Origin of the sequence: Streptomyces sp. Q6, from assembly GCF_036967205.1 — a bacterium.
Classification (GTDB): domain Bacteria; phylum Actinomycetota; class Actinomycetes; order Streptomycetales; family Streptomycetaceae; genus Streptomyces; species Streptomyces citrinus.
Genome location: NZ_CP146022.1, coordinates 2,383,190 through 2,440,133, shown reverse-complemented (window position 1 = coordinate 2,440,133; position 56,944 = coordinate 2,383,190). Strand labels below are relative to the sequence as shown.

The following is a 56,944-nucleotide window of genomic DNA, read 5'->3' as shown; positions in this document are numbered from 1 at the left end:
GGCCGCTTCCAAGGCCTCCGACGTGGTGGCGTCCGCGACCGCGAAGGCGCAGGAGAAGTTCGACGACATCAAGGGCGGCGTCGACGCCAAGAGCGACGTGAAGCTCGGCGACGTGGGCGAGGACGGCGGCCGCGCCACCGTCCCGGTCACCGTCACCAACAGCGCCTCGTCCCAGAAGTCGTTCGCGGTCCAGGTCGACTTCCGCGACAGCGGCGGCAACCTCCTCGACACCGTCGTCCTCACCGTCTCCGACGTCGACGCCGACACGTCGAAGGACGCGAAGGCCACCAGCAACCGCTCCCTCGACGGAGACGTCACCGCCGACGTCTCCCGCGCCATGCGCTACTGATCGGCGGGGCGACGCCATGAGCAGCCCCGCCGAACGCGCCGCCCAGGGCAAACGCGCCCGCAAGCACGCCCCCCGCTCCTCGCACGCCCCCTGGATACCGGGCGCGGACCGCCCCGACCCGGTCGTCGTCCTGGAGCGGCAGGGCACCGACCGGCTCCAGGACCTGCTGCCGATCCGGTACGGGCGGATGGCGGCGAGCCCGTTCGCGTTCCTGCGCGGCTCCGCCGCCGTCATGGCCGGCGATCTCGCCGCGACCACACACACCGGCCTGAGCGTCCAACTCTGCGGCGACGCGCACCTGTTGAACTTCGGCCTGTTCGCCTCACCCGAGCGCGCGCTCGTCTTCGACCTCAACGACTTCGACGAGACGCACCCCGGGCCCTTCGAATGGGACGTCAAACGCCTCGCCGCCTCGATCGCCGTCGCCGCGCGCGACAACGGCCACTCCGACAAGCAGGCCCACCACGCGGCGCGCGCGTCCGTCACCGCGTACCGGACGAACATGCGGCGCCTGGCCGGCCTCGGCGAACTGGCCGTCTGGTACGAGCGCATCGACGCGCACGCCCTGCTGCCCCTGGTCAGATCCGGGCGCCACCGCCGCCGCGTCGAGCACACCCTCGCGCAGGCCACCCGCCGCACCAGCCTGCACGCCCTCGGCAAGCTCACCGAGACCACCCCCGACGGCCGCCGCCGCATCGTCCACGACCCGCCGCTCCTGGAACCGGCGGGCGTCACCGACGCCGCCACCATCCGCAAGATGTTCGGCGACTACCGCTCCACGCTCGCCGAGGAACGCCGCCGCCTCCTCGACCGCTACCGATTCGTCGACGCCGCCCGCAAGGTCGTCGGCGTCGGCAGCGTCGGCACCCGCTGCTTCATCGTGCTGCTCGCGGGGCGCGACGCCGACGACCCGCTCTTCCTCCAGATCAAGGAGGCCACCCGCTCGGTCGTCGAGGAGCACATCCCGTACCACGGCCCCTACATCCACCCCGGCCACCGCGTCGTCTCCGGCCAGCGCCTCCTCCAGGCGACCGGCGACATCTTCCTCGGCTGGATGACGGGCCCCCAGGGCCGCGCCTTCTACTGGCGTCAGCTGCGCGACATGAAGGGCTCGGCGGACGTCGCGTGCATGCCCCCCGACGAACTCCTCGCCTACGCCCGCCTGTGCGGCACCGCACTCTCCCGCGCCCACGCCCGCTCCGGCGACCGCATCGCCATCGCGTCGTACCTCGGCGGCGCCGACACCTTCGACCGCGCGATCGCGTCCTTCGCCCTGCGCTACGCCGACCAGACGGCACGGGATCACGCCACCCTGCGCACGGCGATCTCCGCGGGACTCCTGATGGCGACGCCGGACACCTGACCCACCGTGCTCTTCGCGCCCCGTCGCCGAAGATCGGACCGCCGCCGACGTCACGGGCGATAGGGTCCAGGGCCCACCGAAGTTCGGCTGAGAGGTCCCACCGTGACATTGCAGGAGCGGGAACTCGCCGAGCTGTTCGTCCAGTTGGCGCGGGACGCGGCGACCGACCCGGTCGACACCCAGGCCCTGCTCGTCACCCTGGTGCGCAACGGCGGCACGCTCCCCGGCGTACGCGGCGCGGCCGTCCAGTACGCGCCGGGGAACGGCCTCCCGGTGCACACCGCCGGCACCGACAGCGCCCTGCACGCCCTGGTCGCGGACGCCGTCGCGTGGCAGGAAGGCCCCGCCCACGACGCCACGACGAACGGCCGCGCCCTCGCCGACGTGGACCTCGCCACCACCCGCTGGCCCCGCTGGACCCCCCGGGCCCGCCACCTGGGCTACGGCCGCCTCGCGTCCCTGCCCCTGCACATGAACGACGAGCCGGTCGGCGCCCTCCTCCTGCTCGGCGCCCCCGGCCACCCCCTGGACGCCCGCGCCCTGGCGGTGGCCCGCTCCCTGGCCGAGACGTTCGGCCACATTCTCGTCCTGACCCACGAGGTCTTCCGGAGCCGCACCCTGGCCCGCCAACTGCAACACGCCCTGACCAGCCGCGTGGTCGTCGAACAGGCCAAAGGAATCCTCGCGGCCCGCCACGGCCTCCCCCTGACCACGGCCTTCGACCGCTTACGCCACTACGCCCGCTCCCACCAACGCAAGGTCGAAGACGTAGCCCGAGCCATCACCGAGGGCAGCCTGGACCTCTGACGCCGGCTCGAAGCCCGAGCGGGCGCCCACGCACAAGGCCGTCGGCCGTGTCCCTCCGGGTACGGAGGAACACGGCCGACGGCCCACAGACGGCCCAGGCGAGCGGAAACCCGCTCTGACCTGCGGCGATCTTAGATGTCGAAGTAGAGCTCAGAAAACGCGTTGACCTGCCACTTTGTTGGATACACGGCAGCGCCGGTGCACATGTGGTGCACACGGTGCCACTATCTCTTCTGGTCGTGCTCTTCTGAGTCGCTGACGCGAACACGGCATGACAGATATCTCGACCATTGCCGTGCCGCAGCGATTTGACCAGTGGAGGGGCATGCGACTTTCCGTCATGCGTTAGCGGTCCTCGGTCCGTTCCACGTCGTAGTCGCCCTCGTGGTTCTGGATCACGTTGAGGATGTGGAGGGCGGTCTCGCGCAGCTCCTTCCAGCGGTCGGAGGTGCCGAGCAGCGGTGGGAAGGTCACAGCCTGACCGAGCGTCTCCAGCTCGTCGAGGCAGGTCTTGGCATCAGCCAGATAGTTGGTGAGCGAGCGCAGTTTGTCCTGGAGCTGCTGCCCGACCGGCTTCTCCGCATCCGGGACCGAGTCCGAAACCTCGCCGAGGCCCTCTGTCTCATCCCCCTCTGTCAGCGGGGTGGGAGCTGCTGAGCCGCCGTTCGCGTTCGCGCCCTCGGGGGTATCTCCGTCCGACTGCGTGGAGGTCGACGGCCCGAGCATCTGGCGGGCGCGCTCCTGGTCTGAGGCAACTACGACGTCCCACTCCAAGAGCATGACCGGCTCGCCGCCCTCCCGGAGGAGGCGGTCATGCGTCTCTAGGTCGACCACGATGTGCTGGTAATCGCCCTCTGCCTCGGTGCCCTGGCCGTTGGGTAGACCGAGCTGTTGCTTGGTGCCCGAGTTACGGGGCAGCCTGCTGTCCTCGAAGCGTTGGGCCGCCAATGCCAGTGTCCAGAAACCGAGCTCGTTGCCCGGCTGGGCCAACCCTTCGACGATCTTGTGTGTGTCTCCACGGAAGGGGACCTTGCCCGGTGCCCGGGTCAAGCTCACAGCGGAACCCACGTTCCTGGTCAGCAGCTTGTCGGCGATCAAGGCCGTACCACCCGCTAGCGCGAGGGTCAGGCGGGCATCGCGACTGCCCTTGAGTGCGGGCTCGACCAGCGTGGCGAAGTCGTCGGTCACCATGGGAGCCCAGCCATCCTCAAGCACCTCCTTGAAGAGGACGCCTCCATTGCTCCAGGCGTTGCGGGCCTGCTGGGCAGCTGACTTCTTGGTGGATCGCCAGGGATGGTCGATGATCGGGCCGAGCAGGCCGGCGTACCCCTTGTCGGTCATCCTGCGGTCACCCTTGATCTCCTTGGCCCGGCTTCTCAGCTCCTCGAAAATGACTGGACGGGTCAGGGTGTGCAGCAGCAGGACAGCACGCCACAAGCCAACACCGGGGATACTTTCGTCCCCGTACACCTGAGGCGTGTCTGACGCGCGGCGGCGTCCGACGGCCAGTTCGTAGACCGCGTGCAGTCCACCCCCGTTCCGACTGTCGCCCGAACGATCGTGGAGGACGCGCTTCAGCGCTCGACTGGCGACCTCGACGTTCTTGGCGGCGTCATCCCACGGCCTGAACTCGACATGGACTGACGCGAGGATGGACCGCAGCGCGTCGTCGAACGCATCGTCAGCGTTCAGTGAGGCGCGTTCGTGTGCCTGGGCACCGACCGTTACCTGTGCTGGGACGAGGTAGGTCTGGGCGATCTGGATAGCGCGCAGGGTCGGTGCCTCGTCCGTCTTGCCTTTGGCCATCTCCTTAGTGAACTCCTCGCGCAACCCCTCGCGCCGGGTCTTCCGAGCCTGTGCCATGCGCCGAGTGAGCGGCTTGGCGGGTTCGCTCGCAGAGGGCTGATGCTGGGCAAGGAGAGTTTCCACGGCCAGGTCGGCGACCGCCTCTGGATCGCTGTCGGGACCGGCCAGAACCTTCCATGCACTGGCCAGACGCGTAATGCCGTCGCGGGCAACAAGGGCGCAGACCGACTCCGTACCGTCGTCGAAATCGTAGATGATCGGGTGCACGATCAGGGCGCGCGTCACCCGCCTGGCAAGGATCGATTCCGCGTAGGAGTTTCGGTGCAGGGTGGCCGAGATGGTCTGCCAGACATGGTCCCTGAGATGCCTGAGGCTTTGGTAGCGGTAGCGCAGAATCGCCTGCGGCTTCCCGTCCTCGGCCATGCCTTGAATCTGAGGGTCCTCGACAGCTAGGAGTTCTTGGCCCGTACGCGGCTGAATGGCGGGGAACAGCTCAGACAGCCAGACCCGAGTGTGCACCGACCGCAGGGTGGCTGCGTCGACGTGCTCTTCAAGGAGCAGGCTGGTGCGGTCGCTCTGTGACTCGCGCAACTGGAGCGCGACGGTGTCGGGCGTCACGGTGGCCCGGGCCACCGCGTGCCAGGCGTCCTCGGGCAGCGAGGCCAGCGGTGTGTTCAATCCTGCCTTGACGAGCTTAATTCGGTCGTCCACGACGGACGTTCCTGGCAGTTCGCTGTCAACGGTTGACACTTCGACCTGCTGTTTACCCCACAAGACGGTGATGGGTGTGGCGGGCTCAGATGTGGGCATCGCGCCCCTCCTCATTGGTGGTTGATGTGGAAGACTGGATGTGCGGTCCTGGCCCGACTCGCTCGGGGTTCCAGGTCCGGCCCGGCTGGGCTCCGGCTTCGCCCGGGGCCCAGCCCCTTTCCACGTAGCGCTTTCCTCACATGGCGCTGGGCCCATGGGCACCGGGGAACGTGGTACCGAACCAGTGCCACATGAACGCGCGGGACGGCTGCTTGGCGATGGACTGGTAGGCCGAGTACGCGAGCATGTCGGCTGCCTGCAGCAGGTCTAGGTTGCGAGCAGGCCGGAAAACCGGGTCGCCGATGATGTGCCGCCCCGCGTCCGGGAGCGCCCGGTGGGCTCGCCGTAGGGAACCCTCTGTGCCGTCACCGTCGAGGATGACGACCCCGTGGGTGCCGGACGCGGCGAGTTCTGCGTTGAGCCGGCTCAGCAGGGCGGCGTAAAGGGCAGGCCGGTCGCGCCCGTAGTTATCGGTCTCTCGGTATACGGCACGAACTCGCGCACCGGCCATCGTGGCGGTGGCCCGCAGGCCGCGCAGGATGACCTCCTGTGAGTGCCGTTGGTGCGTGGCGCGATCCGTGCTGCGCGAGCGGTGGATGTGGCGACCGCGGGTGCCGGCGAGCTTCACCGAATGAAGTGAGGAGTTGGCAGGGATTTCCAGCCGTGCGTCGGCGGCCAGTTCGGCGCGGAAGTCCAGCCAGTGCCGCATTGCAGTGTCGATGTGCGGAAGATCGATTCCTAAGGAGGCGAAGACGGCGGTCGTGCGGGCGTCACCGCCATCGTCGACGAAGTAGAGACGCAAGGGGGCAGCACTGTTCTCTGCGGCCATGGGCAGTCAACTCCGAGAGCACGCATGGGATTTCCCCGACACCGTTGCCAGGGGCCCGGCCGCTGTCCTCGCGAAGACGCTCGAGGAGGCGGGCGCGGGGTGCTCTGCTGCCGCGCGCCACGTCGTACAAACACTGCTCCGGGCGTCGTTGTCGCGTCGACCCGGGATCAAACCTCATGGGAGGTACCACCCGTGCCAGCGACAGCCCCGATCCGTCAACTTCCGGGATTTCGGGGCCTCCAGGGCATTCCCTGGACCCGTTCGCCACGGTGCTGCCTTGCACCACGCTCGACGCAACTATAACCGTCCGTCGAGATGTACATCAGGCAAATCCGCTGCTCCAAAAGGAAGTTGATCCTCCGACGCAATGGGGAGTCCGTCGGCGATCCGAGTGAGGTCGAACTTGGTGGTGCACTCGCACTTGAGGGCAAAGTGAGGAGTTGCGCTTGCGCGTCGCTGATCTGGTAGTAGAGCAGGCCAGGCTGTCCGCGCGGAATCTGTAGGCGTGAACGGCTGATGAGGCGCCTGCGCTCTCCACTCGGCGAGACCTCGACCGAGTGGCAAAGATGGCACACTGAGGCGGTTGACCCTTGGGCCTGTCGCGCGTACGTACGAGTTGTGCGGGGATGTCAGCGGCTATTCAGGTCGTTGGGATGCTGGCAAGGGGCGGACGAGCGCCAGGTGCCGACTAGATCTGGCCGTCGTGTCCGGTCTGATGGTTGCCGGAACAGGACCTCTGCCACACTTCACAGCTGATGTACTGGGCAACGAATCGGGGGTATGCACGCCATGGCGCAGACAAGGAAGGGCTACTACCGGGCAGCGCACTACGTGAAGCCGACGATGGTATCCAGAAGGGCTAAGAAGCCGGCATTCTGGGGCGTTGTGGTGGGTGTGCTTTTGTTGATCGCTGCTTGGAATTCCCTCTTCGGCGACGACGGTGACAAGGCGAAGCCGGAACCTAAGAGGACGGTCCAGTCAGTCACGGAGTCGCCGTCGCGTTAGCTGTCGGAGAGCTCGTCCCCAAGTAGTCGGAGTGCGGGTGTCCTCTCTCCGTGCCTGCTTCTCCTCGGCATCAGGGGCTGTTGTAGTGGTGAGAGTCGACCGCAGCTGCTCCCAGCGCAGTTGCCAGTCGTTTAGCTGCTCGTCCGGCAGCCCGCAGGCGGTCAGATAGACACTGGTTGTCCGCCATGTTCTGGGCAGATCCTTGCGGTTGAGGAGGGTGCTGACCGTTCCGGTCGAGATCTGGCCGCCGGAACGGTGGCTGATTGCTGAGTGGGTGAGGCCACTGGTGACGCGTACTTGCCCCAATGCGCTGATGAACCCTTCAACGCTGCGGATGGCTGCCGGATCTGGCCACGCGCGGAGGTCGGCGGAGCCCGCTCGGTGGCTGGTGGACACTGGTGCTCGGCTGAAGGCAGGGTTCCAGCCCAATGCGAGCTGGCCGTTGCTGTTACGTTCTCGTCCTTGAGGGACGGGATGCCCCTTCGCAGAGAGGGATTTCCTCAGCTGCAAGAAGACGCTGTCGAGGTCGAGCTGTTCGGGGCCTCCGGCAATACCAGTAGTGAGGATCGTGAGAAGCTCGCCAGTGAATGCGGTGTGGGGCTCCCCGGGCGGGGCGAGTGCCTGACGGGTCTCCGAGGCTGCGGCGAGAAGGTAGGTCCCCTCGACATCGGCTTGGGCGGCCAGATCCGAGGGCCCCATTGTTCCCAGGGCCAGGCCCGCGTAGCAGCAGTCGAGTATGACGACAGTCCGCTCCGCTCTTCCCTCCAACAACGCGCCCCGCAACCAGCTGTATTGAAGCCCCGTCTCCACCCGCTGCTGCCTGGATTGGGGTAGCCCCAGATAGAGCTCGCCCTCTGGTGTGACCAGCCCATGCCCCGCGTAGTACACAAGCAGCGTGTCCCTAGCTGCATCTCCGGCGTCACGCAGGGCGTCCATCACGGCAATCGCATTCGTCGGCTCGGAGAGCACGTGGCAGTCGTCTCGGCTGAGATTCCAGGACGTGGGCCCAGTGAGTACCTCGGCCAAGGAGTTGAGGTTGTTGGAGACGGCCGGCAGGTCTTCGAGGAAGGTGTATGTGCTCGTCCCGACCAGGACCGCCTTTGTAGCGCCGGCGTCCGGAAACACGCTCAACTTGCCGAGCCCCTCTGATCGTCTCCCCGGTCCTCCCGAAGTAGCCGGGTGATCCGCTCGATCTGTTCATCGCTGCAGTCCGTCAAGGCGTCGATGAGATCGTTATGCCGGACCGTGACGCGAGAGGCTCGTGGCCGTGTCTGCTTCCAAGCAGCAAGCGTCAGAGTGAAGTTCGCGGCGTTCCACCCGTTCTCGGTGATCAACTGCAGAACGTCGGCGACTGCCCCCATCTCGCCCTTGCGCGGTGGCTGCTCGCGCATCTCCAGGGTCGCGGTCCGACGGATGTCAGGATCCTGACGAAGCCAGGCGAGCAGTGAACGGAGTTCGTCGTTCGACGGCTCGACGCGAACCTCAACGCGCATGTGATCCCCCTGTTACTGTGCTCCGGGTCTTGGCGGCCTTAACCATGGTCGGGGATGAGCGGGCGCTGGGGGCTGTCTTCGCCGAACCTCGCCGAGGGAAGGTGAATGAGACGCAGATTGGACTACGCAGCGACTCGATATCGTCGGCCGATCGCCTTGCGGGCCTTTTCGACCGCTCCGGTCACCCTGTGGACGTACCGGCGGAGCGTGAACGCAGGATCCTCATGGCCGAGGAGATCGGCGAGGGTGTAGACGTCGACGCCCTCGTTGATCGCCTCGGAGGCAAAGAGGTGCCGTAGGGCGTGCATCATCTTGTCGCGGCACTCCTCCCACTTGCGGCCCTTGCCAACAGGCCTGTCGTTCAAGGCTGTTATCGCGCCGATCGCCTCCAGAGCGGCCTTCCAGAGGTAGTTGAAGTAGTTCTTGTTCAGCGGCTTGCGCTCGCGCGTGGTGAACACCAGGCGCACGGTCACCGGCTCACCGTCCTTGGTCATCCACGGCAAAGTGACCTCAACCGGCGGGTGCTTGCGCATGTGCTCGGTGAGCAGCGCGGCCAGTGCATCGCCGACCGGTACGAAGCGGTCCTTGGCGTCGTCCTCTGTGCCACCCTTCGGTGGGGCGAAGACCAGGGTGCCGCGGTCGTGGGTGATCTGGCGGCGGATGTGGACGACCTTGTCCTTCTGCAGCCAGTTGACGAACTTGGAACCGTTCCGGGCGGCTGATGATTAGTGAACCGGTCGTCACGCACAGTGGGTACGGTGAGAGGCGGCGGAAGCGGTATACGCGGTTTACAGCTCCTGATCGGGGGAGGTCGTGCCAACGCCCAACCAGCCCAACTCACGTCTACGCGACGTGATCTCTGCCAGCGGCTGCACCTTCGACGCCCTCGCGAAGGACGTGCGCCGCATCGCCGCTGAGAACGGCGAGGTCCTCCAGACCAACAAGTCCGCGATCTCCCACTGGGTCAACGGCGCACGCGAGCCGAGCGGCCGCATGGGCCAGTACCTGGCCGAAGCCCTGTCCCGTCGTCTGGCACGCACAGTCACACCCACGGAGATCGGCCTGCGCGGCCAGACGGAGACGCCGACCGCCACCGCGAACCCTGATCCCGTCGTCGCCGCAACGGAGCTGGGCCGCGCCGACGTCGACCGCCGGCGCTTCCTGGCGATCGCCGCATTCACCACCGCCGGGGTCGCAATGCCGCTCGCCTACGATCACGAGGCGACCTCCCGCATGCTCCGCGCCCGCACCGGGGGAGTCTTGGTCGGAGCCGAGGACGTCGACGTCGTACGCCAGATCACCACCGCGTTCAGCTCCGCCGACGAACGCCTCGGCGGAGGCCACGGCCTGACCACCGTCACCGCCTACCTCGCCGACACCGCAGCCCCCATGCTCCGCGCCCGCTTTCCGAACGAAGCCTTACGCCAAGCAGCCTTCGGCGCGGTCGCAGAACTCGCCTACCTGGCAGGCTGGAAGCACCACGACCTCGGCCAGGAAGGCGCCGCCCAGCGCTACTACCAGGTCGGCTACCAACTCGCCTGCGAAGCCGACCCGAACGGCCACGCCGCCTGGATGATGCGCGCCCTCGCCCACCAGGCCCTCAGCCTCAAGCAACCCCACCACTGCGTTGACCTCGTCGAAGGCGCGCTCACCCGAGGGCTCGGCCGCGTCGATGGCCAGACCGAAGCCCTCCTCCACATCACCCACGCCCGCGCGTACGCCGCCATCGGCGAGAAGCCTTCCGCCGCCCGCGCCCTCCTCGCCGCCGAGGGCGCGCTCCTCCGCGAGGACGGCCCGCAGCCCAGCTACTCCCGCGTCAGCGGCCCAGCGACCGGCACCGTCGCCAGCCACACCGCCCGCACCCTCACTGATCTGGCCGACCACCCCGGCACGGAGATCCAACACCGAGCTGCACTCACCCGCTGGGACCCGGTCCAGTACAAGCGCGTCCACGCCCTGACGTACGCCGACCTTGGCGACAGCCTCGCCGCCCAGGCCCGCGCCGACGAGGCAATCGCCGCGTGGTCCCAGTCCCTGACTCTGATGGAAGGCATGACGTCCGACCGCACCCGCAAGGCGATCTCGTCCCTGCGCTCGCCCCTGGCGATCTACCAGCGCCGCAAGGTGCCGGGCGCGACCGAACTTGCTCGCCGAGCCCGTGAGGCGCTCGCCTAACATGCCCAACAACCAGGCCGACGAAGGGAACCCCGTGGCTGAGTCGACGACCGATGCCCGCCCCCAAGCTCTCAAGCCCGCCCTCGAATCCATGACCCTGCTGGTCGCGGCTGTCATCGTCCATGACAAGGCCACCAACCGCGTCGTGCTGCTGCAGCGCAGTGAGAACGCCAAGTTCGCCCAGGGCATGTGGGATCTGCCGGTCGGCAAGAGCGAACCGGGGGAGCCGATCACGCAGACCGCGGTGCGCGAGCTGTACGAGGAGACCGGCCTGGTCGTGAAGCCTGAGGCGTTGAAGGTCGCCCACCTCATCCACGGCGCGTGGGGGGTTGAGGCTCCGAACGGCTTCCTCACCGTCGTGTTCGCGGCGCACGAATGGTCTGGTGAGCCCGAGAACCGTGAGCCCCGCAAGCATGCTCAGGTGAGGTGGATCGACGTCGATGCAATCCCAGAGGAGTTCGTCGACACCACGGCCAGTGCGCTTCACTGCTATCTCGAAGGCGGACCGCAGGTCTCTCTCGATAGCTGGCGATAAAGCGAGGGGCCCGTGGCGCACGGCGGCGAGGGCCGCCTATTAGTGGACATGAGTGAGTCCCTCCGCCCGGTGACAATCACTAAAGCGTAGTGCTGTCACTCGGCCGAACCCTGTTGTATCCGCTGGCGGGCCCTCTCATAGAACTTGTTCGCCATTGGAGTGTCGGTGGAGGTGATCCGTACGTAGTCGGCGCTCAGCTCTCGGGTTCTTGCTTCGAGGACCGCCGGGTCGGATGCTTCATTCATGAGGCTGATCTCGGTATCCGCGCGATGCTTGAGGGCGGTGTAGGCGCGGGCGGATGCAAGATGGTCAGCAGCCGTCTTTGGGGAGCCTAGAAAGGCTGCGGTGGCAGCGATTGCACCGGCGACGGCCCCGAGTCCGCTGAAAAACAATTGGGGGCCGACCTTGACCGCGACCAGCAGGCTACATATGGCGGTCACGCAGGCGGGAATGAAAACCATAAGGCGCCCCCACTTCTCGGCGCTCTTGGCTGCTTCGAAGTATCCTTGAGCGGTGTAGAGGCAATTGCTTTGGATGCGCTTCAACTCGGTTCTGGTGCTCTCGAACCGCGTGTCAGAAGTAGGCATAGGGTCCAATCTGGGGCGGGCGTATGGCGGGGCTAGTGGCAAGGAAATTGCAGAGCCATTTCATGCCAGGGATGGAGGCTTCGACCTCGTTGCGGTAGCGGGTTGTTAGGTATCCCGCCTCGTGCAGTGAGACGAGTAGGGCGCGTCGGACCGCAGCGTCGTTTTCCCCCTCGAAGCGGTGGCGGAGCATTTGAGCCTCGGCAACAGATGCGTGCTCCCCGATGTAGCGGGCGGCGAACTCACGCGCGTAGTCGACCCGGTTCCGGTCCCCGAGGATGGCCCACGCGGCTTCTTTCACTCTTTCTTCCTTGATGTCCATGGCGGTGAAGTAGCGCAGAACGCGCTGCTCGATCAACGGGTGGGCGGCGCTGTGACTGGAGTGTAGAAAATCGACCAAGGCGCTTTCGACTTCGAACGTTCTACTCTTGGCCGCATTCAGGTACTTGAAAACGTGCGTGATGGCGTGGGGCAGGCGGATGAGATTATCCAGGCACCAGCCGACCGCGCGATCGTCTCTGATTCGGCTGAGCTGGCCGAGAACGAAACGGACCTGATTCCCGTTGAACTCTCCCTCTTTGGCGATCCTTTCGAAGTAGCTCACGAGATTCTCCCGAGCGCGCGGACGGCCGTACTTAATGGCGCCAGCCAAGGAGTCATGCCGGATGTCGGTTTCGCGTTCCCTGGCGTCTTGGGGGTCAAGAATTGTGGTCTTGCTGGATGAAATAGAGAGTCTTCGGGAGCGCAGCTGACTGTTCACTCCGAGGAAGAGATCGCGCAGCTCACTCCAGTCGGGGTGGAAGACCTTTATGTCGTCGGAGTAGCGAAGGAACCTGGCGCTGTTCCGGGCCAGGTAGGAATCAACGGGGGCGAGGTAAAGGTTGGCGAGTATGCCGGAGGCGTCTGGCCCCTGAGGCAGGCCCCATGCGTGATTGATGGTTTGAAACCGGCTGAGGAAGTTGGTGATGTGGCCAGCGGCGCGATGGCCGCCGCTGAGGGCTTCTAGGTCGTCTCCGAGGATGGCCACGTCGATGTGCTCGTAGAAGGCTGCGATGTCGAGGTAGGCGACCCTGAGCGATGTGTCGGAGCGGATTGCCTGCAGCGACTTTGTTCGGTATGACGTCCAGTTGGTCCACCATCGGATGGGCTCGCCCTTGTGGTGGTTCCACCGGTAGCTCGAGACTCCAGGATGGAGCTGGCGGTCGATCTCATCTGCGACCGTGAAAACAAGGGCATCGTATATAAGCCGGTCTCGGGTGGAGAAACGGGCCAGGGGCCGCACAGTCAGGTCCGTCTTGGGGAAGTCGATGATGCTGGTGCTGTCCGGGCCGCATGCACCGTCTGCAATGGCCCGCTCCAGCATCTCGCGGTAGCCGCGTTCCCACTGATGCCGGACGTCTTGGTACCCGATGACATCGGGCACCTCGGATTCGCTCTCCCCCGCTATCAGTAGATCTTTGGCCTTGGTGAGCCTGCCGGAAAGGTCCACCATCCCCCTTCGTCGAACGAATTTGCCCCGCCGGAGATGCTATCCGGGCGGGGCGTGAACTGGCGTGCGGTCTGAGACCTTGTGACCGGTCTGCTACCGATGAAGCGTATGCCCGTCTCAGCTGCCGCAGAGATGGCGCCACGTTGGGCGAGTGGCTAGCGCTCCGTCGCCTCTGGGTTCGGGAGCCAAACGGCGAACGCGGCATGACTGTAGATCTATCGCGGACGCCTTTGAAGCAGTGAGGGCTGCTTCCCTGGCAATCAGGGAAGCAGCCCTCACCGATGACTCTGACGCTCAGTCAGGAACCTGCCGGACCGGTGCACATCCGGTGCACAACAGCCTGGAAAACGAGCGGCACCAAGGGGAAACACTGGAAGGTGTTTCCGCAGGTCACATCACGTTTCCGGGTCTCCGACCAAGGTCACCCGACCCCGCGTTTTAGATGTCGAAGTACAGCTCGAACTCGTGCGGGTGCGGGCGGAGCTGGATCGGGGCGATCTCGTTCGTGCGCTTGTAGTCGATCCACGTCTCGATCAGGTCGGGGGTGAAGACACCGCCGGCCAGGAGGTACTCGTGGTCCGCCTCGAGGGCGTCGAGGACCGCGGGGAGCGAGGTCGGGACCTGCTGGACGTTCGCGTGCTCCTCGGGAGCCAGCTCGTACAGGTCCTTGTCGATCGGCTCGGCCGGCTCGATCTTGTTCTTCACGCCGTCGAGGCCCGCCATGAGCAGCGCCGAGAACGCGAGGTACGGGTTCGACGACGGGTCCGGCGCGCGGAACTCGACGCGCTTGGCCTTCGGGTTCGAGCCCGTGATCGGGATACGCATGGCCGCGGAGCGGTTGCGCTGCGAGTACACCATGTTGACCGGCGCCTCGAAGCCCGGGACCAGGCGGTGGTACGAGTTCACGGTCGGGTTCGTGAAGGCGAGGAGCGACGGGGCGTGCTTGAGGATGCCGCCGATGTAGTAGCGGGCGGTGTCCGAGAGGCCCGCGTAGCCCTGCTCGTCGTAGAAGAGCGGCTCGCCACCGGCCCACAGGGACTGGTGGACGTGCATGCCCGAGCCGTTGTCACCGAAGATCGGCTTCGGCATGAAGGTCGCGGTCTTGCCGTTGCGCCAGGCGACGTTCTTCACGATGTACTTGAAGAGCATCAGGTCGTCGGCCGCGGCGAGCAGCGTGTTGAACTTGTAGTTGATCTCGGCCTGGCCGGCGGTGCCGACCTCGTGGTGCTGGCGCTCGACCTGGAGGCCGTTCTTGTCCAGCTCCAGGGAGATCTCGGCACGCAGGTCGGCGAAGTGGTCGACCGGCGGGGCCGGGAAGTAGCCGCCCTTGTAGCGGACCTTGTAGCCGCGGTTGTTCTCGACCGCGCCCGTGTTCCACGCGCCGGCCTCGGAGTCGATCTCGTACAGCGAGCGGTTGGCCGAGGTCTCGAAGCGCACCGAGTCGAAGACGTAGAACTCGGCCTCGGGGCCGAAGTACGCGGTGTCGGCGATGCCGGTGGAGGCCAGGTACGCCTCGGCCTTCTTGGCCACGTTGCGCGGGTCGCGGGAGTACTGCTCGCCCGTGATCGGGTCGTGGATGAAGAAGTTGACGTTCAGCGTCTTGTCGCGGCGGAAGGGGTCCACACGGGCGGTGGACAGGTCCGCGCGGAGCGCCATGTCGGACTCGTGGATGGCCTGGAAGCCGCGGATCGAGGAGCCGTCGAAGGCGAGCTCCTCGGCCGGGTCGAACGCCGCAGCCGGCACCGTGAAGTGCTGCATCACACCCGGCAGGTCGCAGAAGCGGACGTCGACGAACTTGACGTCCTCATCCGCGATGAACTTCTTGGCGTCATCGGCGTTCTGGAACATCCAACTCCTCCTACTCCCACCCGGGGAGGGGCGGGGTTGCAGCTCGGTACAGCTCGACAGTGCGGCCAGTGCGGTGGCACACGCTGGGACCCGACCATAAGCAGACGTGATTTCTCAAGCATGACCCATTTGTTTCGCCCAAGTTAACCGGACCAGGGGCCGGGACGGCCTCAGGAACGCGGCGCAGTACCGTTGATGCGTGGACAACAGGGAAGCAATGGGATCGTGGCTGTCAGGGCCTCGCGAGGCCCTGGAAAACGCGGGCGCGGACTTCGGGTACCGCGGTGAACAGCTCGGCCTCCCGGAGACCGGGCCAGGGTCGATCGCCCGTCCGGGGCGGCGTATCGGGGCCCTGGTCGTCGACTGGGCGCTGTGCATGCTGATCGCATACGGCCTGGTCACGCACGGCTACGACCAGTCGACCGGCAACTGGGCGCTGCTCATCTTCCTGGTCCTGGGCGTGCTCACGGTCGGCACCATCGGCTGCACCCCCGGCAAGCGCCTCTTCGGACTGCGGGTCGTCTCCGAGACGGGCGGCCGCCTCGGCATCGGCCGCGTCGTCGTCCGCACGCTGCTGCTGTGCGTGGCGATCCCGGCGCTGATCTGGGACCGGGACGGCCGCGGCCTGCACGACCGGCTGGCCAAGTCGGTCGAGGTACGCGGCTGATCCGCACCCGCTCCGACCCGCACCCGCGCGGGCGACGGCGGACGAGCGGCACGACAGACGAAAGGCGCCCGGGACACGAGTCCCGGGCGCCTTCTCACGTTCAGCGATGTCGCGAGGTCACCTCGCGCGGCCGCCGCCACCCTTCGGCATCCGCATGCCCTTCGGCATCGGCCCCTTCGGCAGCGGCATGTTGGACATCAGGTCGCCCATCGCCCGCAGCCGGTCGTTGGTCGCGGTCACCTGCGGGCCGGTCAGCACGCGGGACAGCTTCAGCATGGTGGTGCGGAGCTTCTTGAGCGGGACCTGGCCCTCGCCGTTGCCCACGAGGATGTCGTGCACCGGGACGTCCGCCACGATGCGTGCCATCTTCTTCTTCTCGGCGGCCAGCAGGCCCTTCACCCGGTTCGGGTTGCCCTCGGCCACCAGCACGATGCCGGCCTTGCCGACGGCGCGGTGCACCACGTCCTGGCTGCGGTTCATCGCGACCGCGGGGGTCGTCGTCCAGCCACGTCCGATGTTGTCGAGCACGGCCGCCGCTGCGCCGGGCTGCCCCTCCATCTGCCCGAAGGCCGCCCGCTCGGCACGGCGTCCGAAGACGATCGCCATCGCGAGGAAGGCGAGCAGGAAGCCGAGAATTCCGAGATAGATGGGGTGACCGATCAAGAAACCGATCGCGAGGAAGACACCGAAGGTGACGATTCCCACAGCCGCGAGTACAAGACCGATCTTCGAATCGGCCTTGCGGGTCATCTTGTAGGTCAGAGCGATCTGCTTGAGTCGCCCGGGGTTCGCAGCGTCCGCTGCGGTTTCCTTCCTCGCCATGCCTGAAGTCTACGTGGCCGGAGACGCCACTTGAACAGCAGCATCAGCTCCGGGCGACGGACTCCAGGACACGCTGTGCCTCGACCCGGTCCTTGGCGCGGCGGCGGTCCTCCAGGACGGAGGTCCAGGCGTTGCGGCGTGCGGTGCGCTGGCCGCTGCTCATGAGCAGCGACTCGACGACGCGCAGGGCGTCGGTGAAGGTCGGAATGGCGGTGGCGCGTACGGGCGCGGCCTGCATGGTGGAGGTCCCCCCTCGGGAGCGGATCACGGCTTGGGCTGGGTGTGCGCGAGCGGTGATTTCACAGTCACTGATTGGTGTTACCAGGGCGTGACCGGACGGTCAAACACCAATGAAGCCTTGATGCGCGCGCCTCACACACTGACGCGGCCCTGACGTTCGCCCTCATCTGCGAGGACGGTCAGGACCGCGTCGTACGAGCCACTACTGATCAGTAGCCACTTGTGCGTGAATTCACACAGCCTGCGAGGCGACGTACGCGCCACGCTTCTCGATGGCCATCTGGTAGAGCCGACCTGCGCGGTACGAGGAACGGACCAGCGGGCCCGACATGACGCCGGAGAAACCGATCTGCTCGGCCTCGTCCTTCAGTTCCACGAACTCGTTCGGCTTGACCCAGCGCTCCACCGGGTGGTGGCGCACCGACGGGCGCAGGTACTGCGTGATGGTGATCAGCTCGCAGCCCGCTTCGTGCAGCTGGCGCAGCGCCTCGGAGACCTCTTCGCGGGTCTCGCCCATGCCGAGGATCAGGTTCGACTTGGTCACCAGGCCGTACTCGCGGGCCTCGGTGATGACCTTCAGCGAGCGGTCGTAGCGGAAGCCGGGGCGGATCCGCTTGAAGATGCGCGGGACCGTCTCGACGTTGTGCGCGAAGACCTCGGGGCGGGACGAGAAGACCTCGGCCAGCTGCTCCGGCACCGCGTTGAAGTCGGGGGCCAGGAGCTCGACCTTCGTGCGGCCCTCGGCGCGCTCGGCGGTCTGCGCGTGGATCTGGCGGACCGTCTCCGCGTACAGCCAGGCGCCGCCGTCCTCCAGGTCGTCGCGGGCGACGCCGGTGATCGTGGCGTAGTTCAGGTCCATCGTGACGACGGACTCGCCGACGCGGCGCGGCTCGTCGCGGTCGAGGGCCTCGGGCTTGCCGGTGTCGATCTGGCAGAAGTCGCAGCGCCGCGTGCACTGGTCACCGCCGATGAGGAACGTCGCCTCGCGGTCCTCCCAGCACTCGTAGATGTTGGGACAGCCCGCCTCCTGGCAGACGGTGTGCAGGCCCTCGGACTTCACGAGGTTCTGCATCTTCGTGTACTCGGGGCCCATTTTCGCCCGGGTCTTGATCCACTCGGGCTTGCGCTCGATGGGGGTCTGGCTGTTGCGGACCTCCAGGCGCAGCATCTTGCGTCCGTCGGGTGCGACTGCGGACACGACCGGCTCCCTAAAGCTTTGATTCCTCGGCGTACCTCAGGGTACGCCCGTGATGTTCATGGCCCTCACGGATGGCCAACCTCTGGCCTGTGGGGAGCATTCCCAGCATTCCCCGTCCGTGGTCTCAGACGGTCCGTAGGGCTAGGCGGTCGCCTTCTCGATCTCGCGGGGCTTGAGGTCCGCGTTCCCGAGCACGGCCCGCACGTGCTTCTCCGCCACCGGCAGCACCTCGTCCATCGTGACCTCGCGACCGAGCTCGTACGAGAGCGAGGTCACGCCCGCGTCGCGGATGCCGCACGGGATGATCTTGTCGAAGTTCGACGTGTCCGGGTTCACGTTCAGCGCGAAGCCGTGCATCGTGACGCCCTTGGCGACGCGGATGCCCATGGCGCAGATCTTGCGGTCCTCGTGACGCTGGCCCGCGTTCGACGGCGCGTACTCGGGGCCGACCAGGCGGTGGTCGAACTCCTCGTCCTCGCTGCTGAGCCGCGGGTCGAAGTCGAGGGACAGGCCGCCGAGCCCTGCGCGGGTCTCGATCGGGTCGCCGAGGACCCAGACGCCCGCGCGGCCCTCGACCCGCGCCGCCTCGATGCCGAAGTCCGCGCAGACCGCGATCATCGCGTCCTCCAGGCGGCGCAGATGCGCGACCACGTCCACGGGACGCGGCAGCTTCTGGATCGGGTAGCCCACGAGCTGGCCGGGGCCGTGCCAGGTGATCTTGCCGCCGCGGTCCACGTCGATGACCGGGGTGCCGTCCAGCGGCCGCTCCTCGGGGGCGGTGCGGCGGCCCGCGGTGTACACCGGCGGGTGTTCGAGGAGCAGGCAGGTGTCGGGGATCTCGTCGGCGAAGCGGGCTGCGTGCACGCGGCGCTGCTCGTCCCAGGCGACCTGGTACTCGACCATGTCCGCACCGAACCCCATGCGGACGAACCGGAACTCACTCACGGCAAGCGCCTCCCTAGAACCTTCACCGTGCACATATCGCGCGCCGAGTCACTGTACGGCGCCCGGATCGCGGGCCCGCGATGTCAGCGACTCCGTCCCATCGTCACACGATCGGATGAAGGGCTCGCGAAGACCCCTGCACGGGCTGGTATCGCCGCTACATTCACGCCGTTCCATGAGGGCTGCACCCCGGCCCGGAAGGCAGGAGACCGCACAGCTGATGACGGAACGACCTCCGCAGCGCACACCGAACCGCCAGCTCGCCGCGCTCATCGCGGAGGCGGGTTTCTCCAACGCGGGGCTCGCGCGCCGCGTCGACCAGCTAGGGCTCGAACACGGTCTTGACCTCCGTTACGACAAGACATCCGTGACCAGGTGGCTGCGCGGGCAGCAGCCGCGCGGCACGACCCCCGCGCTGATCGCCGAGGTGTTCACACGCCGCCTCGGGCGCCGGCTCTCCGCCCAGGACCTCGGGCTCGACGCCTGCGCGCCCGTCTACGCGGGCCTGGAGTTCGCGGCGTCGCCCGAGGAGGCCGTCGACATCGTCAGCGGCCTGTGGCGCAAGGACTCCGGCAGCCACGCAGAGCTCCGCAAGATCGCGTTCACCCCGGCCGGGCTCGTCGTGCCCAGCCGCGACTGGCTGATCGGCCGCGCCGACGACCGGGTCGCCCGCGGCGACCTCGCGCCCGCATCCCCGTGCAGGGCCGCCCCTCGTGCCCCGCCAGCGCACCCAGACCGAGCGCGGCCCCGGCCAGAAGGTGACGACCGGCGACATCGCGGCCCTGCGCTCGGTGAGCGAACTGTTCCGCGCGCTCGACCACGCCTACGGCGGCGGGCACGCGCGCCAGGCCCTGGTGCGCTACCTGGAGCACGAGGCCGAGCCGATGCTGCGCGGGGCGTACGGGGAGCAGACAGGGCGCAGGCTCTTCGGGGCCGTCGCCGATCTGACCCGGCTCGCGGGCTGGACCTCGTACGACATCGCGGCGCACGGGCTCGCGCAGCGCTACTTCGTGCAGGCGCTGCGGCTCTCGCAGGCGGCCGGTGACCGGATGTACGGCTCGTACGTGCTGGTCACCATGAGCCGGCAGGCCGTCTACCTCGGGCACGGCCGGGAGGCGGTGCAGCTCGCGCGGGTCGCGCAGCAGGGGATCGGGGCCTCGGCGCCGCCCGTGGTGCAGGCGCTGCTGCACGCCGTGGAGGCGCGCGGGCACGGCGTGCTCGGCGAGATCCGCGCCTGCACGTCGTCCCTCGTACGCGCCGAGCGCGCGCTGGAGGCGGCGCGGGCCGGCGACGACGTGCCGCCCTGGGCCCGGTTCTTCGACGAGGCTCAGCTCGCCGACGAGTTCGGGCACTGCCACCGCGATCTTCAGCAGTACCGGGCGGCGGCGCAGCACGCGGAGCGCTCGCTCCAGCTGCGGGCGCCGGGCTTCGCGCGCAGTCGGCTGTTCTGCCGGGTGGTGCTGGCCTCGGCGCGGCTCGGGCTCGGGGAGCTCGACGCGGCCTGCGCGCTCGGGGCGGAGGCGGCGGCCGCCGCGGCGGACATGCGGTCGGTGCGGGCGCACGAGTACGTCAGGGAGTTCGAGCGGCGCCTGGAGCCCTACCGGGACGCCGGGCCCGTGCGGGGCTACCGGGAGAAGGTCGCCGCGCTCGGGTGAGACCGGGGGCGCGGGCCGTGGGGTGTGACCATCGCGACAACCGGCTTGCGCTATAGGGGAGTTGGTGCGCCCGCCCCCGGTTCGTTCCACGGAGACGGGCGCGTTCGGGGGCGGGCGCGTGGGCCCGGGGTGCCCTCAGGCGGCCTCGCTGGCCGGCGCCCCGGCGGCGGTGGGCGCGGGGGCGACCAGCGGCAGCCCGAGGTCCGCGAGGACGGCACGGGCCGCGCGCCGCCCCGAGTGCAGCGCGCCCTGCACCGTGCTCGTGTCCCGGTGGTCGCCGCAGACGTACAGGCCGTCGAGCAGTCGCACGGGGCGGCGCGGGTCGTGCGGCGCGGGCATCGTGGGCACGGCGCGGGCGTCGTGGTGGACGGCGAGGGTCTCCCAGGCGGCCGTCGACGTGCCGTACAGCGCGGCGAGTTGGGCCCGCAGCTCGTGCTCGCCGGGCGGCGGCCCGAGCACCGTCGACGAGACCAGCGCGCGTCCGGCGGGGGCGCGCGTGGGGTCGACCTGGCTGATGACGGAGGTGTGCGCCACGGGCCCGGCCCGGTCGGCGTCGAGCAGCAGCGCCGGTTCGGTGAGCGGCGGCTCGGGCACCGCGTGGTGCACGACGGTGACCGGGTGGAAGTCCGGCACCCGCAGCCCGGGAAGCAGTTCGGCGGCGGCGACCGCGTCGGTGGCCAACAGCACGCTGCGGCAGGTCAGCCGGCCGTGCTCGGCGGTGGTGACGGAGTTCGCGGCGACGGCGGTCACCCGGACCCCGGTGCGTACGGAGGCGGCCGGCAGGCCCGCCGCGAGCAGCTCGGGCAGGGCGTCCGCGCCGCCCTCGGGCACGGCGAGGCGGCCCCCGCGTACGCGTGCAGGGCGAGATCGGCGCACCGGCTGGACGTCGTCAGGTCCGGGTCGCAGAGCAGCGCCGACAGGAGCGGACGGACGAAACCGTAGAGCGTCCTGGACGGCATGCCGCGGGCCGACAGGGCCTGGCCGATGGGGAGTTCGGGCCGGGTGAGGAGCCGGGCGGGCGGTGTCGCGGCGAGCCGGGCGAGCGCGGCGCCGAGCCGCGCGTGGTCCAGGGGCCGCCGAGCGGGGGCCGGACGCCGCGGGCCGGACGGGGGCGCTCGCCAGGGCGCGTGCGGCACTGAGTGCGCCCCTCGCGCGCCGGGAGGTCGTCGGCTCCCCGGCGCGATGACGGCGGCCCTCGCTGTGCACCAGCACCCCGGGGGCGAACGGGCGCAGCACCAGGCCGTCGAGGCCCGGGGTGTGCCGCAGCTCGGGGTACGAGGTGCAGAGCAGCTGCCCGATCCGGTCGAGCCGGAACCCGTCGACCTTCTCGGTGGACATGCGGCCGCCGATCCCTCCGGCGGCTTCCAGGACCACGGGCCTCAGGCCCGCCCTGGTCAGGTGCCGGGCGGCCGCGAGTCCCGCGACTCCGGCCCCCACGATGACGACGTCCGCGTACACGTGTGCCTCCGGCGGTTGGGTGGCTGACGGCTGAGGGCTCATGCCCCCAACGCGCCCCCGGAATACCTGAGTTCGGGGGGTCGAGCGTAGGTCCGCGGGCGGTGCGGGGGAGTCGCGCGTACGGGCGGCACGGAGGCACGCGGTGCCGGTCCGGTGCGCCCCGGTGCTCGGCGCGCCCCGTTCTCCGGGCCGGGTCAGAGACCGGCGGTGAGCGAGCGCAGGCAGCGGACGGTCAGGTCCGCGGGGAGCCGGGGCCCGAGGTGCCCGTGTCCGTCGGCGCCCACACCTCAAGTGCCACCCGGATCGCGTCCGTCGCGGCGGCCGCGGCCAGCCGGGCCTCCAGCTCGTCCGCGCCGGGCCCGGCGAGCCGGATCACCACCGGCAGCAGCTTCTCCTCGGACTCCTGGTTGACCCGGTACCAGACGGCCCGCAGTGCCGGATCGTGCCGTGCGGCGCGCAGCAGCCCGCGGGTCCGGCGCAGGCCCTCCTGCGCCTCCTCGCCCGGCTCCGACAGGAGGCCACGGCCGCGATCTCCAGCGCCTCCCGCAGCGGCGTGCCCGGGGGCGTCCCGTCGAGCAGTGCGCGCCAGCGGTCGGCGCCGGACGCGAGCAGCGGGCCGACCGCGTCCTGCTTGTTGCGGAAGTACCGGTAGAAGGTGCGCAGCGCGACGCCGGCCCGGCTCGCGATCTCCTCGGCCGTCGTGCCGTCGGGCCCCTTGTCGGCGAAGAGCTCCGCCGCCGCGCGCGCGATGTCGAGCTGCGTCGCGGCCTTGCGGCGCTCGGTCAGGGTCGGTGCGGGGGGCGGCGTGGGCGCGGTGGGCTCGGTCACGTACGGAAGCGTAATCGCGGCGGAACAAAGTGGCACGATAAGCCGTTGTGGCAAAACGTGCCACCTGAGCGTACGGTGTGCACGCGTCCCGCACCCTCACCGCTGCACAGGAGTCGACATGAATCGTTACGAAGGCCGCCGCGCGCTCATCACCGGCGGCGGATCCGGCATCGGCCAGGCCACCGTGCTGCGCCTCCTCGCGGAGGGCGGCCGGGTCGTCGCCGCCGACATCAGCGAGGCCGGCCTCCAGGACACGCTCGCCCGGGCGGGCGCCGACGCGGACCGCCTGAGCACCGTCGTCGTGAACGTCGCCGACGAGACGTCCGTACGCGAGGCCGTCGCCTCCGCCGTGTCGACGCTCGGCGGTCTGGACGTCCTCGTCAACGCCGCCGGCATCCTGCGCTCCGGCCACACCGAGCAGGTCAGCCTCGACGACTTCGAGCAGGTCATCCGGATCAACCTGACCGGCACGTTCCTGATGATCCGCGAGGCGATACCGGCGCTGCTCGACGGGCACGAGCCCGCGGTCGTCAACTTCTCCTCCACCGCGCAGAACTTCGCCCACCCCTACATGGCGGCCTACGCGGCGTCCAAGGGCGGCATCCAGTCCATGACGCACGCCCTCGCGATGGAGTTCAGCAAGCGCGGCCTGCGGTTCACCGCCGTACAGCCCGGGTCGATCTCCTCCGGCATGACCGACGGATCCGGCCGGGCGAAGCAGTCGGTCGGCCCCGGCCTGCCCGCCGACGCGGACATGTCGCTGTTCCAGAAGACGGCGCCGATGCTCCAGGCCGGTACGGGCGACTTCAACTTCGCGGGCCCGGACGCCGTGGCGGCGGTCGTGGCGATGCTGGCCTCGCACGACGGCTACTTCATCACCGGCACGGAGGTCCGGATCGACGGCGGCAGCCACATGTGACGCGCGGCGTCGACGGGGGGAGCGGGGCGAGGGCGCCTAGGACGAGATCAGCGAGCCCGTGTCGACCGGCGTCGTCGCCGACGCGGCCCGCGCCGCGTCCCCGGCGACCTCGTCCGCCGTCAGCACGTACCCCGTCCCCGCGTCCGTCGTGGACCGCGCGAACACCACCCCGTACACCTCGCCGGACGTGGTCAGCAGCGGGCCGCCCGAGTTGCCGGGCAGCACCGTCGAACGGATCGAGTAGATCTCCCGCGTCACGTTCCGCGAGCCGTAGATGTTCTGTCCGCCCGCGCGGATCGTGTCGGCGACCGTCGCCGCCTGGAGGTCGAGACCGCCGTCCTGCGGATAGCCCGCGACGACCGCGGCGTCCCCGCGCGAGGCGCTGTCGTCGAGCCGGAGTGCCGGGGCGTCGAGCCCCGGCACGTCGAGCACCGCCACGTCCTTGTCCGGGTCGAACAGGACCACCTTGGCCGGGTACGCGCGGCCGACCCCGCCCACCCGGACCGTCGGGTCGTCGATGCCCGCCACCACGTGCGCGTTCGTCATCACGTGCTGCGACGCGTACACGAAGCCGCTGCCCTCGCGGCCCTGCGTGCCCGACGCGCCCTCCACCTTGACCGTGCTGCGCAGCGCCGCCCGCCGCGCCGCCCCCGTCACGCTGTCCCCGGACGGCTTCGCCACCTCGGCCGACGGCTCGCTCGCGAACGGGTCGAAGACCTGCGGGAACCCGGCCGACGTGAGCGCCCCGGTGGCCCGCGAGAACCAGGCGGGCGTCGTCGACGGCATCGTGTCCTGCACCGCGCCCAGCACCGTCGAGTTCCGGATCGCCTGGTTCAGCGAGGCCGAGGACGACGCCGCGAGGACGCTGCCCGCGACCCACGCCACGACGAGCACCGCCACCGTGCTCGCCGCCGCGCCGCCGACGCCGTCGGCCACCCGCAGCGGCCCCGGCGCCCGGTCCATCCCGAACCGCACCCGCGCCGCGAGCCGCCCGGCCAGCGCGTGCCCGGCGACGGCGGGCAGCAGCACCGTGAGCACGGCGACGACCGTGGCCGTCGACGTCCCGGGCGTGACCGCGTCCATCAGATACGGCAGCAGCCATACGCCGATGACCGCGCCGCCGACGAAACCGGCCAGCGAGACGCAGCCCGCGAGCAGCCCGCGCCGATAGCCGCTCACCGCGTAGACGAGCGCCAGTACGAGCAGCAGCACGTCGAGTATGTGGAGCTCCATATCGGTAACAAACGACCACGAACCCGGCGCTGGTTCCGCCAGGTGGCCGACATGTGGTCGACCGCACAGCGCGCGGCGGCCCGAGAGTGGAGGACGTGCGTGTCGTACGAGCCGTGCTGTGCTGCGTTCCCGGGGCCCTGGCCCTCGGGCTCCTGACGCTGTGCGCGGTGACCATCGACCACCGGCCGCCGCCCGGCCAGAACCGGGCGGACCGGTCCGCTGTCATGCCCGCCGCAGCCCTGCCGGTCCGGCGCGCGGCCGCCGCGGGGGCGCACTCCGCCGCCGTGCCGCGCATCGTGCCGCGGACGGCGTGGCTGGAGGACGCGGACACCTACCACCGCGACCCGATCCGGTACGCCGACCACGTCGACGCCGTCTTCATCCACCACACCGACTCGCCCAACGGCTACGACTGCGCCGACGTGCCGCGCATCATCCGCTACCTCTACGCGGGACAGGCGGGCGGCAAGGCCTGGGACGACATCGGCTACAACTTCCTCGTCGACCGCTGCGGGACCGTGTACGAGGGCCGCGCGGGCGGCGTCGACCGGGCCGTCGTCGGCGCGCACACGCAGGGGTTCAACCAGAACACGGCCGGGATCGCCGCGATCGGCACGTTCACGGAGGGCACGCCCGTGCCGCGGGCCATGACCGACGCGATCGCCGCCGTCGCCGCGTGGAAGCTGGGGCTGTCGGACACGGATCCGCGGGCCACGGTGCGGCTCGTCTCCAGCAACAACCTGAGCCGGTTCCCCGCCGGGACGTCGGCGGAGTTCCTGGCGGTCTCGGGGCATCGGGACGGGTACGAGACGTTCTGCCCCGGGTTGGCGCTGATGGCGGAACTCCCGGGGATCCGGGACCGGGCGGCGCGCCTACAAGGGCGTCTCTAGCGCTCCCGGGATGACGCTCGTAGTGCTGCGCATCTCAGGGGCCCGGGAACTGCGCGCTCAACCCCCACCGAAGCGGCATACGCGCTCCACACACCCGCACCCGCGATTCCCGCACCCGCGATTCCCACACCCGCGCTCCACGCACCCGCGCTCCACGCACCCGCGATCCCCGCACCCGCGATCCACGAAGCCCGCCGCACGGCGGGAGCGCGTTCACGACGCCGGCTTCAGCGTGCCGCCCCCGGTCAACCGGTACGACTTCCCGTGGAGCCCCGGGCTCGCCCCCGCGTCGTACGTCACCGCATGCCCGTTCCCCACGATCGCCGAGGCGACGTCCGCCCCCGACCCGAGGTCGAGCCCCGCCACCGTCGAGTCCCCGGCCACCGACCACGTCGTCCCCGCGCCCAGGGACAGGGACGCCCCCGAGACGCGGCCGTCGAGCTTCGTCGACCCCGTCAGGTCCAGCGCCGCGGAACCGTCGGAGACGATCACGTCACCGGTCAGCTTCTCGTTGTGCGCCGCGAACGTGACGACCCCGCGGTCGCGGACCCGCAGCAGCGCCCCGTCCTTCGTCCTGACCTCCGCGCCGCCCGACAGCTTCACGTCGGCGACGGACTCCTGGACCGAGAAGACGTCGCCGTCGGCCGCCTGGATCGACCCGTCCTTCATCGTGAACGACGTCTCGCCGTCGCCGCGCAGCACCACGCCCCCGGCCGCCGCCGACGCCCGTACGTCCGTGAGGGACAGCGCGCCGCCGGGTTCCACGGTGAACGCCTCCGAGTTCGCCAGGTCGAAGAGCGTCTGGGTCAGGGACACCTGGCCGGCCGTCTGCACGCCGGGCGAGCCGCAGCCCGCCGACGTCATCGTGCCGCCGGACACCGTCACCCGGCCGCCGCCGGGCCCGACGGCGACGGGCGCCGCCTGCGCGCCGGCCGTGTCGATCTGCACGTAGCGCAGGGCGAGTTCACCCCCGTACGTCGCCATCACGCCGTGCGCGGACGCGCCCTTGGCCTGGATCTCGTTCGCGCTCAGCTCGGCCCGGCTGCCTTGGCCCGACGCGAAGACCGCCGTCGCGCCCTTGCCCTTGGTGTGGAACTTGCCGCCTGACAGCACGAGCCGGCCGCCGTCGCGGGCCAGGAGCGCCGCGTTGAGGCCGTGGCCGCCCGACGCGTCGACGGACGACGTGGCGCCGCTCTTGGTGACCTTCGAGTCGTGCGTCGACAGCTTCCCGGTGCCGGTGACGAGGGCCGCCGACTCGTCCATCGTCGACGCTTTGAAGGACGTACCGCGCGGCGCCGCCACCTCGTCGTCGTCCACGGTGGTCGCCCCCGCCACCGCGGGCGCCGCGTCCGCGCCGTCGTCGGGGACGGGCCCGTCCGTCACGCACCGCGCGCCGCTCGCCGTCGCGGCCGGTGACGCCACCGGCGGCGGCGTCGCGGACCCGTCGTCGTCGGAACAGGCCGACAGCGCGGTCAGCGTGAGCGGCAGCAGCAGGGCGGAAGCGGTGTAGGTGGCACGGCGCTGCCCCGGGCGGCGCGGGGGTCCCAGGTGTTTCATGGGCTCTACGTTCACACTTCACGATCCGGGCGGCACGTCCGGGGCGTCCGGAGCGAACACGAGCAGGGTCAGATCGTCCCGAACCGTCCCGGCGAACCGCACCACATCGCGCCACACCGCGTCCGTGAGCGCCGCCGGATCGGCGCAGTCGAAGCCCGGCAGCCGCTCCGCCAGCGGGTAGAACGCCCCCGCTCCGTCCCGCGCCTCCGTCACCCCGTCCGTCAGGGCGAGGATCCGGTCGCCGGGGCGCAGCGACAGCGTCATCGGCTCGCGCGGAGCGAGCCCCGCGATACCGAGACCGAGCGGCGCGCCCGCCGGTACGGACAGCTCGCGCACCGCGTCACCGCGCAGCAGCAGCGGATGCGGATGGCCGCACGACAGGGCCCGTACGACGGGGCGGTCGTCGGGGAACTCCAGGAACAGCGCCGTCGCGAACAGCTCCGCGTGCTCGTCCTGCGCCGCGTCCACCACGAGCCGCCGGTCGAGCCGCTCCGCGACGCCCTCCAGGTCCGCCTGGTCGAGGACCGCCTCCCGGAACGCGCCGAGCAGCCCCGCCACCGTGCCCACCGCCGACAGACCGTGCCCCTGTACGTCACCGACGACGGCGCGCACCCCGTGCGGCCCGCGCCGCACGTCGAAGAAGTCACCGCCGACCAGCGTCCCGCGCTGCGCCGCCCGGTACAGACCCGCGCAGCGCACCGTCCCCACCCGCTCCGGCAGCGGCGGAAGCACCGCGAACTGGGCGGCCTCCGCGACCGTACGCACCGAGACCAGCTGTTCGTCGCGCCGGCTGCGCACCCAGGCGATCAGGATGCTGAGCACCGCCACGAACGCCACCGTCAGGACATCGCTGTTGCCCGGCCGCCCGAACCCCGCCGGCAGCGCGAGCAGCAGCACCACGACGCCGCCGAGCAGCGCGGTGGCAGCCGGGCCGTAGGTGAGGGCGGCGAGCGGCGGGATCGCGGCGAGCAGGAACCCCAGATCGATCCGGTCCGCGGTGGCGACCTGGAGCGCGCTGATGCCGACGAGCAGCACGATCGGCAGCGCGCGCACCCAGCGCGGCGGCGGCGCCCCGCGCAGCCAGGCACGCTCGTCCCCGTCACGGCGGCGCGCCACGGGCCAGGTCATGTCCTTCACCCTGCTACGAGTCGCCCGGACCCGCACGCGGTGACCGCGCCGCTACAGCGTCCGCCCCATCAGGACGTCGTCCACGTACGCCCCGTCCAGCAGGAACTCCTCGGGCAGCACACCCTCGACGACGAAGCCCTCGGCCTCGTACAGCTTGCGGGCCGGGGTGTTGTGTCCGAGGACCCGCAGGGTGATCCGGCGCGCGCCCACGCTGCGCGCCCGGCCGATCGCCGCCCGCACCAGGAGGCGGCCGACACCCCTGCCGCGCGCCGCGTCGGCGACGGCGAGACCCTGAATCTGGCGGACGTGCGCGTTCGCCACCAGCGAGGTGGGGTAACCGATCCGTACGTAGCCCACGATCCGGCCGTCCAGCTCGGCGACGAGATGGTCGCGCGGTCCGAATCGCTCGGTGAAGAAGCCGGGGTAAGGGGGCTGCTCCGGGCCCTTGACCGCGTGCAGGTGCGACCAGGTGTCCCGGTCCAGGCGGGCGAGGGCTTCGTCGTCGTCCGCCACGGCGAAACGTATGTGAGGCTGCGCGTCTGACATGCGGGTCACTGTACGACCGGCAGGATGGGGCCATGACACGTATTGCGGTGGCGGGTGCTTCCGGGCTCATCGGTTCGGCGCTCGTCCGTTCCCTGACAGCCGACGGACACGAGGTGCTGCGGCTGGTGCGGCGCCCGGCGCGGGCCGCGGACGAGATCCGCTGGGACCCCAAGGCCGGGCTCGTCGACACGTCCCGGCTCAGCGGTTGCGAGGCCGTCGTCAACCTCGCGGGCGCGGGCGTCGGCGACCGCCGCTGGACCGAGACGTACAAGCAGGAGATCCGCGACAGCCGCGTCCTCGGCACGACGACCCTCGCGGAGGCGGCAGCCGCCCTCGACACCCCGCCCCGCGTCCTCCTCAACGGCAGCGCCGTCGGCTACTACGGCGACACCGGCAGCCGCGCCGTCGACGAGTCCGCCCCCGCGGGCGACGGCTTCCTGCCCTCCCTCTGCGTCGAGTGGGAGGCGGCCACGGCCCCCGCCCACCAGGCCGGTATCCGTACGGTGTTCGCCCGCACCGGCCTCGTGGTGGCCCGGGGCGGCGGGGCCTGGGGCAAGCTCTTCCCGCTCTTCAAGGCGGGCCTCGGCGGGCGCATGGGCGACGGCCGCCAGTACTGGTCGTACATCGCGCTGCACGACCACATCGCGGCGCTGCGGCACCTCCTGGAGACCGAGACCCTGTCCGGACCGGTCAACCTGACGGCCCCGCACCCGGCGACGAACCGCGAGGTCACGGCGGCGATGGGGCGCGTCCTGCACCGCCCCACCCTGTTCACCGTGCCCGCGCCGGCGCTCCGCGTGGTGCTCGGCGAGATGGCGGGCGACGTCCTCGGCTCCACCCGCGCCCTGCCGACCCGTCTCCTGGAGTCGGGCTTCGAGTTCGCGTTCCCCGCGGTCGAGCAGGCGATCGGCGCGGCCTGATCCGAGCGCGCCGGGGCCGGGAGGCGCGGAGGTCAGCCGCCGAACCGTTCCGTCAGACGGGGGTACAGGCGGGCCAGGACCTCGGCGTTCTCGAAGTCGATCGGCGTACCCTCCGGCTCCGCCGAGGCCGGGGGGATGCCCAGGTCGGCCGCGACCGCCCCGGTCAGCTCCTCGTACGCCTCGTCCGCCGCGTACCCGAGCTCCTCACCGTCCCCGTCGACCTCGTCGTCGAAGTCGTCGAGCAGCTCCGCCAGCGAGTCCGGATCGTGCAGCGCCCCCTCGAACACCTCCCGCCCCTGTCCGATCAGCCAGCACCGGAAGAAGTCGAAGGCGTCGTCGCTGGCCCCGCCGAGCAGCACCCACGCCGCGCCCCACAGATCCCACCGGTACGCCCGGTTGTAGCGGGACTCGAAGTGCCGGGCGAAGTCGAGCACCGCGTCGGGATCCGCCTGGAGCAGTCTGTCGACGAGCAGCTCGGCGTGGTCCTCGGGGTCGCCGTCGGCGCCCTCGCGAGTGGTGTCCACGATCTCCCAGAACTCGGTCTCGTCCATCACGGGACAAGCATCGGCCCTGGACCCAGGGGGCGCACGCCGAGCGTTCGAGCTGTCCCACTTCGTTACGCATGCACATGCCCAGGGCACCCCTCCTCCGGCACGCGCCCGCGCCCCGTGCTCACCCGTACCACCCGCTCATCCGGTGGGCCGCCCGCGCGAACCGCTCCCGCAGCTCCGCGGGTTCCACCACCTCCGCCTCCGGGCCCAGCCCCATGAGCTGGGTGTACGCGACGTCGTACGACTCGACCGGCAGCGTCACGGTCACCCGCCCCTCGGCGTCCGCCGCCCCCGCCGCCGCCACGGCCTCCCGCGCGGACGCGGGATCGGCGACGTACGGCAGCTGTCGTAGGCCCGCCGCCGTCAGCCGTACGACGACGTCGGCCCGCAGGATCGCCCGCGCGAACTCCTCCGCCCGCTCCTCCCAGAACCCGGGCAGGTCGAACTCCTCGTCCCGCACGAAGCGCTCGTCCCCGACCGCGACCGACACGAACCGCTCGATCCGGTACACCCGGAAGCCGCCGGAGGAGCCGGTGGGACCTGCGGGGCCGGTGGAGTCCGAGGGGTCAGGGGAGTCGGGGGCGTCCTCGCGTACCCGGGCCGCCAAGTACCAGACCCCGGCCTTCAGCACGAGCCCGTACGGCTCCAGCTCCCGCTCCACCTCCGTGTCCTGACGGCGGTAGGCGACCCGGACCACCCGGTCGTCCCACACCGCCTCCGCGAGCGCGGGCAGCAACTCGGGCGTCTGCGGCTCCTGGAACCAGCCGGGCGCGTCCAGATGGAACCGCTGCGCCGCCGTCCGCGACGCGTCCCGCAGCGACGGCAGCAGCGCCGCCGACACCTTCAGCCGGGCCGCCGACGCCGCGTCCTCCAGGCCCATCTCGCGCAGCGCCCCCGGCACCCCCGACAGGAACAGCGCCTCCGCCTCACCGCGCGCCAGCCCCGTCAGGCGGGTCCGGTAGCCGCCGATCAGCCGGTACCCGCCGGCCCGCCCCCGGTCCGCGTAGACCGGCACGCCCGCCTCGGACAGGGCCTGCGCGTCCCGCGTCACCGTGCGCTCGGACACCTCCAGCTCGCGCGCCAGCTCCGCGGCGGTCATCGACGGCCGGTTCTGGAGCAGGAGCACCATCTTGATCAGGCGGGCAGCACGCATACGGCCATCATGAACCGCCCCACCGACAACAGCGGCGGGCCACTCAGCCCGTGAAGCGCATGACCGAGAACGCCGCGCCCTGCGGATCGGTGAGGATCGAGAACCGGCCCGCCTCGATCGACGATGGCTCGACGAGGACCTGCCCGCCGAGCTCCCGGCAGCGCGCGGCCGTGGCGTCGGGGTCGTCGACGGCGATGTAGAGGTTCCAGTACGAGGGGACCTCGGGCGGGAAGTCACCGGTCGACATGTCGATCATCCCGCCGAACGGCTCGTCGGCCACGGTCCACTCCGTGTACGTACCGCCCTCGCCGAAGGGCCGCCGGTTCGTGCCCCAGCCGAGGACCGACTGGTAGAAGTCGACCGCACCGGGGCCGTCCCGGGTGAGCAGCTCGAACCAGCAGAAGCTGCCCGGCACGTCCACGGCCTCGAACCCGGAGTGCTTCAGCGGCTCCCACAGCCCGAACGCGGCGCCCGCCGGATCCTGGCAGAGCGCCATCCTGCCCTGCTCCATGACCGGCATCGGGCCGGTGACGACCCGTCCGTCGTTCCCGTGCACGCGCGCGGTGACCGCGTCGACCCCGCTGGACTGGAAGTAGGGCAGCCACGCCGGGGGCTGGTGCGGGCTCATCGCCGGTCCGACCCCGGCGACCTGCGGACCGTCCGCCACGTCGAGCGTGAACATGGCGTACCCGCCGGCCGCCGGATCGTCGATCTGCCGCGCACGCCAGCCGAACAGCGCCCCGTAGAAGCGCCGGGCCGCGTCCGGGTCGGTCGTCGACAGTTCGGCCCAGCAGGGGGCGGAGGGAGTCTTGGAGATCTTCATGGACGTACGCCTTCCGGCACGACGACAGTGCTCCCGCAGCGAACCCGTCCATTCATGCACGCGTGCCCCGCCCCGGCAATCGGGACGGGGCACATCTACGTCAGATGCGTCCGGCGTCAGACGCACTGACGCCGGACGCGTCGGCGTCGGGTGCTACAGGCCGTAGCGCTCGCGCGCCTCCTTCACGGCCGTCGCCTTGACCTCGCCGCGCCGGGCGAGCTGGGCGAGGGCCGCGACGACGATCGACTCGGCGTCGACGCCGAAGTGACGACGGGCGTCCTCACGGGTGTCGGAGAGACCGAAGCCGTCCGCGCCGAGCGAGGTGTAGTCCTGCTCGACCCACTGCGCGATCTGGTCCGGGACCTGGCGCATGTAGTCGGAGACGGCCAGCACCGGGCCCTGCGCTCCGGCGAGCGCCTGACGGACGTACGGGGTCCGCTCCTCGCCCTTCAGCAGCGCCTCGTCGGCCTCCAGGGCGTCACGGCGCAGCTCGGTCCAGGAGGTCGCCGACCAGACGTCGGCGGCGACGCCCCACTCCTCGGCGAGCAGCCGCTGCGCCTTGAGGGTCCAGTGGATGGCCGTACCGGAACCGATGAGGTTGATGCGCGGGGCGTTCGCGGCCGCCACGTTCACACCCGCGGTCTCCGCCGTGTTGAAGCGGTAGAGGCCCTTGATGATGGCCTCGTCGATACCCTCGACGCCCGGCTTGGCCGGCTGCGGCATCGGCTCGTTGTAGACCGTCAGGTAGTAGAAGACGTCCTGGTCCTCGCCCGGCTTGGCCTCGCCGTACATGCGGCGCAGACCTTCCTTCATGATCGTGGCGATCTCGTAGGCGAAGGCAGGGTCGTAGGTCAGCGCCGCCGGGTTGGTCGCCGCGATCATCGGCGAGTGACCGTCCGCGTGCTGGAGGCCCTCACCCGTCAGCGTCGTACGACCGGCGGTGGCGCCGATGACGAAGCCGCGGCCCATCTGGTCGGCGAGCTGCCAGAACTGGTCGCCCGTGCGCTGCCAGCCGAACATCGAGTAGAAGATGTACAGCGGGATCATCTGCTCGCCGTGCGTCGAGTACGACGTGGCGGCGGCGATGAAGTCGGCGAGCGCGCCGGCCTCGTTGATCCCCTCGTTGAGGATCTGGCCGGACTGCGACTCCTTGTAGTACATGAGCTGGTCACGGTCGACCGGGTCGTACGTCTGCCCCTTGGGCGAGTACAGGCCGAGCGACGGGAACAGCGACTCCATGCCGAAGGTGCGCGCCTCGTCGGGGATGATCGGCACCCAGCGCTTGCCGGACGTCTTGTCCCGTACGAGGTCCTTCAGAAGCCGTACGAGCGCCATCGTCGAGGCGACGGACTGGGAGCCGGAGCCCTTGTCGAACGAGGCGAACGCCTTGTCGGCGGGCGCGGGCAGCGGCGCGAGCGGCTGCGTGCGACGGGCCGGGGCCGGACCGCCGAGGGCGGCACGACGCTCGGCCAGGTAGCGCAGCTCCGGGGAGCCCTCGGCGGGACGCGCGTACGGCACGACACCGTCCTCGAAGCGGCTGTCCGCGATCGGCAGGTCAAGGAGGTCACGCATGTCCTTGAACTCGTCGATCGTCAGCTTCTTCATCTGGTGGTTGGCGTTCTTGGACTCGAAGCCCTTGCCCAGCGTGAAGCCCTTGACGGTCTGCGTGAGGATGACCGTCGGCGCGCCCTTGTGCTCGACGGCCGCCTTGTACGCCGCGTACACCTTGCGGGGCTCGTGGCCGCCGCGCGAGACGTGGAAGCACTCGGAGATCTTGTCGTCGGACAGCACCTTCGCGAGCTCGATCAGCGCCGGGCTCGTCCCGAAGAAGTTCTCGCGGATGTAGGCGACGTCGCGCGTCTGGTACGTCTGGAACTGGGCGTCCGGGACCTCACGGAGCCGCTCCAGGAGCGCACCGGTGGTGTCGAGCTGGAACAGCTCGTCCCACGCGTTGCCCCACATCGACTTGATGACGTTCCAGCCGGAGCCGCGGAACTGCGCTTCCAGCTCCTGCACGACGCGGAAGTTCGGACGGACCGGACCGTCCAGGCGCTGCAGGTTGCAGTTGATGACGAAGGTCAGGTTGTCGAGACCCTCGCGGGCCGCGAGGGTGAGCGCCGAGGTCGACTCGGGCTCGTCCATCTCGCCGTCGCCGAGGAAGGCCCAGACGTGGGAGTTGGAGGTGTCCTTGATGTTCCGCGCGGTCAGGTAGCGGTTGAACCGCGCCTGGTAGATCGCGGACAGCGGGCCGAGGCCCATGGACACGGTCGGGAACTCCCACAGCCAGGGAAGGCGGCGCGGGTGCGGGTACGACGGCAGACCGTTGCCCCCGGCCTCGCGGCGGAAGTTGTCCAGCTGCGCCTCGGAGAGGCGGCCGTCGAGGAAGGCGCGGGCGTAGATGCCGGGCGATGCGTGGCCCTGGATGTACAGCTGGTCGCCGGAGCCGTCGCCCTCCTTCCCGCGGAAGAAGTGGTTGAAGCCGGTCTCGTACAGCCAGGCGGCGGAGGCGAAGGTGGCGATGTGGCCGCCGACGCCGTACTTGCTGCCGCGGGTCACCATCGCGGCCGCGTTCCACCGGTTGTACGCGGTGATCTTGGCTTCCATCTCCTCGTCACCGGGGAAGTCCGGCTCCGCGGAGGTGGGGATGGAGTTGACGTACTCGGTCGACAGGAGCTTGGGCAGCGGCAGGCCGCCGGCCTCGCCGCGCTCCAGCGTGCGCCGCATCAGCTGCGCGGCACGGTGCGGCCCGGCCGCCTGGGTAACGGCGTCCAGGGAGGCCTGCCATTCGGCGGTCTCCTCGGGGTCGCGGTCCGGGAGCTGGTCGAGCTCGCTCGGCTGGATGCGCATGGGGTCGGTCATAGTCGCCGCACGCCTTCCTGAGTCGAAGGGGGTGGGGTTGGGGGTGCCCTTGGTCTTTGGCAGGACAGGGCGTGGTCCCGGTAGGGACCCGTCGGCGACTGTAACTCCCTGATCGATGATCGATCAAAGGGTTGAGCCCCAAAAACTCTTCAGATCGAGAAAGTCGGCACAAGGTGCCACCGATAGGGGCACGGAGTGCCCCTCCGGGGGCGCGGGGCCGTGTCTGATATGCGGCACCGCCGCGGGGCGCGAGTGCCACGCACGGTCCACACCCTGCGACGTACGGTCACACGGTGGACGAGACGCAGATCACGCGCGGGGGGCACACCCCAGGACGTGCGCCTTCACCAGCGCCGCGATATCAGGATCCCGGCGCTGAAAAGCCGCGACGAGGTCCGCGTGCTCCTCCGCGTACGACTGCTGCACGGTCCCCAGCCACCGGATGGACAGCGCGGTGAAGACCTCGATGCCGAGCCCCTCCCAGGTGTGCAGCAGCACCGAGTTCCCGGCCGCCCGCACCATCTCCCGGTGGAAGCCCACGGTGTGCCGCACCTGCGCGGTCCCGTCGGCCTCCCGGTCCGCCACGTACAGCGCGGCGACGTGCGGCTCCAGGGCGGAGCAGTCCCCGGCGAGCCGCTCGGCGGCCAGCTCGGCGGCGATGGCCTCCAGGCCGGCGCGCACCGGATAGCTCTCCTCCAGGTCCGCCGCCGACAGGTTCCGTACGCGCACGCCCTTGTTCGGCGCGGACTCGATGAGCCGCAGCGACTCCAGCTCCCGCAGCGCCTCCCGTACGGGCGTCTGCGACACCTCGAGCTCGGTGGCGATCCGGCGCTCCACGATCCGCTCGCCCGGCTTCCAGCGGCCGCTGACGATGCCCTCCACGATGTGCTCGCGGATCTGTTCGCGCAGCGAGTGGATGACGGGCGCGGTCATGGAGGCTCCTCGGCAGGTGCGGACCCGGCGGGTCGGCGGGACCCTTAGACAATAAGGCCGTGGCCCAGGACAGAAGGGGCACGGCCGCGCCCGCCACGGGTGATGCCCGTTACAGAGCTGTGCCCGCCCGAGCGCGCCGTCATTCCGGCGGCCGCGTTCCCGTGGACCGGCACCTACGACGACGCCCCGCCCGGAAAGCTCCGGGCGGGGCGTCGTCGTAGGTGCTGCGACCGCTACAGACCGAGCTCGGCGGCGAACTCGCCGGCCTCGAGGATCTGCTTGACCGTCGTCAGGTAGCGGGCGGCGTCCGCGCCGTCCACCAGACGGTGGTCGTAGGAGAGCGTCACGTACGTCATGTCACGGATGGCGATCGTGTCACCGAGCTCCGGGTCGGAGACGACGACCGGGCGCTTGACCGTGGCGCCGATGCCCAGGATGGCGACCTGGTTCGGCGGGACGATGACCGTGTCGAAGAGCGCGCCGCGCGACCCCGTGTTGGAGATCGTGAAGGTGGCGCCCGACAGGTCGTCCGGGGCGATCTTGTTCGTGCGGACCTTGTTGGCCAGCTCCGCGGTCTTCTTGGAGATGCCCGCGATGTTCAGGTCACCCGCGCCCTTGATGACCGGGGTCATCAGGCCCTTCTCCGAGTCGACGGCGATGCCGACGTTCTCGGAGTCGAAGTAGGTGATCGTGCCCTCGTCGTAGTTCAGGCGGGCGTTGATGACCGGGTGGGCCTTCAGCGCCTGGACGGCGGCCTTGACGAAGAACGGCATCGGGGAGAGCTTGACGCCCTCGCGGGCGGCGAAGCCGTCCTTGGCCTTGGCGCGCAGCTTCATCAGCTTGGTGATGTCGACCTCGATGACCGAGGACAGCTGGGCCTGCTCCTGGAGCGCCTTGTGCATGTTGTCCGCGATGGCCTTGCGGATGCGCGGCAGCTTGACCGTCTGACCGCGGAGGGGAGAGGCCTCCAGGGTCGGGGCGGCCTTCGCGGCGGCCGGAGCGGCGGCGGCCGGAGCCTGCGCCTTGGCGGCCTCGGCGGCGGCGATGACGTCCTGCTTGCGGATACGACCGCCGACGCCGGTGCCCTTCACGGTGGACAGGCTCACGCCCTGCTCGGCGGCGAGCTTGCGCACCAGCGGGGTCACGTAGGCGCCGTCGTCCGCCGGGGTGGCGGCCGGGGCGGGCGCGGCCGGAGCCGGGGTGACCGGCGCGGGGGCCGGAGCCGGAGCCGGGGCCGGAGCGGCGGGCGCGGCCGGGGCGGCCGGAGCGGCGGCCGGGGCAGCGGGGGCGGCCGGAGCCGGAGCCGGAGCGGCGGGGGCGGCCGGAGCGGCCGGGGCGGCGGGCGCGGGGGCGGCCGGAGCGGCACCGGGAGCACCGATGACGGCGAGCTTGGCGCCGACCTCGGCGGTCTCGTCCTCGGCGACGGTGATCTCCAGGAGAACACCGGCGACGGGCGACGGGATCTCGGTGTCGACCTTGTCCGTGGAGACCTCGAGCAGCGGCTCGTCCTCCGCGACCTCCTCGCCGACCTCCTTCAGCCAGCGGGTGACGGTGCCCTCGGTGACCGACTCGCCCAGCGCGGGCAGCACGACATCGGTACCGGAGGCGCCACCGGCCGGGGCGGCGGGGGCGGCGGGGGCCTCGGGGGCCGGGGCCGGAGCGGCCTCGGCGGCCGGGGCGGCCGGGGCCGGAGCCTCGGCGGCGGCGGGCGCCGGGGCGGGCGCCGGGGCACCGGAACCGTCGTCGATGACGGCCAGTTCGGCGCCGACCTCGACGGTCTCGTCCTCGGCGACCTTGATGGAGGCCAGGATGCCGGCGGCGGGCGAGGGGATCTCGGTGTCGACCTTGTCGGTCGAGACCTCGAGCAGCGGCTCGTCGACCTCGACGCGCTCTCCCTCGGCCTTCAGCCAGCGGGTGACAGTGCCCTCGGTGACGCTCTCACCGAGCGCCGGAAGGGATACGGAAACCGCCATGGTTTCTGTTGCTCCTTAGCGATGCGCAACTACGGGTGCCGCAGTGCGGAAGTCTGTGGTCGGTCGGTCGTCGCGTCCACGCGCGACGGACACGGGGCTCAGTCGTGCGAGTGCAGCGGCTTGCCCGCGAGGGCCAGGTGGGCCTCGCCCATGGCCTCGTTCTGCGTCGGGTGGGCGTGGATGAGCTGGGCCACCTCGGCCGGCAGCGCTTCCCAGTTGTAGATCAGCTGGGCCTCGCCGACCTGCTCACCCATGCGATCGCCGACCATGTGGACGCCGACCACGGCACCGTCCTTGACCTGGACGAGCTTGATCTCGCCCGCGGTCTTCAGGATCTTGGACTTGCCGTTGCCCGCCAGGTTGTACTTCAGAGCGACGACCTTGTCCGCACCGTAGATCTCCTTGGCCTTGGCCTCGGTGATGCCCACGGAGGCGACCTCGGGGTGGCAGTACGTCACCTTCGGCACGCCGTCGTAGTCGATCGGGACGGTCTTGAGACCGGCCAGACGCTCCGCCACCAGGATGCCCTCGGCGAAGCCGACGTGCGCGAGCTGGAGCGTCGGGACCAGGTCACCGACGGCCGAGATCGTCGGCACGTTGGTCTGCATGTACTCGTCGACGAGGACGTAGCCGCGGTCCATCGCGACGCCCTGCTCCTCGTAGCCGAGACCGGCCGAGACGGGGCCGCGGCCGATCGCGACGAGGAGGACCTCGGCGTCGAACGTCTTGCCGTCGGCCAGCGTCACACGGACGCCGTCCTGCGTGTACTCGGCCTTCTCGAAGAACGTGCCGAGGTTGAACTTGATGCCGCGCTTGCGGAACGCGCGCTCAAGAAGCTTGGAGCTGTTCTCGTCCTCGACCGGGACGAGGTGCTTGAGGCCCTCGATGACCGTGACGTCGGTGCCGAAGGACTTCCACGCCGAGGCGAACTCGACGCCGATGACGCCGCCGCCCAGGATGATCGCGGACTGCGGGACGCGGTCCAGCTTCAGCGCGTGGTCCGAGGAGATGATGCGGTTGCCGTCGATCTCCAGGCCCGGCAGCGACTTCGGCACGGAGCCGGTCGCGAGGAGCACGTGGCGGCCCTGGACGCGCTGGCCGTTCACGTCGACGGACGTCGGGGAGGACAGCCGGCCCTCACCCTCGATGTACGTCACCTTGCGGGAGGCGATCAGCCCCTGGAGGCCCTTGTACAGGCCGGAGATGACGTCGTCCTTGTACTTGTGGACGGCCGCGATGTCGATGCCCTCGAAGGTGGCCTTGACACCGAACTGCTCGCTCTCGCGCGCCTGGTCGGCGATCTCGCCCGCGTGCAGCAGGGCCTTCGTCGGAATGCATCCGTTGTGCAGGCAGGTACCGCCGACCTTGCCCTTCTCGATCAGGGCGACGTCGAGACCCAGCTGCGAGGCACGCAGGGCCGCGGCGTAACCGCCACTGCCACCGCCGAGGATCACTAGGTCGAAAACGGTGCTGGCGTCGTTCGCCACGTCACGTCCTCCATGCATGTGCGCCGTACGCCGGTCACCAGTGACCGGGCGGCGGCTGGTGTATCGGCCGCTCGTTCTTCGGCCCTCGGGTGGGGCCCTGTCCTGCCGCCCCCCATCCTCGCACTTGTCGAAGGCATGCGGGACGTCGGGCTCTGGGGTGAGACGGCGGTTACACCGGAAACACCCGTGACAGAAGTGGTGGAACCTACGAATTTCGTCGAAAGCGAACAGCCCCGGGTGCCGTGCACCCGGGGCTGTTCAGCGCTTTCGCGGCGCGGGCAGGCGTCAGCCGAGGTCGCCCGCCGCCGTCAGCTCCGCGAGACGGAGCAGGGTGCGCACGGCGGTACCGGTGCCGCCCTTGGGCGTGTAGCCGAACGGGGCGCCCTCGTTGAAGGCCGGTCCGGCGATGTCGAGGTGGGCCCACGTGATGCCCTCGCCGACGAACTCCTTCAGGAACAGACCGGCGACCAGGCCGCCGCCCATCCGCTCACCCATGTTGGCGATGTCGGCGGTGGCCGAGTCCATGCCCTTGCGCAGGTCGGCCGGGAGCGGCATCGGCCACGCCGGCTCGCCGACCTCTTCGGCGGCCTCGTGGACCGACGTGCGGAACGCGTCGTCGTTGGCCATGACACCGAACGTGCGGTTGCCGAGCGCCAGCATCATCGCGCCGGTCAGCGTGGCGACGTCGACGATCGCGTCCGGGTTGTCCTCCGAGGCCTTGGCGATCGCGTCGGCCAGGACCAGACGGCCCTCGGCGTCCGTGTTCAGGACCTCGACGGTCTTGCCGCTGTACATGCGCAGCACGTCGCCGGGGCGCGTGGCGGAGCCCGACGGCATGTTCTCGGCGAGCGCCAGCCAGCCGGTGACGTTCACCTCCAGGCCCAGACGCGCGGCGGCGACGACGGCGGCGAACACCGCGGCGGCGCCCGCCATGTCGCACTTCATCGTCTCGTTGTGACCGGCCGGCTTCAGCGAGATGCCGCCCGAGTCGTACGTGATGCCCTTGCCGACGAAGGCGAGGTGCTTCTTGGCCTTGGAGCTCGTGTACGAGAGCTTGACCAGGCGCGGCGGGGCGTCCGAACCGGCGCCGACGCCGAGGATGCCGCCGTAGCCGCCCTTGGTCAGGGCCTTCTCGTCGAGGACCTGCACCTTGATGCCGTGCTCCTTGGCCGCGGCCGTGGCGACGGCGGCGAAGGCCTCGGGGTTCAGGTCGTTCGGCGGGGTGTTGACCAGGTCACGGGCGCGGTTGAGCTCCTCGGCCACCGCGACGGCACGCGCGATCTCGGCCTTGTACGCCTTGTCGCGGGGCTTGCCGCCGAGCAGGGCGACCTCGGCGAGCGGGGCCTTGCCCTTCTTGGCGTCGGCGTCCTTGGCCGCCATCTCCTTGTACGCGTCGAAGGAGTACGCGCCGAGCAGCGCGCCCTCCGCGACGGCGCCGGCGTCCTCGGCGTCGGTGATCGGCAGCGCGAACGCGGCCTTCTTCGACCCGGCGAGCGCGCGGGCGGCGACACCGGCGGCGCGGCGCAGCGCCTCGGTGCCGAACACCTCGTCGTCCTCGGGCTCCGCACCGAGGCCGACCGCCAGCACCAGCGGCGCCTTGAAGCCGGAGGGCGCGGGAAGCTTGGTCACCTCGCCCTCGCCGCCACTGGCGCCGAGGGTCTCCAGGACGGAGGCGAGCTTTCCGTCGTACGCCTTGTCCACGGCCTCGGCGCCGGGGGCGACGACCGGGCCCTTGGCGCCGTTGGCGACACCGACGACGATGGCGTCGGCGCGGAGGCCGGACGCTGCGGCGGTGCTGAGAGTCAGAGCAGTCACGGTGGTGAGGTCCCTCTTTCATCGGTGGGGCTGGCTTCGTTGCCTGGGCCGTGGGGTGGGCGGCCCGCCGTGGGCGAGCCTACGCCGCTGTCTCCTCCGGTGCCCCGGGAGGCGGCCCTAGAAGGCCAGAGCCACCAGCGAAGCGGTGGCCGCGACCTCCGCGACCGCGCCGAACACGTCCCCCGTCACCCCGCCGAACCGGGCCACGCAGCGCCGCAGCAGCACCTCGGCCGCGCCGCACCCCAGGACGACGGCGAGCGCGCCCGGCAGCGAGAACGCCGCGGTCACCGCGACCACCACCAGGCCCGCGATCACCGCAGCCCGCACCGACACCGTCCCGGCGACGGCCGCGCCGAGGCCCTCCGGGCGGGCCGCGGGGACGCCGGTGCGGGACGCGAAGGTCAGGGCGAGGCGGGCCGTCACCGCGGACACGGCCGCCGCGAGGGCGCCCCGGTGCCACGACTCGGCGTACAGCTGCGCCAGGACCGCGACCTGCGCGAGCAGCGAGAGGACCAGGACGACGACGCCGAAGGGGCCGATGTCGGACTGCTTCATGATGCGCAGCGCGTCCTCGGCGGGCTTGCCGCTGCCGAGCCCGTCCGCGACGTCCGCGAGGCCGTCCAGGTGCAGGCCCCGGGTGAGCGCGGCCGGTACGGCGACCGAGGCGACGGCCGCGAGCGGCGGGCCCGCGCCGAGCAGCGTCAGCCCCCGCCGAGCGCCGCCGCGCAGAGGCCGACGACCAGGCCGGCCAGCGGCGCGGCCAGCATCCCGACCCGGGCGGCGTCCCGGTCCCAGCGGGTGACGGTGACGGGCAGGACGGTGAGGGTGCCGAAGGCGAAACGTATGCCGTCGGGCAGGGAGGCGGGGGAGTTCGTAGCGGGCACCGGGGGAGGCTACCTGGACGCGCGGAGCCGCTGCCCCGGCCGCAGGATGGGGCCATGGGCGACTGGTGGTACCGGAACATCACGGAACCCGGGAAGCTGCCCGTGCTCCTGGCGCTGCTCTCGTTCATCGCCACGTTCCTGCTGACCCGCACCGTCACCCGGCTGATCCGCGCGGGCCGCGGCCCGTTCCGGAACATCGCGCCCGGCGGCATGCACATCCATCACGTCGTGCCCGGCATCGTCCTGATGGTCGTCGGCGGGTTCGGGTCGGTCGGCAGCGGACGGCACGGGATCACCGCGTGCGTGTGCGCGGTCCTCTTCGGGGTCGGGGCGGGCCTGGTGCTCGACGAGTTCGCGCTGGTCCTGCACCTCGACGACGTGTACTGGAGCGAGCAGGGCCGGCAGAGCGTCGAGGTCGTGGTGCTGGCTGCGGCCCTGGGCTCCCTGGTGGTGTGCGGCTTCTCGCCGCTCGGCGTGAACGACATGACGCAGGACGAGCAGCACGACCGGGGCGTGCTCATCGCGACGCTGGTCCTGAACTTCTCCCTCGTCGTCCTGACGCTGCTCAAGGGCAAGCCGCGGCTGGCGATCGTCGGCGTCCTGGTGCCGTTCGCGGCGTGGTGGGGCGCGGTCCGGCTCGCCCGCCCCGGCTCCTCCTGGGCCCGGCGCTGCTACCGGCGCCGCCCGCGCGCCCGTGCCCGCGCCGCCCTGCGGGCCTACCGGCACGACCGCCGCTGGCACCGGGTCAGCCGGCGCTTCCAGGACCTGATCGGCGGCTTCCGCGAACCGCCGGCTCCGCGGCGCACACGATGAGCACCGCGGCGATCGCGGCCAGGTGCTCCTTGCCCGCGAGGTTCGGTTTGACGACGCACTCGACGGCCATCACCACGACGACGAGCGCGCCGGTCCACCACGCCCGGTAGCGCCAGCACACGTACACGGCGAGCCCGACGACCGCCGCCGACGGGCCGGTGTCCACGACCTGCGCGTCCGACCCCGGCAGCCATCCGGCGGCGATCGCGACCCGCGCGTACAGGGTTCCGGCGAGCGTCGCCACGTAGGCGATGACCAGCGTGCGCCACCGGCCCAGACAGATCTCCGCGACCCCGAACACCAGCAGGATCTGGGCGAGGGCGCCCCACACCGGCAGGTCGAGCGCCGGGACGAACAGGGACAGTGGCGTGCGCAGCAGCGCGAGCCACAGCGGGTCGGCGGCCCGCACCGCGCCCAGGTCCTGCACGACCCGGTAGCCCCAGGTCTGGTTCTGCGCGTACTGGAGGGCCGCCGTCAGGCACACCGCGGTCAGCGTCATCGTGATCGCCCGCCACCGCCGCGCGACGAACCCGTCCCGCACGGCGCTCAGCAGCGGGCCCCACTCCCGCCGCGGCCACGTCATCGGCATGGTCAGCGGTGCTCCAGGCGGCTGCGGCGCAGCCACTTGGGCAGTCCGGGCACTTCGAGGAAGCCTTCGGCGCGCGCCGACGCGATGCCGATGCGCGGCAGGTCCGCGCTCTTCTCGAAGAGCAGGAAGCGGGGTTCCCAGATGGGCCGGTACTTGGCGTTGGCCCGGTACAGCGATTCGATCTGCCACCACCGTGAGAAGAAGCTGAGCAGCGAGCGCCACAGGCGCAGCACCGGACCCGCGCCGAGCCGCGAGCCACGTTCGAAGACGGAGCGGAACATCGCGAAGTTCAGCGACACCTGCGTGATCCCCATCTCCGGCGCGTACTGGAGGAGTTCGATGACCATGAACTCCATCAGGCCGTTCTCGGAGTCCCGGTCACGGCGCATCAGATCGAGCGAGAGGCCGTTCGGCCCCCACGGCACGAAGGAGAGCAGCGCCTTCAACTCGCCCTCGGCGTCGGTGCATTCGAGCATCACGCAGCGGCCGTCGGCCGGGTCGCCGAGCCGGCCGAGCGCCATCGAGAAGCCGCGCTCGGTGGCGCCGTCGCGCCAGTCGTCGGCGCGCTCCAGGAGGTACGCCATCTCGTCGTCCGGGATGTCCTCGTGGCGGCGGACGCGGACGGTGTAGCCGGCGCGCTTGACGCGGTTGTAGGCCTGGCGGACGCTGCGCATCGCCCGCCCCTCCAGCGTGAAGTGCTGATCAGGGGCTCCGCCCCGGGCCGCCGTCTCGACGATGGCTTCGTCGCCGAGTTCGAGGGCGTCGAGGCCGTGCCGCGCGTAGATCGTGCCGGCCTCCTCACTGGCGCCCATCACCGCCGGGATCCAGCCGTGCACCCGTGCTTCGGCGAGCCAGGGCTCGATCGCGCCGGGCCACGCCTCGGGGTCGCCGATCGGATCACCGGAGGCGAGCGAGACACCGCCCACCACCCGGTACGTCACCGCCGCCTTGCCCGTCGGCGACCACACCACGCTCTTCTCGCGGCGCAGCGCGAAGTACCCGAGCGAGTCGCGCTCGCCCTCCTTGTCGAGCAGCGCGTGCAGCTTCGCCTCGTCGTCGGGGGTGAGCGGGTCGACGGCCCTGCGGGAGCGGAACGCGGCGTAGACGACGGCGATGAGCAGGAGCGTGGAGAGGATGTTGATGACGACGTTGACCCAGTTCGGCGTGGAGATGCCGGGGTAGTGGGAGTCGTTCGAGGCGACGGAGATCAGGCGCAGGGTGCCGTAGCGCCAGCGCTCCAGGAACGTCGAACGGTGCGGGTCGTGCGCGTGGTTGGTGACCGTGACCAGGAACGTCGCGAAGAGCGAGGCGACGAGGAGCCCGCCGACCGCGACGATCGCCGCGAGCTTCACGTTCGAGCGGTCGCCCTTCGCGTAGAACTCGCGGCGGCCGGCGCACAGAGCGGCGAGGAACCCGGCGGTCAGCGCGAGCGAGACCCAGTTCTGGGCGTGCGCGCGGATTTCGGGGAAGAGCATCACGACGGCGAAGAGCAGGAAGAAGAGACCGCACAGGACGAGGTTGAGGATCCAGGCCGCTCGCTTGCGGCGGCGCATCGTGATCGCCAGGAACCAGGCGACGACGGCGGACGAGAAGCCCGCCGTGAGCAGGTACGGCGTGAAGTAGTTCTCCTCGTTGTGGCGGCGCAGGTCCTGCCCGAAGGAGACCCAGACGGCGCCCAGCAGATTGAGGAACGTGACGATCCGGAGGTACCAGACGGTGACGGCGGCCGCCCGCCGGGACGCCGGGGTAGAGGTCGGTACGCCACGTGTCTGTGCATCTCCCATGACGGGGAGCTTATGGGGCTTTTAGGCCGATTCAGGGGTGCGGCGTCGCCGTGAAAAACCGCGGTCGCGTCCGCTCGGGCAGCGAGCGGACGCGACCGGGGCCCGTGCGTGGCCGTGCGTGGCCTAGGCCGTCTCGGGCAGCTCCGCGGCCAGGGCGGCGGCGGCCTGGACCAGCGGCAGGGCCAGCAGCGCGCCCGCCGCGCCGCCCACCGTGACGCCCTGGTCGAGCAGCGGCTCCATCGCCATCCGGTCGAGGGCCTTGGTCTGCGCGGGCTCGCCGCTCGTGTGCGCCGCGAGCCACCAGTCCGGCGCGCGGAACGCCACCCGCTGCCCGACGAGCGCGCAGGCCGCCGAGACGACGCCGTCCAGGATCACCGGCGTACGGCGCACCGCGCACTGGAGGAGGAAGCCGGTCGCGGCCGCGAGATCCGCGCCGCCCACCGTCGCGAGCAGGTGGAGCTGGTCGCCGAGGACCGGCCGCGCCCGGCGCAGCGCGTCCCGCACCGCCGCGCACTTGCGCATCCACGCGAGGTCGTCGATGGGGTCGCCGCCGCGGCCCGTGACCACCGAGGCGTCCGTGCCGCACAGCGCCGCGATGAGCGTCGAGGCGGCCGTCGTGCCGCCGACGCTGATATCGCCGAGGACCACCAGATCCGTACCGGAGTCGGCCTCTTCGTCGGCGACCGCCATGCCCGCGCGGAACGCCGCCTCCGCCTCCTCCAGGGTGAGCGCGTCCTCGACGTCGATGCGCCCGGAGCCGCGCCGCACCCGATGGCTCACCACGGCCTCGGGCAGCTCGTCGGGCTCGCAGTCCAGGGAGACGTCGACGACCCGGATCTGCACGCCGAGCCGGCGCGCGAGCACCGCGCCCGTGCTCGCGCCCTCGACGACCTCGCGGACCAGGCCGGCGGCGCTGCCCGCGGCCCGTTTCGACACGTCCAGCTCGGCGACGCCGTGGTCACCGGCGAAGAGGATGACGCGCGGCTGCGCGACCGGCCGTACCGGCACCGTGCCCTGGGCGGCGGAGAGCCACTCGCCCAGCTCGTCGAGGCGGCCCAGGGCGCCGGGCGGCACGGCGAAGCGCGCCCTGCGCTCCTCGGCGTCGCGGCGGGTCCCGCCATCGGGGCGCTCGATCAGGTCGGTGAAGTCGTCGAGATTCAGCGAGCTCATTCGCCGAACAGTACCGGCCGTCGACCCGCTGGGTCCCTGACGTCCCCTCCGTCACAGGGGCATCGTGCTGCGCGCACCCGACGGCCGGTTACGCCATGTGGTGCGTCGACTCCGCCACGTCATTGTGCGGCGTCCGGTGATCCCTTACGTTCTGGTTCGAGTCGGATTGTCGTACCGCAGTGTTCGTCCGTGCGCGACAGGAGCCCTCGTCACTCCCCACCCCGCTCCAGGAGTTGAAGACCGATGTCCCCCACAGCACAGGCCGTGGCCGAGCGCCGCCCCGCCTACCTCACCGAACTCGCCCAGGGCACCGAACGCTTCCACGAGCCGCGCCGCCCCGACTGCCCCTGGTGCGGCTCCACCAAGCTGCGCACCCGGCTGCGCACCACGGACCTCCTCCAGCACAAGCCCGGCACGTTCACCATCGACCAGTGCCGCTCCTGCGCCCACTCCTTCCAGAACCCGCGCCTGACCCCCGAGGGTCTGACCTTCTACTACCGCGACTTCTACGAGGGCCTGCACGCGGACCGGGCCGGGAAGATCTTCGGCGCGCGGACCTCCGCCAAGCGCTCCGCGGCCGGCACCCGCGCCCTGGCCCGCTTCCTGGAACCGGAGAGCTGGCTCGACGTCGGCACCGGCGACGGCCACTTCCCGGCCGTCGCCAAGGAGGTCCTGCCCTACACGGCGTTCGACGGCCTCGACATCGGCGACGGCGTCGAACAGGCCCGCCGCGAGGGCCGCGTCGAGGAGGCCCACCGCGGCCGCCTCACCGACCTCGCCCCCCGGCTCGCGGGCCGCTACGACGCGATGAGCATGTTCCACTACCTGGAGCACGCCCTCGACCCGCGCGAGGAACTCAAGGCGGCCCACCGCGTACTGCGCCCCGGCGGCCACCTGATGATCGAGCTCCCCGACCCCGAGAGCCGCTACGCGCGACTCCTCGGCAAGTGGTGGGTGTCGTACTTCCAGCCGCAGCACCTGCACTTCATCCCGCTCGCCAACCTCCGCGCCGAACTGCGCGCCCTCGGCTACACCGTCGTCGACGTCGACCGCCGCGAACCCCACGTCCCGCTCGATCTCACGGCCGCCTGCGCCCTCTTCCTCGGCCACTGGCTGCCCGACGCCGACGACCCCTGGCGCACCAAGATCCCCACCGGCTTCCAGCGCGGGCTGCGCCAGGCGCTGCTGTACGCCGGCACGCCCGCGTCCGTCGCGGCCCACGGCGCCGACCGGCTCCTCGCCCCGCTGGTCAGCCGCACCCGCTTCTCCAACGCGTACCGCGTCATCGCCCGCCGCGACCCGCGGTAGCGGGAGCTCAGCCGCGCAGCGCGAGCGCGGTGCCGGCGACGACGAGCAGCACCTGCTCGCACTCGCCGGCGAACGCGGCGTTCAGGCGGCCGAGTTCATCGCGGTAGCGCCGCCCGGACGCCGTCGCGGGCACGATCCCCGACCCCACCTCGTTCGAGACGGCCACGACCGTCCGCCGGGTCCGCCGCACCGCGTCGACCAGCTCCGCCACCTTCGCGCGCAGCGCCTTCTCGCCGCCGCCCGCCCACTCGGCGTCGTCCCACGCCCCGACCTCGTCCATCGCGTACGTCAGCCACAGCGACAGGCAGTCGATCAGGAGCGGCGCACGGTCCCGCGCGTCGTCGAGGAGCGGCACCAGATCGCAGGTCTCCGCGGTGCGCCACGACCCCGGCCTGCGCTCCCGGTGCAGCGCGACCCGCTGCGCCCACTCCCCGTCCCCGCCCCGGGTCCCGCCGGTGGCGACGTACAGCACGTCGGGGAAGGCCTCCAGACGCCGTTCGGCCTCGACGGACTTCCCGGACCGGGCGCCGCCGAGCACCAGCGTCCTGCGCGGCACGTCGGGCACGTCCTCGTACGCCCCGACGTCCAGCGTCGTCCCGTCGGGCACGGCCCGCGCACCCGCGGCCGCGAGGCGCCGGGCGAGTTCGGGGCCCGGCGGCACGTCGTGGTCGAGGTGGACGGCGACGACGTCCGTGGTCGGCCCGACGGCGCCGACGGACCGCAGCCGGGCCAGCGCGTCGGGCCGCCCGATCACGTCGGCGACGACCATCTCGTACGGGGCCCGCACCTCTTCGAGACCGGCGGGCGCGGCCCCGGGCGGCAGATAGAGCAGCCGTTCCCCGTCAGGACCGGCCACCTCGTACCCGGTGCCCGGCGCGTCCAGGGCGAGCGCGCGCACCCGGTGCCCGGTCAGCAGCGCCAGCTCCCGCCCGTCCGGCACCCGGCCCGGCTGCGGCAGCCCGGCCGGCACCTCGACCGCGGGCCCGTCGTGCGGATGCGAGAGCAGCACCTGCCGTACGCCGGCGAGGCTGTGCCCCGAGCGGGCCGCGGCCAGCGCGGCGCCCGGCGTCAGGTCGAGCAGCAGCGTCCCGTCGATCAGGAGCGCCGTCGCGGCGCGCGCGGACGGGCCGAGCGCGGTCGCGCACGCCGCGCAGGGGCAGTCGGGGCGGGGCAGTCCCTCAGGGGCGCCGGTGCCGAGCAGAGTCAGTTCCACAGGAAGATCCTCCCGCGCGGTCTCCGGCGCCGCGCGCCCGGATAGGCTTCCAGGGACATCGGACATGCGGTACCGGGAGGCTGACATGGCGGCATGGACGTGGCGGTTCGAGAAGTCCGACGGGACGGAGGTGCCCCCGGCGGTGCAGCCGGAGGAGTTCACGACGCAGGGGGACGCCGAGTCCTGGGTCGGCGAGTACTGGAAGCAGCTCGTGGAGGGCGGCGCCGACCAGGTCTCCCTCTTCGAGGACTCGACCAAGATCTACGGCCCGATGAACCTGCACGCGGAGGACGCGTCCGCCTAGGGCGGGGCTCGCGATCAGCCCCCGGAGGACGCGGGGGACCGGGCGAGCGCCCACTGGGCGCGCGCCCAAGAAAGGCCGCGGTCGCGTGTGCTCGTCGCCGAGCGGATGCGACCGCGGCCTTTCTCCGGGGCACCGCGCGCTACATCTCGCCGAGGGTCACCTCGGCCGACTTCTGCGCGCCGTCCCGCGTGTAGGCGACCCGGACCTTGTCCCCGGGCTTCTCCGCGGCCAGCGCCTCGGAGAGCGACTGCATCGTCGTCACGTCGGTGTCGCCGAACCGGGTGATGACGTCCCCGGCCTCGATCCCGGCCTTCTCGGCGGCCCCGCCGTCCGTCACGGAGACCACGCCGACCCCGGCGGCCCGGTAGCCGTCGTCCACCACGGTGCGGCCGGTGATGCCGAGCGCGGCCCGCCCCGAGTCCGTCACCTCGCCGTCCTTGATGACCTGGTCCGCGACCGTCGTGACCATCGACGCGGGGATCGCGAAGCCGATGCCCGGCGCCGCGCTGTCGCCCATGTCGGGGTCGGTCGCCGCGAGCGTCGGGATGCCGATGACGTCGCCGTTCAGATCGACGAGCGCGCCGCCGCTGTTGCCCGGGTTGATCGCCGCGGACGTCTGCACCATGTTCGCGATGGTCGCCCCGGTCCCGCCGCCCGCCCGGCTCTCGCTCACGGTCCGCCCGGTCGCCGAGACGATGCCCTGGGTGACGCTGGACGACAGACCGAGGGGCGATCCCATCGCGAGCGTGATCTGCCCGACCTCGACCTTCGACGAGTCCCCGAACGACGCCGCCTTCAGCGTGTCCGGCACCTTCTCCAGCTTGATGACGGCGAGGTCCTGCTCGGGATACGCGTACACGAGCCTCGCCGTCAGCCGGTCGGTGCTGTTGGCCGTCGTGACCTCGAACGTCTTCTCGTCGCCGACCACGTGCGCGTTCGTCACGATGTGCCCCTGGTCGTCGTACACGACACCGGAGCCGAGGTCGGAGGACGCCTGGATCTGGACGACCGACGGCAGGACGTCCTTGATCACCCGCTGGTAGTCCTCCTGAAGGCTGTTGGCCGCGGCGGGCGCTGCCGCCTGCGTGGTGGCGTCGGACGAGCCGGAGGACCCGGAGCCCGAGCACCCGGAGACGAGCGCCGCCGCGCACACGACGGCGGCCAGCGACGGCAGAGGAGGGCGGGAGCGGGAGCGGGCCCCGCCACGAGAACCGGTACGAGAGACATTCATGCCCGGATTGTCATGTTCGTCCGGGCGCGTCGCCCCCGCTGAGCGGCCGAACAGGGGGCGGGACCGCACCGGCGGACGCCGGTGTCAGCCCCGCACCCCGCACAGGTGGAGCAGCGCCGCGACCCGCCGGTACGGCTCCGTACGCCCGGCCCGCTCCTCCGCGGCGAGGAGCGTCTGGAGCTCCCCGTGCTCCGGCGGCGTCACGTCGTCCGAGGCCTGGTCGGTGAAGACCCGCACCCCGTACCAGGCGTGCAGCGGCGCGCCGATCCCGGCGAGCGTCTCGGTCAGCGCGGCGAGCCGGTCCGCCCGCACGTCGAGTCCGAGGCGGTTGGTGTACGACGTCGAGTCGAAGGCGCCGAGCGTGGTGACCCAGTCACCGGCGAGCCCCGGGCGCATGGCCAGCGCGTCCGCGTTCCGTACCAGGAGCGACAGCAGGCCGCCCGGCGCGAGCATCCGCGCCAGGCCCGCGAGCAGCGCGTCCGGGTCCTCGACGTACATCAGCACGCCGTGGCAGAGCACGATGTCGAAGCTGCCCGGCAGGAAGTGGACGCCGGTCTCCATGCCGCTGCCCTGCACGATCCGCACCCGCTCGCGGACCCCGGCGGGCTCGTCGGCGAGCGCGAGCTGGGCGGCCCGCACCATCTCGGGGTCCTGCTCGACGCCGGTCACCTTGTGTCCGGCCCGGGCCAGGCGCAGCGCCTGGGTGCCCTGGCCCATGCCCACGTCGAGCACCCGCAGCCGCTGCCCGACGGGGAAGCGCCCGGCTATCTGCTCGTCGAGCTGCCGGGCCACCAGTTCCTGCCGTACGACGTTGCGCAGACCGCCCAGCTTGCCCAGCCAGGAGTGCACCGCGTCACCGGCGAAAGGATCGGCGCTCAGGGCCGCTCCCCACGCTTGACCTGCGGCTTCGGCAGGCGCAGACGCTTCATCTGGAGCGTGCGCATCAGCGCGTACGCGACGGCGCCCTTGCGGCGCTCGTTCGGGAACTTCTCCGCGAGCAGCTTCTTCAGACGGAAGCCCGTGATGGCGGAGTCGATCACGATCGCGACGATCACGAACAGCCACAGCAGCAGCGCGATGTTCTGGAGGGAGCCGACGCGGACCATGCTCAGGACGAGGATGATCACCGCCATCGGCAGGAAGTACTCGGCGATGCAGAACCGCGAGTCGACGAAGTCGCGCGCGTACTTGCGCACCGGCCCCTTGTCGCGGGCCGGCAGGTAGCGCTCGTCACCGCTGGCCAGCGCGGCGCGCTGGCGCTCCATGGCGGTGCGGCGCTCGTCGCGCTGCCGGGAGCGGGCCTCCTTCGGCGACATCTTGGTGTTGGCCACGCTGCGGCGCTGCGTCTGGGCCTCGCTGCGCTTCGGCGTGGGGCGGCCCTTGGGCGCCTGCGGGTCTCGGGTCTGCGTCGACGAGGGGGTCACCGGGGCCTTGGCGGCCGGTGCCTTGTCGTCCTTGGATCGGCTACGGAACACAAAAACCAAGGGTACGTGGTGGGCGCGCATGGACCAGAGGGTCGGGGGGAACGATCCGGCAACACCCTGCGTCCCTGTGCACAGGACCTCGGGGCTCACCTACTCCCTACGCCGGAGCGGAGCGGGACGCAGTCGTCCTTGGGGATGAGCGCATCCGCACCTGAACAGTGCGGTAATAGATGCAGGACCCGTACTGTGGATTCTGTCGCAGTGCTGGAGCTGGAACGGCCGGTCGGATCTGTCAGAAGGGGGCGCGCGAAGCCCATGAGCGGTGTCATGAAGCGTATGGGGATGATCTTCCGCGCGAAGGCGAACAAGGCCCTTGACCGGGCCGAGGACCCGCGCGAAACCCTCGATTACTCGTACCAGAAGCAGCTGGAGCTGCTGCAGAAGGTGCGCCGCGGCGTCGCCGACGTGGCGACCAGCCGCAAGCGCCTGGAGCTGCAGCTCAACCAGTTGCAGGGCCAGTCCTCCAAGCTGGAGGACCAGGGCCGCAAGGCGCTCGCGCTCGGCCGTGAGGACCTGGCCCGCGAGGCGCTGTCCCGGCGCGCCGCGTTGCAGCAGCAGGTCACCGACCTGGAGACGCAGCACCAGACGCTCCAGGGCGAGGAGGAGAAGCTCACCCTGGCGGCCCAGCGGTTGCAGGCCAAGGTCGACGCCTTCCGTACGAAGAAGGAGACCATCAAGGCCACCTACACCGCGGCGCAGGCGCAGACCCGGATCGGCGAGGCGTTCTCCGGCATCTCCGAGGAGATGGGCGACGTCGGCATGGCGATCCAGCGCGCCGAGGACAAGACGGCCCAGCTCCAGGCGCGGGCCGGCGCCATCGACGAGCTCCTCGCGTCCGGCGCCCTCGACGACTCGTCCGGCCTCGCGAAGGACGACATCCAGTCCGAGCTGGATCGCCTCTCCGGCGGAACTGATGTAGAGCTGGAGCTCCAGCGCATGAAGGCCGAGCTGGCCGGGGGCTCCTCCTCGTCCCAGCAGGCCCTCGAGGGCGGCACCGGGCAGGGCCAGCAGGCCCCGCAGACCCAGGACACCCCGCGCTTCGACAAGCAGTAGTCCTTACGCCGAGGAGGGCGTCATGATCGTACGGATCATGGGGGAGGGCCAGGTGAAGCTGTCGGACGACCGCTTCGCCGAACTCAACAAGCTCGACGACGAACTTCTCGAGGAGATGGAGAACGGGGACGGCCCGGGTTTCCGCCGCACCCTCGACCAACTCCTCGACGCTGTCCGCCGACTCGGCGAACCGCTCCCCGACGACGCGCTGGAGCCCTCGGAGCTGATCCTTCCGGCGCCGGACGCGACGCTGGAAGAGGTCCGCGCGATGCTCTCGGACGACGGTCTGATCCCGGGCTAGGACGAACCCCGCGGACCAGCTCCGGGCAGGCCCGCTCCGCCGCGGTGGCCCGGTGACGTACACCGGAAGGGGGCGGCTACCGTGACCCCGGTGACCCCCCTCGTACGGTGGGCCAGGACGCACCCCCTGGCTCTGGACGCCCTCGTGGCCGCCGGTGTCCTCATCTGCATGGTCGCCGGCTCCTTCGTCGACCCGCACGGCGCCGACGGCACCTACGGCTGGGGTGCCCGCACCCCGGACGCCCTCAGCCTCTTCCTCATGGTGCTCGGCGCCGCCGCCCTGGTCTTCCGCCGCATCGCCCCCATGTACGTCCTCGCGGCGACCTCCACCGTCTCCCTCGTGGAACTGGTCACCGGCGAACCCCGCGCCCCCGTCGTGATGTCCGCGGTCGTCGCCCTGTTCACCGTCGCCGCCACCACGGACCGCCCCACCACCTGGCGCGTCGGCCTCGCCACGATGGCCGTGCTGACCTGCGTCGCCATGTTCGTCGGACCGCTGCCCTGGTACGCCCAGGAGAACCTCGGCATCTTCGCCTGGACCGGCATGGCCGCCGCCGCCGGCGACGCGGTCCGCTCCCGCCGCGCCTTCGTCGCCGCCATCAGGGAGCGCGCCGAGCGCGCCGAACGCACCCGCGAGGAGGAGGCCCGGCGCCGCGTCGCCGAGGAACGGCTGCGCATCGCCCGCGATCTGCACGATGTCGTCGCGCACCACATCGCCCTCGTGAACGTCCAGGCCGGGGTCGCCGCCCACGTCATGGACAAGCGCCCCGACCAGGCGAAGGAAGCCCTGTCGCACGTCCGCGAGGCCAGCCGCTCCGCGCTCAACGAACTCCGCGCCACCGTCGGTCTGTTGCGGCAGACCGGCGACCCGGAGGCCCCGACGGAACCCGCGCCCGGACTCGACCGGCTCGACGACCTCGTCGACACGTTCCGGCACGCCGGCCTGCCCGTCGAGGTGGCCCGCGCCGAGGACGCTCCCGCGCTGCCCGCCGCCGTCGACCTCGCCGCCTTCCGGGTCGTGCAGGAAGCCCTGACGAACGTACAGAAACACGCGGGCCCCGACAGCAGGGCCGAGGTCAGCGTCGTGCGGGTCGGCCCCAACGTCGAGGTGTCCATCCTCGACGACGGCCCCGGCACCACCTCGGCGACCACCGCCGACGAGCACGGCGGCCACGGCCTGCTCGGCATGCGCGAACGCGTCACCGCGCTCGGCGGCACCCTCACCGCGGGACCGCGGTACGGCGGCGGCTTCCGCGTCCATGCGATCCTTCCGGTCAACGCCCGCACCACCACATCGGGGGACGCCACCACATGACGATTCGGGTACTGCTGGCCGACGACCAGGCCCTGCTGCGCAGCGCCTTCCGCGTGCTCGTCGACTCCGAGTCCGACATGGAAGTGGTGGGGGAGGCCTCCGACGGCGCGGAGGCGGTCCGCCTCACCCGCACCGAGCGGCCCGACGTCGTCCTGATGGACATCCGGATGCCCGGCACCGACGGCCTCGCCGCGACCCGCGAGATCAGCGCGGACCCCCAACTCGCCCACGTACGCGTCGTGATGCTGACGACGTTCGAGGTCGACGAGTACGTCGTGCAGTCGCTGCGGGCCGGCGCCTCCGGCTTCCTCGGCAAGGGCGCCGAGCCCGAGGAACTCCTCGCCGCCGTGCGCATCGCCGCCGCGGGCGACGCCCTGCTCTCACCGGCCGCGACCCGCGGCCTGATCGCCAAGTTCCTCGCGCAGGGCGACGGTTACGAGGAGCTGCCGGACGGCGAGCGACCCGGCGGGCGGCACGGCGAACGGCTCGCGGCGCTCACCGTCCGCGAGCGCGAGGTCCTGGTCCAGGTCGCCGGCGGCCACTCGAACGACGAGATCGCCGAACGCCTCGAGGTCAGCCCGCTCACCGTGAAGACCCACGTGAACCGCGCCATGGCCAAACTCGGCGCCCGCGACCGCGCCCAACTCGTCGTCATTGCGTACGAATCGGGCCTGGTACGCCCGAGGGTGGAGTGACCGCGGGCCCGTACGTACTACGGGCGCAGTACACGCGGGAGAAGAACGGGACCTGGGAGCGACGTGTCAGGGCGCTCCGGTGACCGAGGGTGGAGCCTGGACCCCCTGCATGCGTGTACACGCCAGGGGCCGCTCGCACGTTCCCCGCTCACGTCCCTCCGGAGACCCTCCCCATGTCCTGGCTGTCGAGATTCAGTCTCGCCCAACGCGCCCTGATCGGGCTGATGTCCATCATCGCGATCGTCTTCGGCGCCATCGCGATCCCGCAGCTCAAGCAGCAGCTGCTCCCCTCCATCGAACTGCCCATGGTCTCCGTCATCGCCCCCTACCAGGGCGCGTCCCCGGACGTGGTGGAGAAGCAGGTCGTCGAGCCGCTGGAGAACTCCCTCGACGCGGTCGACGGAATCACCGGCGTCACCTCCACGGCCAGCGAGGGCAACGCCCTGGTGATGGCCCGGTTCGACTACGGCAACGGCACGAAGCAGCTCGTCGCCGACGTCCAGCAGGCGGTCAACCGGGCACGGGCCCAGCTGCCCGACGACGTCGATCCGCAGGTCGTGGCCGGTTCGACCGACGACATCCCGACCGTCGTGCTCGCCGTCACCTCCGACAAGGACCAGCAGGCCCTCGCCGACCAGCTCGACACGTCCGTCGTGCCGGCCCTCAAGGACATCGACGGCGTCTCCCAGGTGACGGTGGACGGCGTCCGTGACCTCCAGGTCGACGTCACGCCCAGCGACAAGAAGATGGCCGCGGCCGGTGTCAACGTCCAGACGCTGAGCCGGTCCCTCCAGGCGGGCGGCGCCACACTGCCCGCGGGCTCCTTCGACGAGGACGGCCACAACCGCACCGTCCAGGTCGGCGGCGGCTTCACGTCCCTCGCCCAGATCGAGGACCTGATGATCACGGGGGAGGGCGTCAAGAAGCCCGTACGCCTCGGTGACCTCGCCACGGTGAAGCAGCGGCCGGCCACCGCCGACTCGCTCACCCGCACCGACGGCAGGCCCAGCCTCGCCGTCATGGTCACCATGGACCAGGACGGCTCGGCGGTCGCCATCTCGAACGCGGTCGAGGACAAGCTGCCCGGCCTGCGCCAGGACCTCGGCTC

At 70.9% G+C, this 56,944-nt stretch carries 49 protein-coding genes and 3 pseudogenes (2 of these 52 cut by a window edge); 18 read left to right on the top strand and 34 right to left on the bottom strand.

Annotation, left to right across the window (positions count from 1 at the left end; genetic code table 11):
* The 3 genes from V2W30_RS11380 to V2W30_RS11370 all read left to right on the top strand — a co-directional run.
* On the top strand, positions 1-349 hold the 3' portion of the coding sequence (locus V2W30_RS11380; protein WP_338695865.1) for a hypothetical protein. The gene continues 155 nt to the left of window position 1, outside the view; only the last 349 of its 504 coding nucleotides appear in the window; the start codon falls outside the window, past its left edge; the stop codon is at positions 347-349.
* 16 nt (positions 350-365) lie between these two features.
* Positions 366-1,712 carry a DUF2252 domain-containing protein gene (locus V2W30_RS11375; RefSeq protein ID WP_338695864.1) on the top strand — a complete coding sequence of 449 codons (1,347 nt, stop codon included), beginning with the start codon at positions 366-368 and terminating at the stop codon, positions 1,710-1,712.
* Between the two features lie 102 nt (positions 1,713-1,814).
* A complete protein-coding gene (locus tag V2W30_RS11370) occupies positions 1,815-2,519 on the top strand; it encodes a GAF and ANTAR domain-containing protein (protein ID WP_338695863.1) in 705 nt (234 codons plus the stop codon).
* A 345-nt stretch (positions 2,520-2,864) separates the two neighbouring features.
* Here V2W30_RS11370 and V2W30_RS11365 read toward each other — a convergent pair whose 3' ends face one another.
* The 5 genes from V2W30_RS11365 to V2W30_RS11345 form a co-directional block, all read right to left on the bottom strand.
* Positions 2,865-5,135, bottom strand: a complete 2,271-nt coding sequence (locus V2W30_RS11365) for a hypothetical protein (RefSeq protein ID WP_338695862.1) — start codon at positions 5,133-5,135, stop codon at positions 2,865-2,867.
* 136 nt (positions 5,136-5,271) lie between these two features.
* On the bottom strand, positions 5,272-5,964 hold the full coding sequence (locus V2W30_RS11360; protein WP_338695861.1) for a DUF3800 domain-containing protein: 693 nt from the start codon (positions 5,962-5,964) through the stop codon (positions 5,272-5,274).
* Positions 5,965-6,942: 978 nt separating this feature from the next.
* Positions 6,943-8,094: a caspase family protein gene (locus tag V2W30_RS11355; RefSeq protein ID WP_338703562.1), complete on the bottom strand. Its 1,152-nt coding sequence runs from the start codon at positions 8,092-8,094 to the stop codon at positions 6,943-6,945.
* 2 nt (positions 8,095-8,096) lie between these two features.
* Entirely contained in the window at positions 8,097-8,462 is a 366-nt protein-coding gene (locus V2W30_RS11350) for an effector-associated constant component EACC1 (protein ID WP_338695859.1), read from the bottom strand.
* Between the two features lie 122 nt (positions 8,463-8,584).
* The gene (locus tag V2W30_RS11345; RefSeq protein WP_338703561.1) at positions 8,585-9,091 is read right to left on the bottom strand and encodes a site-specific integrase; all 507 of its coding nucleotides are present in this window, start codon (positions 9,089-9,091) and stop codon (positions 8,585-8,587) included.
* Positions 9,092-9,275: 184 nt separating this feature from the next.
* On the opposite strand from V2W30_RS11345, the gene V2W30_RS11340 reads away from it, so the two are divergent.
* Both V2W30_RS11340 and V2W30_RS11335 read left to right on the top strand, forming a co-directional pair.
* Positions 9,276-10,637, top strand: coding sequence for a tetratricopeptide repeat protein (locus V2W30_RS11340; RefSeq protein ID WP_338695858.1), 1,362 nt, complete (start codon positions 9,276-9,278; stop codon positions 10,635-10,637).
* 1 nt (position 10,638) lies between these two features.
* Positions 10,639-11,172, top strand: coding sequence for an NUDIX domain-containing protein (locus V2W30_RS11335; RefSeq protein WP_338695857.1), 534 nt, complete (start codon positions 10,639-10,641; stop codon positions 11,170-11,172).
* Between the two features lie 95 nt (positions 11,173-11,267).
* On the opposite strand, the gene V2W30_RS11330 is transcribed toward V2W30_RS11335, so the two are convergent.
* The 3 genes from V2W30_RS11330 to glnA form a co-directional block, all read right to left on the bottom strand.
* Positions 11,268-11,759 carry an SLATT domain-containing protein gene (locus V2W30_RS11330; protein ID WP_338695856.1) on the bottom strand — a complete coding sequence of 164 codons (492 nt, stop codon included), beginning with the start codon at positions 11,757-11,759 and terminating at the stop codon, positions 11,268-11,270.
* Entirely contained in the window at positions 11,746-13,248 is a 1,503-nt protein-coding gene (locus V2W30_RS11325; protein ID WP_338695855.1) for an RNA-directed DNA polymerase, read from the bottom strand. Before V2W30_RS11325 ends, V2W30_RS11330 begins: the two co-directional genes overlap by 14 nt.
* A 435-nt stretch (positions 13,249-13,683) precedes the next feature.
* Positions 13,684-15,093 carry a type I glutamate--ammonia ligase gene (gene glnA, locus V2W30_RS11320; protein ID WP_338695854.1) on the bottom strand — a complete coding sequence of 470 codons (1,410 nt, stop codon included), beginning with the start codon at positions 15,091-15,093 and terminating at the stop codon, positions 13,684-13,686.
* 199 nt (positions 15,094-15,292) lie between these two features.
* Here glnA and V2W30_RS11315 point away from each other — a divergent pair, with 199 nt between their 5' ends.
* Positions 15,293-15,760 (top strand): RDD family protein, encoded by a 468-nt coding sequence (locus tag V2W30_RS11315; protein WP_338695852.1) that lies wholly within the window; start codon positions 15,293-15,295, stop codon positions 15,758-15,760.
* 117 nt (positions 15,761-15,877) lie between these two features.
* Here the strand turns inward: V2W30_RS11315 and V2W30_RS11310 are convergent, their stop codons facing one another.
* From V2W30_RS11310 to lipB, 4 genes are all read right to left on the bottom strand, one after another.
* Positions 15,878-16,582, bottom strand: coding sequence for a DUF4191 domain-containing protein (locus tag V2W30_RS11310; protein ID WP_338695851.1), 705 nt, complete (start codon positions 16,580-16,582; stop codon positions 15,878-15,880).
* A 43-nt stretch (positions 16,583-16,625) separates the two neighbouring features.
* Complete coding sequence (locus V2W30_RS11305) at positions 16,626-16,820, bottom strand: hypothetical protein (RefSeq protein ID WP_338695850.1); 195 nt, start codon at positions 16,818-16,820, stop codon at positions 16,626-16,628.
* 234 nt (positions 16,821-17,054) lie between these two features.
* Positions 17,055-18,020 carry a lipoyl synthase gene (lipA, locus tag V2W30_RS11300; protein WP_338695848.1) on the bottom strand — a complete coding sequence of 322 codons (966 nt, stop codon included), beginning with the start codon at positions 18,018-18,020 and terminating at the stop codon, positions 17,055-17,057.
* A gap of 141 nt (positions 18,021-18,161) precedes the next feature.
* The gene (gene lipB, locus V2W30_RS11295) at positions 18,162-18,965 is read right to left on the bottom strand and encodes a lipoyl(octanoyl) transferase LipB (RefSeq protein ID WP_338695846.1); all 804 of its coding nucleotides are present in this window, start codon (positions 18,963-18,965) and stop codon (positions 18,162-18,164) included.
* A 220-nt stretch (positions 18,966-19,185) separates the two neighbouring features.
* Between lipB and V2W30_RS11290 the strand changes: the two are divergent.
* Positions 19,186-20,620, top strand: a pseudogene (locus tag V2W30_RS11290) (regulator).
* Between the two features lie 135 nt (positions 20,621-20,755).
* On the opposite strand, the gene V2W30_RS11285 reads toward V2W30_RS11290, so the two are convergent.
* Both V2W30_RS11285 and V2W30_RS11280 read right to left on the bottom strand, forming a co-directional pair.
* Positions 20,756-22,120: an NAD(P)/FAD-dependent oxidoreductase gene (locus V2W30_RS11285; RefSeq protein ID WP_338695844.1), complete on the bottom strand. Its 1,365-nt coding sequence runs from the start codon at positions 22,118-22,120 to the stop codon at positions 20,756-20,758.
* Between the two features lie 152 nt (positions 22,121-22,272).
* Positions 22,273-22,906: pseudogene (locus V2W30_RS11280) on the bottom strand (TetR family transcriptional regulator).
* A gap of 118 nt (positions 22,907-23,024) precedes the next feature.
* Here V2W30_RS11280 and V2W30_RS11275 point away from each other — a divergent pair.
* A complete protein-coding gene (locus V2W30_RS11275) occupies positions 23,025-23,825 on the top strand; it encodes an SDR family oxidoreductase (RefSeq protein ID WP_338695842.1) in 801 nt (266 codons plus the stop codon).
* 36 nt (positions 23,826-23,861) lie between these two features.
* On the opposite strand, the gene V2W30_RS11270 is transcribed toward V2W30_RS11275, so the two are convergent.
* Positions 23,862-25,058, bottom strand: a complete 1,197-nt coding sequence (locus tag V2W30_RS11270) for a MarP family serine protease (protein WP_338695841.1) — start codon at positions 25,056-25,058, stop codon at positions 23,862-23,864.
* A gap of 95 nt (positions 25,059-25,153) precedes the next feature.
* Here V2W30_RS11270 and V2W30_RS11265 point away from each other — a divergent pair, with 95 nt between their 5' ends.
* On the top strand, positions 25,154-25,948 hold the full coding sequence (locus V2W30_RS11265) for a peptidoglycan recognition protein (RefSeq protein WP_338695840.1): 795 nt from the start codon (positions 25,154-25,156) through the stop codon (positions 25,946-25,948).
* Positions 25,949-26,161: 213 nt separating this feature from the next.
* On the opposite strand, the gene V2W30_RS11260 is transcribed toward V2W30_RS11265, so the two are convergent.
* From V2W30_RS11260 to V2W30_RS11250, 3 genes are read right to left on the bottom strand one after another with little or no spacing between them, the layout of a single operon-like run.
* Positions 26,162-27,505 carry a hypothetical protein gene (locus V2W30_RS11260; RefSeq protein ID WP_338695839.1) on the bottom strand — a complete coding sequence of 448 codons (1,344 nt, stop codon included), beginning with the start codon at positions 27,503-27,505 and terminating at the stop codon, positions 26,162-26,164.
* Positions 27,506-27,523: 18 nt separating this feature from the next.
* Positions 27,524-28,633: a PP2C family protein-serine/threonine phosphatase gene (locus V2W30_RS11255; RefSeq protein ID WP_338695838.1), complete on the bottom strand. Its 1,110-nt coding sequence runs from the start codon at positions 28,631-28,633 to the stop codon at positions 27,524-27,526.
* A 51-nt stretch (positions 28,634-28,684) separates the two neighbouring features.
* Entirely contained in the window at positions 28,685-29,179 is a 495-nt protein-coding gene (locus tag V2W30_RS11250) for a GNAT family N-acetyltransferase (protein WP_338695837.1), read from the bottom strand.
* A gap of 32 nt (positions 29,180-29,211) precedes the next feature.
* Here V2W30_RS11250 and V2W30_RS11245 point away from each other — a divergent pair, with 32 nt between their 5' ends.
* Positions 29,212-30,099, top strand: coding sequence for a TIGR01777 family oxidoreductase (locus V2W30_RS11245; protein WP_338695836.1), 888 nt, complete (start codon positions 29,212-29,214; stop codon positions 30,097-30,099).
* 32 nt (positions 30,100-30,131) lie between these two features.
* Here V2W30_RS11245 and V2W30_RS11240 read toward each other — a convergent pair whose 3' ends face one another.
* From V2W30_RS11240 to cobS, 9 genes and pseudogenes are all read right to left on the bottom strand, one after another.
* Positions 30,132-30,650, bottom strand: coding sequence for a DUF4240 domain-containing protein (locus V2W30_RS11240; protein ID WP_338703560.1), 519 nt, complete (start codon positions 30,648-30,650; stop codon positions 30,132-30,134).
* 121 nt (positions 30,651-30,771) lie between these two features.
* Positions 30,772-31,803 (bottom strand): helix-turn-helix transcriptional regulator, encoded by a 1,032-nt coding sequence (locus V2W30_RS11235; RefSeq protein WP_338695835.1) that lies wholly within the window; start codon positions 31,801-31,803, stop codon positions 30,772-30,774.
* Between the two features lie 43 nt (positions 31,804-31,846).
* A complete protein-coding gene (locus V2W30_RS11230; protein ID WP_338695833.1) occupies positions 31,847-32,626 on the bottom strand; it encodes a VOC family protein in 780 nt (259 codons plus the stop codon).
* A gap of 153 nt (positions 32,627-32,779) precedes the next feature.
* A complete protein-coding gene (aceE, locus tag V2W30_RS11225) occupies positions 32,780-35,485 on the bottom strand; it encodes a pyruvate dehydrogenase (acetyl-transferring), homodimeric type (RefSeq protein WP_338695831.1) in 2,706 nt (901 codons plus the stop codon).
* Between the two features lie 309 nt (positions 35,486-35,794).
* Positions 35,795-36,418 carry a GntR family transcriptional regulator gene (locus V2W30_RS11220; protein ID WP_338695829.1) on the bottom strand — a complete coding sequence of 208 codons (624 nt, stop codon included), beginning with the start codon at positions 36,416-36,418 and terminating at the stop codon, positions 35,795-35,797.
* A 233-nt stretch (positions 36,419-36,651) separates the two neighbouring features.
* Entirely contained in the window at positions 36,652-38,391 is a 1,740-nt protein-coding gene (gene sucB / locus V2W30_RS11215) for a 2-oxoglutarate dehydrogenase, E2 component, dihydrolipoamide succinyltransferase (protein ID WP_338695827.1), read from the bottom strand.
* Positions 38,392-38,489: 98 nt separating this feature from the next.
* Complete coding sequence (lpdA, locus tag V2W30_RS11210; protein ID WP_338695825.1) at positions 38,490-39,878, bottom strand: dihydrolipoyl dehydrogenase; 1,389 nt, start codon at positions 39,876-39,878, stop codon at positions 38,490-38,492.
* 285 nt (positions 39,879-40,163) lie between these two features.
* Positions 40,164-41,693 (bottom strand): leucyl aminopeptidase, encoded by a 1,530-nt coding sequence (locus V2W30_RS11205; RefSeq protein WP_338695823.1) that lies wholly within the window; start codon positions 41,691-41,693, stop codon positions 40,164-40,166.
* Positions 41,694-41,810: 117 nt separating this feature from the next.
* A pseudogene (gene cobS, locus V2W30_RS11200) lies at positions 41,811-42,577 on the bottom strand (adenosylcobinamide-GDP ribazoletransferase).
* Between the two features lie 54 nt (positions 42,578-42,631).
* Between cobS and V2W30_RS11195 the strand changes: the two are divergent.
* Positions 42,632-43,390, top strand: coding sequence for a hypothetical protein (locus V2W30_RS11195; RefSeq protein WP_338695821.1), 759 nt, complete (start codon positions 42,632-42,634; stop codon positions 43,388-43,390).
* On the opposite strand, the gene V2W30_RS11190 is transcribed toward V2W30_RS11195, so the two are convergent.
* The 3 genes from V2W30_RS11190 to V2W30_RS11180 form a co-directional block, all read right to left on the bottom strand.
* Entirely contained in the window at positions 43,323-43,979 is a 657-nt protein-coding gene (locus V2W30_RS11190) for a hypothetical protein (protein WP_338695819.1), read from the bottom strand. The two genes, V2W30_RS11195 and V2W30_RS11190, sit on opposite strands and share 68 nt — an antisense overlap.
* Positions 43,980-43,981: 2 nt before the next feature.
* Positions 43,982-45,763 carry a phosphatidylglycerol lysyltransferase domain-containing protein gene (locus tag V2W30_RS11185; protein WP_338695817.1) on the bottom strand — a complete coding sequence of 594 codons (1,782 nt, stop codon included), beginning with the start codon at positions 45,761-45,763 and terminating at the stop codon, positions 43,982-43,984.
* 123 nt (positions 45,764-45,886) lie between these two features.
* Positions 45,887-46,933, bottom strand: a complete 1,047-nt coding sequence (locus V2W30_RS11180; protein ID WP_338695815.1) for a nicotinate-nucleotide--dimethylbenzimidazole phosphoribosyltransferase — start codon at positions 46,931-46,933, stop codon at positions 45,887-45,889.
* Positions 46,934-47,176: 243 nt separating this feature from the next.
* On the opposite strand from V2W30_RS11180, the gene V2W30_RS11175 reads away from it, so the two are divergent.
* Entirely contained in the window at positions 47,177-48,241 is a 1,065-nt protein-coding gene (locus V2W30_RS11175) for a class I SAM-dependent methyltransferase (RefSeq protein ID WP_338695813.1), read from the top strand.
* Between the two features lie 7 nt (positions 48,242-48,248).
* Here the strand turns inward: V2W30_RS11175 and V2W30_RS11170 are convergent, their stop codons facing one another.
* Positions 48,249-49,454, bottom strand: a complete 1,206-nt coding sequence (locus V2W30_RS11170) for a bifunctional adenosylcobinamide kinase/adenosylcobinamide-phosphate guanylyltransferase (protein WP_338695811.1) — start codon at positions 49,452-49,454, stop codon at positions 48,249-48,251.
* An 85-nt stretch (positions 49,455-49,539) separates the two neighbouring features.
* On the opposite strand from V2W30_RS11170, the gene V2W30_RS11165 reads away from it, so the two are divergent.
* Complete coding sequence (locus V2W30_RS11165) at positions 49,540-49,758, top strand: hypothetical protein (protein ID WP_338695810.1); 219 nt, start codon at positions 49,540-49,542, stop codon at positions 49,756-49,758.
* Between the two features lie 139 nt (positions 49,759-49,897).
* Here the strand turns inward: V2W30_RS11165 and V2W30_RS11160 are convergent, their stop codons facing one another.
* The 3 genes from V2W30_RS11160 to V2W30_RS11150 all read right to left on the bottom strand — a co-directional run bounded on the left by V2W30_RS11160 (position 49,898) and on the right by V2W30_RS11150 (position 52,494).
* Positions 49,898-50,989, bottom strand: a complete 1,092-nt coding sequence (locus V2W30_RS11160; RefSeq protein WP_338695809.1) for a S1C family serine protease — start codon at positions 50,987-50,989, stop codon at positions 49,898-49,900.
* Positions 50,990-51,073: 84 nt separating this feature from the next.
* Entirely contained in the window at positions 51,074-51,781 is a 708-nt protein-coding gene (locus V2W30_RS11155; protein ID WP_338703559.1) for a class I SAM-dependent methyltransferase, read from the bottom strand.
* Positions 51,782-51,864: 83 nt separating this feature from the next.
* A complete protein-coding gene (locus V2W30_RS11150; RefSeq protein WP_338695807.1) occupies positions 51,865-52,494 on the bottom strand; it encodes a DUF3043 domain-containing protein in 630 nt (209 codons plus the stop codon).
* A gap of 234 nt (positions 52,495-52,728) precedes the next feature.
* Here V2W30_RS11150 and V2W30_RS11145 point away from each other — a divergent pair, with 234 nt between their 5' ends.
* The 5 genes from V2W30_RS11145 to V2W30_RS11125 form a co-directional block, all read left to right on the top strand.
* A complete protein-coding gene (locus V2W30_RS11145; RefSeq protein ID WP_338695805.1) occupies positions 52,729-53,526 on the top strand; it encodes a PspA/IM30 family protein in 798 nt (265 codons plus the stop codon).
* A 22-nt stretch (positions 53,527-53,548) separates the two neighbouring features.
* Positions 53,549-53,827 carry a PspA-associated protein PspAA gene (gene pspAA, locus V2W30_RS11140; protein ID WP_338695803.1) on the top strand — a complete coding sequence of 93 codons (279 nt, stop codon included), beginning with the start codon at positions 53,549-53,551 and terminating at the stop codon, positions 53,825-53,827.
* Positions 53,828-53,917: 90 nt separating this feature from the next.
* The gene (locus tag V2W30_RS11135) at positions 53,918-55,141 is read left to right on the top strand and encodes a sensor histidine kinase (RefSeq protein WP_338695801.1); all 1,224 of its coding nucleotides are present in this window, start codon (positions 53,918-53,920) and stop codon (positions 55,139-55,141) included.
* Positions 55,138-55,836 carry a response regulator transcription factor gene (locus tag V2W30_RS11130; RefSeq protein ID WP_338695799.1) on the top strand — a complete coding sequence of 233 codons (699 nt, stop codon included), beginning with the start codon at positions 55,138-55,140 and terminating at the stop codon, positions 55,834-55,836. Before V2W30_RS11135 ends, V2W30_RS11130 begins: the two co-directional genes overlap by 4 nt.
* 173 nt (positions 55,837-56,009) lie before the next feature.
* A protein-coding gene (locus tag V2W30_RS11125; RefSeq protein WP_338695797.1) for an efflux RND transporter permease subunit crosses the window boundary here: on the top strand, positions 56,010-56,944 show its beginning. The gene runs 2,197 nt beyond the window's last position; the window shows 935 of its 3,132 coding nt (coding positions 1-935); it begins with the start codon at positions 56,010-56,012; its stop codon lies beyond the right edge, outside the window.

Excerpts from the sequence above, each read along its gene's own strand:
- V2W30_RS11375 (WP_338695864.1), top strand. The coding sequence starts at position 366 with ATGAGCAGCCCCGCCGAACGCGCCGCCCAGGGCAAACGCGCCCGCAAG.
- V2W30_RS11365 (WP_338695862.1), bottom strand. The coding sequence starts at position 5,135 with ATGCCCACATCTGAGCCCGCCACACCCATCACCGTCTTGTGGGGTAAA.
- V2W30_RS11360 (WP_338695861.1), bottom strand. The coding sequence starts at position 5,964 with ATGGCCGCAGAGAACAGTGCTGCCCCCTTGCGTCTCTACTTCGTCGAC.
- V2W30_RS11350 (WP_338695859.1), bottom strand. The coding sequence starts at position 8,462 with ATGCGCGTTGAGGTTCGCGTCGAGCCGTCGAACGACGAACTCCGTTCA.
- V2W30_RS11335 (WP_338695857.1), top strand. The coding sequence starts at position 10,639 with ATGCCCAACAACCAGGCCGACGAAGGGAACCCCGTGGCTGAGTCGACG.
- V2W30_RS11330 (WP_338695856.1), bottom strand. The coding sequence starts at position 11,759 with ATGCCTACTTCTGACACGCGGTTCGAGAGCACCAGAACCGAGTTGAAG.
- V2W30_RS11325 (WP_338695855.1), bottom strand. The coding sequence starts at position 13,248 with ATGGTGGACCTTTCCGGCAGGCTCACCAAGGCCAAAGATCTACTGATA.
- glnA (WP_338695854.1), bottom strand. The coding sequence starts at position 15,093 with ATGTTCCAGAACGCCGATGACGCCAAGAAGTTCATCGCGGATGAGGAC.
- V2W30_RS11310 (WP_338695851.1), bottom strand. The coding sequence starts at position 16,582 with ATGGCGAGGAAGGAAACCGCAGCGGACGCTGCGAACCCCGGGCGACTC.
- V2W30_RS11305 (WP_338695850.1), bottom strand. The coding sequence starts at position 16,820 with ATGCAGGCCGCGCCCGTACGCGCCACCGCCATTCCGACCTTCACCGAC.
- V2W30_RS11285 (WP_338695844.1), bottom strand. The coding sequence starts at position 22,120 with ATGAGCCCTCAGCCGTCAGCCACCCAACCGCCGGAGGCACACGTGTAC.
- V2W30_RS11275 (WP_338695842.1), top strand. The coding sequence starts at position 23,025 with ATGAATCGTTACGAAGGCCGCCGCGCGCTCATCACCGGCGGCGGATCC.
- V2W30_RS11270 (WP_338695841.1), bottom strand. The coding sequence starts at position 25,058 with ATGGAGCTCCACATACTCGACGTGCTGCTGCTCGTACTGGCGCTCGTC.
- V2W30_RS11260 (WP_338695839.1), bottom strand. The coding sequence starts at position 27,505 with ATGAAACACCTGGGACCCCCGCGCCGCCCGGGGCAGCGCCGTGCCACC.
- V2W30_RS11255 (WP_338695838.1), bottom strand. The coding sequence starts at position 28,633 with ATGACCTGGCCCGTGGCGCGCCGCCGTGACGGGGACGAGCGTGCCTGG.
- V2W30_RS11250 (WP_338695837.1), bottom strand. The coding sequence starts at position 29,179 with ATGTCAGACGCGCAGCCTCACATACGTTTCGCCGTGGCGGACGACGAC.
- V2W30_RS11245 (WP_338695836.1), top strand. The coding sequence starts at position 29,212 with ATGACACGTATTGCGGTGGCGGGTGCTTCCGGGCTCATCGGTTCGGCG.
- V2W30_RS11240 (WP_338703560.1), bottom strand. The coding sequence starts at position 30,650 with ATGGACGAGACCGAGTTCTGGGAGATCGTGGACACCACTCGCGAGGGC.
- V2W30_RS11235 (WP_338695835.1), bottom strand. The coding sequence starts at position 31,803 with ATGCGTGCTGCCCGCCTGATCAAGATGGTGCTCCTGCTCCAGAACCGG.
- V2W30_RS11230 (WP_338695833.1), bottom strand. The coding sequence starts at position 32,626 with ATGAAGATCTCCAAGACTCCCTCCGCCCCCTGCTGGGCCGAACTGTCG.
- aceE (WP_338695831.1), bottom strand. The coding sequence starts at position 35,485 with ATGACCGACCCCATGCGCATCCAGCCGAGCGAGCTCGACCAGCTCCCG.
- V2W30_RS11220 (WP_338695829.1), bottom strand. The coding sequence starts at position 36,418 with ATGACCGCGCCCGTCATCCACTCGCTGCGCGAACAGATCCGCGAGCAC.
- sucB (WP_338695827.1), bottom strand. The coding sequence starts at position 38,391 with ATGGCGGTTTCCGTATCCCTTCCGGCGCTCGGTGAGAGCGTCACCGAG.
- V2W30_RS11195 (WP_338695821.1), top strand. The coding sequence starts at position 42,632 with ATGGGCGACTGGTGGTACCGGAACATCACGGAACCCGGGAAGCTGCCC.
- V2W30_RS11190 (WP_338695819.1), bottom strand. The coding sequence starts at position 43,979 with ATGCCGATGACGTGGCCGCGGCGGGAGTGGGGCCCGCTGCTGAGCGCC.
- V2W30_RS11185 (WP_338695817.1), bottom strand. The coding sequence starts at position 45,763 with ATGGGAGATGCACAGACACGTGGCGTACCGACCTCTACCCCGGCGTCC.
- V2W30_RS11180 (WP_338695815.1), bottom strand. The coding sequence starts at position 46,933 with ATGAGCTCGCTGAATCTCGACGACTTCACCGACCTGATCGAGCGCCCC.
- V2W30_RS11175 (WP_338695813.1), top strand. The coding sequence starts at position 47,177 with ATGTCCCCCACAGCACAGGCCGTGGCCGAGCGCCGCCCCGCCTACCTC.
- V2W30_RS11165 (WP_338695810.1), top strand. The coding sequence starts at position 49,540 with ATGGCGGCATGGACGTGGCGGTTCGAGAAGTCCGACGGGACGGAGGTG.
- V2W30_RS11160 (WP_338695809.1), bottom strand. The coding sequence starts at position 50,989 with ATGAATGTCTCTCGTACCGGTTCTCGTGGCGGGGCCCGCTCCCGCTCC.
- V2W30_RS11150 (WP_338695807.1), bottom strand. The coding sequence starts at position 52,494 with ATGCGCGCCCACCACGTACCCTTGGTTTTTGTGTTCCGTAGCCGATCC.
- V2W30_RS11145 (WP_338695805.1), top strand. The coding sequence starts at position 52,729 with ATGAGCGGTGTCATGAAGCGTATGGGGATGATCTTCCGCGCGAAGGCG.
- pspAA (WP_338695803.1), top strand. The coding sequence starts at position 53,549 with ATGATCGTACGGATCATGGGGGAGGGCCAGGTGAAGCTGTCGGACGAC.
- V2W30_RS11130 (WP_338695799.1), top strand. The coding sequence starts at position 55,138 with ATGACGATTCGGGTACTGCTGGCCGACGACCAGGCCCTGCTGCGCAGC.